Below are 56,941 nucleotides of genomic sequence, written 5' to 3'. Positions count from 1 at the left end.
CCGGTGGGCTGATCGACATGTCATTGTCGTTCAGGATCACCAGCAACTTGCAATCTTCAACGCCCGCATTGTTGAGGGCTTCGAATGCCATGCCAGCGGTCATCGCGCCGTCACCAATCACGGCAATCGAATGGCGCGACTCGCCCTTCTGACGGGCCGCTACCGCCATGCCAAGCGCTGCGGAAATGCTGGTGGATGAATGGGCCGTCCCAAAAGTGTCGTACTCGCTTTCGTCACGGCGGGGAAAGCCGGACAAACCACCAAACTGCCGCAACGAAGGCATGCGATCGCGGCGCCCTGTGAGAATTTTGTGCGGGTAAGTCTGGTGACCCACGTCCCAGACAATGCGGTCTTCGGGGGTGTTGAAGGCATAGTGCAAAGCCACCGTCAACTCCACCGTGCCGAGGTTGGAACTCAGGTGGCCGCCGGTTTTGGAAACGTTGTCGAGAACACAAAGGCGCAGTTCATCGGCCAAGCGCGGCAAATCAGTGCGTGACAAGCGGCGAAGATCTGCCGGGGAGTGGATGGTTTGTAGCAAATTGGTCATATCAGTTGTTTCTTTTTACCACCATGGCAGCCAGTGCGCGCAATGCCCCCAGACGCTGATCAGTCAATCCGGTGTCCGCCAATGCCTGCATGGCATTTGAAGCCAAGGCATCGGCGTAAGCCTTGGCCTGCTCGAGCCCCATCAAGGCGACATAAGTGGGCTTATCAGCAGCCTCGTCCTTGCCCGCCGTTTTCCCCAAAGTGGCCGAATCGGCCGTCACATCCAGGATGTCGTCCACCACCTGAAAAGCCAGGCCCAGGGATTCTCCGAAGCGGGTCAGCGCGGCCTGCACCAAGGCGGGCACCCCGGGCACGCAAGCAGCCCCCATTTGCACACTGCAAAGCAACAAAGCACCGGTTTTGAGGCGGTGCATCTGGCGGATTTGGTCTTCGCTCAGGCGCTGTCCGACGCTGGCCAGGTCGATGGCCTGTCCACCCGCCATACCTTGGTAGCCTGAAGCTCGGGCCAACAAGGCCACACAGGCCGCTTGCACCTGGGCTGGCACACTGCCGTCTTGCGGCGTCAGCAGCTCAAAGGCCAGGGTTTGCAAGGCATCGCCGGCCAACAAGGCCTGTGCCTCACCAAACTGCACATGCACCGTGGGTTTGCCACGCCGCAGCACATCGTTGTCCATGCAGGGCATGTCATCGTGCACCAGCGAATAAGCATGAATCAGCTCAACGGCACAAGCCGCCCGCAAGGCTGCATCCCCGGAAAAGTCATCGCCCAAAGCCCCGGCCGTGGCCAGCACAAGCAAGGGCCGCAAGCGTTTGCCCCCATCAAGCACGGCGTAACGCATGGCCTGCCCCAAATCAGCGGGCGAATCGGCCCGAATGCCATCGGACAAAGCCGACTCCAAACGGTCAAGGTGCGGCTGCATCCAGGCTTTCAGGTCAAAAATAGTCATGCACTACCCCAGGATTTCAACTGCCCACTGTCCAGCACCTGGATTTGATTTTCCACAGCCTTGAGTTTGTCACGGCAAAAAGCCAGCAAAACGGCCCCGCGCTGGTAACCGCTTAGCAATTGGTCCAAGGGCATCTGACCCGACTCCAGTGCGCCGACCAAAGACTCAAGCTCTGACAAAGCCGCCTCGTACGAGGCAGGCAAAGCCACAGCAGAGGCGCTAGCGAGGTCGGTTTTGGCAGCCTTGGACATGGGGGTTCCGAAAAAAACTTGATTTTAGGCCTTAAGCCATGACCAGGCTGACAACCCGCTGCATCAGAACCCAAGGACCGCCATTTCCTGAAATTTCCACGGCTTGTGGCACAGCACACAGCTGACACAAGCCCGCGGGGTAGAATTGAGGCTCATCGGCAGGAAGTTTCTGTCATTTTTTTGCGCAGTATTCCTTGAATTCTTCGCTTTGTTCCTGCCCCTTCATAGGGGGAGTCTCTAGGTCAGGTCATCCATGTCTGATTTAAGTCTTCAACTGCAGCAGGCCGCAAGCCAACTACCAGTTTCCACTTATTTCGATGAAGCGCTTTTTCAGCGCGAATTGAACGCGCTTTTCCGGCAGGGCCCCCGCTATGTGGGCCACCAGTTGGCGGCTCCCAACCCTGGCGATTATTTTGCCCTGCCCCACGAGGCCGAAGGTCGCGCCCTGGTGCGCAATGCCCAAGGCGGGGTCGAGCTTGTCTCCAACGTCTGCCGTCACCGACAGGCCGTCATGCTCAACGGCCGGGGCAACCTGCACACCCAACAAAAAGGCAGCGCAGGCGGCAACATCGTCTGCCCGCTGCACCGCTGGACCTATTCACCCAGCGGACAGCTTTTGGGGGCGCCGCATTTTGAACAAGACCCCTGCCTGAACCTGAACAACTACAAGTTGCAGGAATGGAACGGTTTGCTTTTCGAAGACAACGGTCGCGACATTGCCGCCGACTTGGCGGGCATGGGGCCGCGTGCGCAGCTTGATTTTTCAGGTTATGCCCTGGATCGGGTTGAGCTGCATGAGTGCAACTACAACTGGAAGACCTTCATTGAGGTGTATCTGGAGGATTACCACGTGGGTCCCTTTCACCCGGGGCTGGGCCAGTTTGTGACCTGTGACGACCTGAGTTGGGAGTTCAAGGAACATTACTCGGTGCAAACCGTGGGGGTTTCCGGGGGCTTTGGCAAGCCTGGATCAGACACTTATAAAAAGTGGCACGAGGTGCTGCTCAAGTACCGCAACGGCCAGTTGCCCGAACGCGGTGCCATTTGGCTGACCTATTACCCGCACATCATGGTCGAGTGGTATCCCCATGTGCTGACGGTGTCCACCTTGCACCCGATCAGCCCCACCAAGACCTTGAACATGGTCGAGTTTTACTACCCTGAAGAGATCGTGGCCTTTGAACGCGAATTTGTGGAAGCCCAGCAGGCCGCCTATATGGAAACCTGCATAGAGGACGACGAAATTGCCGAGCGAATGGATGCGGGCCGCAAAGCCCTGTTGACACGTGGTGACAACGAGATCGGCCCCTACCAAAGCCCCATGGAAGACGGCATGCAACACTTCCATGAGTGGTACCGCCGTCAAATGGCGGGCCTCTGAAAGTCACCGGCCGATGCAAGCTTCATGGATGATTCTCGCGTCCTTGTTCTTTTCGATGATGGGCGTGTGCATCAAATTTGCATCGGCCCACTTTCACACCTTTGAGCTGGTTTTTTTCAGGGGACTGATCGGGATCATTTTCATAATCACCGTCTGCCGCATGCAAGGCGTTTCATTGCGTACCCCCATTCCCATGATGCATGTCTGGCGCTCGGTGGTGGGGGTTACCTCACTGGCCGCATGGTTCTACGCCATTGCCCATCTGCCCTTGGCCACCGCCATGACGCTCAACTACATGAGTGGCATCTGGGTGGCGGTTTTTCTGGTGGGGGGCACCTTGGTCATGGGCAAACTGCAAGACGCCACCCGTCAAGGCCCCATCGTGCTGACTGTGATCGCGGGTTTTGGCGGCGTCATCTTGCTGCTGCGACCCACCATTGAACAAGACCAATTGTTTGCCGGCATCGTCGGTTTGCTCTCCGGCTTGATCGCCGCCCTGGCCTATATGCAGGTGGCCGCTTTGGGGCGGCTCAACGAACCGGAAGCCCGCACTGTGTTTTATTTTTCAGTGGGCACCACAGTGGTGGGGGCTGTTCTGATGATGGTCGCCGGTGTCAGCCCCTGGATGTGGCCCAGCGCCCTTTGGTTGCTGCCCATTGGCTTGCTGGCAGCGCTGGGACAGTTGTGCATGACCAAAGCCTACAGCCGGGGTTCAACCCTGGTCGTAGCCAATCTGCAGTATTCGGGCATCGTCTTTGGCGCATTGTTTGGTCTGATGTTGTTTGGCGACCAAATTCCGCTCATGGGTTGGCTGGGCATTGCCCTCATCATGGCCAGCGGCATCGCCTCCACCGTTTTACGCAACCGCGCTTTGCCCAGAGCACCCGCAGAAGAACACTGAACCAGGAGACTTGACCATGTATGGCTTGCTGATCACCGCCCCCGAATTACAACAACTGCAGCAACAGGGCGCCTCCTGCGCGGTGCTCGACTGCAGTTTTGACCTGATGAAGCCCGATTTGGCCGATGGCCTTTTTGAAAACCAGCACATTGCAGGCGCATGGCATGCCCACATGGACAGGCACCTGAGCACACACAACACGGCGCTGGCTGTGAACGGTGGGCGACACCCCCTGCCACAGCGCGAGATCGTGGCGCAATGGCTGGGCAGTCTGGGCATCCACAATGGCATGCAAATCGTGGTGTACGACCGCAACAAGGGGCACTATTGCGGTCGCTTGTGGTGGATGCTGAAATGGCTGGGGCACGATGCGGTGGCCGTGCTCGATGGCGGTCTGCAGGCTTGGAAAGACGCGGGTGGCCCAGTGGCCGTTGGTCCGGCGGCCCCCGGCGTGCCGGCCCGCTTCGAACTGAAACCGCCGCTGCGCAGTTTGGTAATGACCGAAACTGTTTCTGCCTCATTGGGCAAGTCTGCACAAACCGTGATTGATGCCCGTGCTGGCGCACGTTACCGCGGTGAGGTGGAACCGCTGGACCCGGTCGCAGGACACATTCCGGGCGCAATCAATCGCCCATTCACCGAAAATTTTACGGAGGATGGCCGTTTCAAACCTGCCGATGTACTCCAAGCCGAGTGGAGCCAGGTGTTGGCAGGCCGACCTGCCAGCAGCGTTGTGCACCACTGCGGCAGTGGTGTAACCGCTGTGCCCAATTTGATCGCAATGGAGTTGGCTGGTTTTGGCGCCACCGCGCTTTATGCGGGCAGCTGGAGCGAATGGTGCCGCACCCCTGGCCTGGCCTGCGCTCAAGGCTGACTGGGCTACGGACATACCAGAGCAGAGGTCTGCGCGCGCTGTTTTTTCAGTGGCTGTGTCCGGCCACCAGGCTGACCAGCACCACCATGCCGATGCCCACAGCCAGCCAGATGATTTGCGTTGCGGTCTCACGCGCAGACAGGCGTGTTTGCAACTGGGGAATCAGGTCAGCCAGCGCCACATACACAAAGCTGCTGCTGGCCACCACCAGAAAATAAGGCAGCCAGTCGTGCAAAGCATCGACCAAGACGTAACCTACAGCCCCCCCAAAAGCCGTGATCGCCCCGGCCATGGAGACTTTGACAATGGCCGCCTGGCGGCTGCTGCTGCCCTGGCGCAAAACGGCCAGGTCACCCATATGGTGTGGCACTTCATGCGCCATCACAGCCAAGGCCGCAATCACGCCCAGGCGAATGTCTGCGATGAAGGCCGAAGCGATCAGAATGCCATCGCCAAAACAGTGCACGCTGTCACCAGCCAAAACCGCCCACTGGCCTCGAGGTAACTCGACGGGCATTGCCGCCGCCTTTGAATGGCCGCTCGCGTCTGCATGGGTGTGCGCTACCGACTTGTCTGGATGATGGGCATGGCCGTGGCCGTGGCCGTGGCCGTGCCCATGGTCATGGTCATGGTCATGGTCATGGTCAACTTGCCCGTGGCCATCGCCATGGTGGTGCTCATGTCCGTGGTGCCACAGTTCGGCCTTGTCGAGCAAAAAGAAGAACAAAAGGCCCAGCAACAAGGTGAGAAAGAGCGCATGGGCGCCCGCTTCACTTTCGAAAGCTTCCGGCAACAAATGCAAAAAGGATGTGGCCAGCAAAGCTCCGGCAGCCAGACTCAACATGTGCTGCGTGTAGCGACTCAGCACGCCGAAACTCAGCCAGGCCGCCACCCAGACGCTGCCAATGCCTGCCACCAAAGTGCCCACCAAAATCGCCAATAAAGTCATCATGTTTCCCGGAGTGCACAACACCCCAAAACAAACCGCCCAAAAGGGCGGCCGTTGCGTTCATAAAATCAGGCCACGCCATGGCGTTTGAGCCAAGCCAGCAAGCGCTGCCAACCATCTTCTGCCGCCGCCTTGCGAAAGCTGGGGCGGTAATCGGCATGAAAAGCGTGCGGGGCCTCAGGATAAACCACAAACTCGCTGGCTTTGGCTGCTGCGGGGCCTTGAGCCAAATCAGTTTTCATCTTATCAACCGTATCGAGGGGGATGCCTGTATCTGCAGCGCCATACAAACCCAGCACGGGGGCCTGGAGTTTGCCCACCAAGGCTGTTGGATGGCTTGGGGTCAGTGCCGTGGCGTTGCCCACCAGACGGCCGTACCAAGCCACACCCGCCTTGAGTTTGGGCTGGTGCACGGCATACAACCAGGTGATTCGGCCACCCCAGCAAAATCCCGTGATGGCAAGTTTGTTGGCATTGCCCCCGTTGGCCGCCGCCCACACCACGCAGGCATCCAGATCGGCCATCACCTGTGCATCAGGCACCTTGGAAATAACTTCAGCCTGCAGTTTGGCAATCTCGCCATAGGCCGTGGCATCACCTTGGCGGACAAACAATTCGGGCGCTATGGCCATATACCCGGCTTGGGCCAGACGGCGCGTGACATCGGCGATGTACTCGTGCACCCCGAAAATTTCAGAAATCACCAGCACCACCGGCAAACCGGTTTTGCCCTCGGGCGCACTGCGAAAGGCCGGCATCTTGAAGCCATTCACATCAATGGTCACTTCTCCCGTGACCAGCCCAGCGGAAGGGGTTTTGACTGCGGTTTGCGCCATGAGCGGCACCGCTGCTGCGGCGTAACCCACGCCCAAAGCGGCTTTCAGGGCCACCCGGCGCGTCGTGCCATTGGCGCCGATTCGCCCACCCAACAGGGCTTGCGTGTCATCAATCAAGTCTTTGTTCACTGCAGGTCTCCAGAATCACAAATGGAAGGGGTATCCATCTTTGCACATGCGCGTTTGGATTGCAAAAGTGACGGGATTTACACTCCGACCATGCCTGACGCCGTATTGCCTGTTTTGTATTCATTTCGCCGCTGCCCCTATGCCATTCGGGCAAGGCTGGCTTTGCAAGCCAGCAGTGTGGCCCATGAACTGCGCGAAGTGGTCTTGAAAAACAAGCCCGCCCACATGCTGGCCTTGTCGCCCAAAGGCACCGTGCCCGTGTTGTGGGTGCCCAGCAACTTACCAGCGCAAGGAGGACAGGTGATCGACCAAAGTCTGGACATCATGCTTTGGGCTTTGCGACAGCGCGACCCGAATCAGTGGCTTCCAGGCAGTTTGGCAGACTTGCAAAGGTCTCTTGAAAAAATTGCGGTCAATGACGGCCTGTTTAAAACCCATCTGGACCGCTACAAATACCCCAACCGCTTTGGCCTGGTCAACGGCCTGAAAGATCGCGACTTAGCATCTGTCTTACTGCTGGTACTGGATGCCGAGCTTCAACAACAAAAATTTTTGTCAGGCCCCCACTGGGGGCTCACCGATGCAGCACTGGCCCCTTTTGTCAGGCAGTTTGCACATGTAGACCGCCCCTGGTTCAACACACAAAATTGGCCAGCCCTGAAGCATTGGATGGGGAATTTCGAAACATCACCTGATTTTGCAAAAGTCATGGAGAAAAGCCAAAATGAGGAAAAAACCGGACTCTCATATTCGCCAAACTGAATCAATCACCATGAAAAAAAATTTCATCATTTGCGTGCTTTTCAGCATAGCAACCTCGGTCATGTCTGCCGATACCCCCCCTGCAGAACCCTCTTCAGGCAGTTGGCAAAATCAGGTGAGAAAACTGATCGAAGCCAAAAACTACGAACAAGCCATCACCACGCTGAAGCAGAGCGATACCGCCCCAACTGCCGACTGGCACAACCTGATGGGTTACAGCTTGCGTCAAAAAGCCACGCCCAATTTGGCCGAGGCTGAGCAAAATTACCAGGCAGCACTGAAAAAAGACCCCAAGCACCGAGGAGCGCTGGAGTACTACGGTGAGCTGTTACTTTTGAAAAACGACCTTGCTGGCGCTGAAGCATTGCTCAGCCGCCTGGACAAGGCCTGCACCTTTGGCTGCGAAGAATACCGAGACCTCAAAAAAAGCATTGCTCAATTCAAATCACGCAAATGACCCCCTGATCAGTGCGCCTGCTCCCAATTGGGTCCAAAACCCACCTCGGCCAGCAAGGGCACCTTGAGCTCAGCCACGCTGGCCATGATGCGCGGAATTTCTGCCCGCACCCATTCAACCTCTGACTCGGGCACCTCGAACACCAGCTCGTCGTGCACCTGCATGATCACCTTGGTGGCCTTGGCTTGTTCATCCAGCGCCTGTTGCACCGCCACCATGCTCAGCTTGATCAGGTCTGCAGCAGTACCCTGCATGGGCGCATTGATGGCCGCCCGCTCTGCCCCGGCTCGGCGCGGGCCATTGGGGCTGTTGATCTCGGGCAGCATCAAGCGACGGCCAAACACCGTCTCGACATAGCCCAAAGCTTTGGCCTGCGCGCGGGTGGCATCCATGTAGTGCTTGACGCCCGCAAAACGCTCGAAGTATCGGGTGATGTAATTTTTGGCGGCCGTGTTGTCGATGCCCAGCGCCTTGGCCAGACCAAAAGCACTCATGCCGTAAATCAGGCCGAAGTTGATGGTCTTGGCGTAGCGGCGCTGCTCGCTGCTGACGGTGTCAGGCGTCAGGCCAAACACCTCGGCGGCTGTTGCTTTGTGAACATCCAGCCCCTCTTGAAAGGCCTTGAGCAAGGCGGCGTCATCGCTCAGGTGGGCCATGATGCGCAGCTCGATCTGGCTGTAATCTGCGCTGGCGATCAGGCAACCGGGCGGGGCCACAAAGGCCTCGCGCACCTTGCGGCCCTCGGCGGTGCGCACCGGGATGTTCTGCAAATTTGGCTCGTTGCTCGACAAGCGCCCCGTCACCGCCACCGCCTGGGCGTAATGCGTGTGCACCCGGCCCGTGCGCGGATGCGCCATCTGCGCCAGCTTGTCGGTGTAGGTGCCCTTGAGTTTGCTCAAGCTGCGATGCTCCAGAATGCGGGCGGGCAACGGGTAATCTTCAGCCAGCTTTTCCAGTACTTCTTCGTCGGTGCTGCGAGCACCGGTGGCGGTTTTCTTGACCACGGGCAGGCCCAGCTTGTCAAAGAAGATTTCGCCCAGTTGCTTGGGGCTGGCCAGGTTGAAGGGCTGGCCTGCAATCTCATAGGCTTCGAGCTCAAGCTGAACAATGCGCTCGCCCAGTGCCTGGCTTTGCGCAGCCAGCGTGGGGGCGTCGATCAACACGCCGTTGCGCTCAATGCGGAACAGCGCTTCGCTGGTGGCAATTTCCAGCTCGTAAATGCGTTTGAGCCCGGCTGCGGCTTCGATCTGCGGCCACAGCACCCCGTGCACGTCCAGGCACTGCTCGGCGTCTTCGCACGAATAATGCGCCGCCTTGTCGACATCAACCTGCGCAAACGGAATCTGGTGCGCGCCCTTCCCACACAGGTCTTCGTAGTTGATGCCTTGGCGGCCCAGGTGGCGTTCGGCCAAGTTCGCCAGGCCGTGCGGTTTGTGCACTTCGAGCACATAGCTTTCCAGCATGGTGTCGTGGGCGTAGCCCCGCACCTCAATGCCATGGTTCGCCAGCACATGCCGGTCGTACTTGATGTGCTGGCCCAGCTTCAGGTGCGCTGGGTTTTCAAGCCAGGGCTTGAGCCTTGCCAGCACATCGGCCAGCGGCAGTTGTTCGGGGGCGCCCGGGCCATTGTGGGTCAGCGGAATATAGGCCGCTTCGCCTGCTTTCACACTCAAAGAAATGCCCACAATCTCAGCGCGCATCGCATCGAGCGAGGTGGTTTCAGTGTCAATGGCCGTCAGTGGCGCTTGCGTGATGCGTGTCAACCACTCGTCAAACATGGCCCAGTCGAGCACCGTGACGTAGTTCAAGTCGCGGACCACGGCGCTGGCCGCATGGCCCGGTGTCGCAAGTTCGGATGCAGACTCAGCCACATCAGGGTCGGCAAACAAATCCCCCATGCCTGTGTCTTTGGCCGGCGTAGTCAGCTTGGGTTTGAGGGTTGATTTGACGGCTGGCGAGGGCACCGATCCCCCCAGCGCCTGAACCAGACCGCGAAAGCCATAGGTTTGGTAAAAGTCGCGCAATTTGGCGTTGTCCGGCTGCCCCATGTGCAGAAAATCCAACTTGGGCATGTCGGGCACCCAGCCGTTCAAGTCGCAATCGGTCTTGATGGTCAGCAGTTTGCGGCCTGTGGGGAGCCAGTCGATGGACTGGCGCAGGTTTTCACCCGCCACGCCCTTGATTTCATCTGCATGGGCGACCAAGTTGTCAAGCGAGCCATATTCCTGCAGCCACTTGGCAGCGGTCTTGGGGCCCACCTTGGCCACGCCCGGCACGTTGTCCACCACATCACCCACCAAGGCCTGAAAGTCCACCATCAGGCGCGCGGGCACACCGAACTCGGCTTCCACACCAGCCAAGTCGCGGCGCTTGCCGTTCATGGTGTCGATGATGGTGATGTGCTGGTCCACCAGTTGCGCCAGATCCTTGTCGCCGCTCGACACAATCACCTCAATGCCCTGCGCTGAAGCGGCATAAGCCAGCGTGCCGATCACGTCGTCGGCCTCGACACCGGGCACATCCAGCACCTTCCAGCCGAGCAGGCGAACCAACTCATGGATGGGCTCGATTTGCGCCCGCAAATCGTCGGGCATGGGGCTTCGGTGCTGCTTGTATTCCGGGTAAATTTCATCTCGAAAGGTCGGGCCCTTGGCGTCGAACACGCAAGCGGCGTAGACGGCAGGCACATCCTTGCGCAGGCGCTCCATCATGTTGATCATGCCGCGAATGGCCCCGGTGGCGGGGCTGCTCGGGTCGCCGGGCACAGCCCGCAAGTCGGGCATGGCATGAAACGCCCGGTACAAGTAGCTGGAGCCGTCGACCAGCAGCAAAACCGGTTTGGAGGGGGTGGAGTCAGGTGTGTTTTCGCTCATCCCCTGATTGTGTACCGGGTTAAAGCATTTTCGTACCCCTCCAGATCGGCGCCCGGGTCTGTGCCGGGGCGATGTGGCAAAGCGAAGCGCCTCTGAGCTTCGGTGCAGGCCGGGTACCGATCTCCCCCGTACCGTGCAGACCCGCAAAGGGCTGGCTGCGCTGGGCCTCAGAGGCGCTTCGCTTTGCCACATCGCCCCAGCGCAGCCAGCCCTTTGCCGGTCATTGTTGACTTTTCACACTCTACAATCCTTGTTTTGCCCACCCACGCCAGCCCCTTCTGGCGCTTTGACCTTCTTCTCATGGCGGTATTCACCGAAGTCACCGAAACCCAGGCCAACGACCTGATGCAGTCCCTGAATCTGGGGACTTTGACCGAATTGCGCGGCATTGAAGGTGGCATTGAAAACACCAACTATTTCGCCACCACCGATCAAGGCGAGTACGTGCTCACCTTGTTCGAGCGCCTCACCCACGAGCAGTTGCCCTTTTATCTTTTTTTGATGAAGCACCTGGCGGGACGCGGCATCCCGGTGCCCGACCCCGCGGCCAACCGCGATGGCGACATCCTGCACACCGTGAGTGGCAAGCCCGCTGCCGTGGTCAACAAGCTCAAAGGCAAAAGCCAGTTGCAACCCCAAGCCGTGCATTGCGCCGCCGTGGGCAACATGCTGGCGCGCATGCACCTGGCCGGAGCGGACTACAACCGCAGCCAGCCCAACTTGCGTGGCCTGACCTGGTGGAACGACACAGTGTCTCTGGTCCTGCCCCACCTGGACGAAGCGCAACAGGCCCTGCTGCGCAGCGAGCTTGCCTTTCAAAACCACATGGCACAAAGTTCTGCGTATGCCGCCCTGCCCCGTGGGCCGGTGCATGCCGACCTGTTTCGCGACAACGTGATGTTTGAAGGCGAGCAGCTGACCGGTTTTTTTGACTTTTACTTTGCGGGCGTCGACACCTGGTTGTTTGACCTGGCGGTCTGCATGAACGACTGGTGCATCGATTTACCCTCAGGTTTACACGCTGCAGATCGGGCTCGCGCCATGCTTCGCGCCTATTGCAAGGTGAGGCCATTGAGTTCACCAGAGCGTGAATTGCTGCCTGGCCTTTTGCGCGCAGGGGCTTTGCGTTTCTGGATTTCAAGACTGTGGGACTACCATCTCCCCCGAGAAGCATCCATGCTCAAGCCCCACGACCCCACGCACTTTGAGCGCGTCTTGCGCGGCCGCGTTGACCACCCTTTACTGGCCAGTGCCATTGACTGACACCATGAATCTGCAAATCGTTCCCGCACGCACCGGCCTGCATTGGGCCATTCAAGGCGTCCGCACTTTCTGGCGGCAACCGCTGGCCATGTCAGGCTTGTTCTTTTTGTTCATGGCCACCGTGTCCCTGGTGTCCATGGTGCCCTTCATTGGTGGCGCCTTGGCCTTGGTGATATTGCCCGCGCTGACACTGGGCATGATGGCGGCAACCCAAAGCGCAATTCAGGGCAAATTCCCCATGCCTGCCGTTTTGTTTACTGCGCTGAAAACGGGCCCTCAGAGAAAATCCATGCTGCATTTGGGCGGTTGGTATGCCATGCTGTTTTTAGGTGTCATGTTGGTGTCCATGCTCGCCGATGGCGGCACCTTTGCCAACGTGTATTTCGGTGGCAGCCCCATCACCCCCGAGGTGGTCAACACCGAATCGTTTCAAGTGGCTTTGTGGGTTTCGATGGTGCTGTACATCCCGGTCTCCATGATGTTCTGGCACGCTCCAGCCTTGGTGTTCTGGCATGGCCTGCCCGCCGGCAAGAGCCTATTTTTCAGCCTCATGGCTTGCTGGCGCAACCTGAAAGCTTTTTCGGTCTACACCCTGGTCTGGATCGGTATTTTCACCGGCTCGGGCATCCTGGCCTTGCTGATTGCCGGCTTGCTCGGCGACCCGCAGTTGATGATGGCCGTTCTCATGCCCATGGCCATGATGGTGGCGGCGATGTTTTTCACATCGATGCTGTTCACCGTGCAGGACTGCTTCAGCGCCAGCCCAAAAGAGCCCGTCTGAGCAGACCGGCTCAACGGTCCTGCCCCCTGAAAATCAGGGGCGTTCGGCTTCAGTGGTGATGCCCGTGATCACCGTGGGCATGGCGGTGCGTCACCTCATCGGCCGAAGCCGCGCGCACGTCGAGCACTTTCAGAGTCATGCTCAGGTTGAGTCCGGCCCAAGGGTGGTTGGCGTCCAGAATGACTTTGTCACCCTTGATTTTCACCACATTGAAAACCTGGTCGCGCCCATCGGGTGTGCGCCCGCGCAACTGCCCACCCACTTTGACGCCTGGCGGGAACTCTGTTTTGGGAATGGTCTGAACCAGGCTCTCGTCGCGTTCGCCAAAGGCATCGGCAGCGGCCAGCTTCAAGGTGATGGAAAAGCCAACATCCTGGCCCTCCAACGCTTCTTCAATTTTGGGCAAGGTGTTGTCGTAACCCCCGTGCAAATACGAGGTGGGCTCTTGGGCCTTGTCGAGCACTTGGCCTTGGGCGTTCACCACTTTGTAGTGCATGGTGACAACGGTGTCTTGGGTGATTTTCATGCTGAGGTTCCAGGTTCTCAATAAAGGGGAAATTGTCGTTCAGTCGTGCACCCTGGTGGCAGGTGCGCGTTTTCACAAAATGAATGGGGACATGAGGCTCAGACCACCGTGAGTTTGGCCACACTCAGCGCCAGCCATTTCACACCGTGGCGCGAAAAGTTGACTTGGGCACGGGCTTCAGGGCCCACGCCCTCGACCGCCAGCACCTTGCCCTCGCCAAATTTGGTGTGGAACACATTTTTCCCGGCGCTGATGCCGTGCTCGGGCTCGGCTTTTTGCACCGGCACGGGTGGGCTTTTGTAGGTTTCAGTGCTCAGGCTGCTTTGGCCCCAGGCGGGTCGGGCGTGACGGCTTTGCGCCGGGGTTTGGCCCCATGCGCCAGCGGATCCACCACCTGAAGCGCTACCAATACCCCCTGCGCCGCCCGCGCCCAGGTTGGAAAATCCGGATTGCTTGGGCGTGATCCATTTCAGGCAATCTTCGGGCAGCTCCTCCAGAAAGCGGCTTTTCAGGTTGTAGCGGGTCTGCCCGTGCAGCATGCGGGTTTGCGAATGGCTCAGGTACAAGCGCTTGCGGGCGCGGGTGATGGCCACGTACATCAGTCGGCGCTCTTCTTCCAGCCCGTCAAAGTCGTTCATCGCGTTTTCGTGCGGAAACAGGCCTTCTTCCAGCCCGGAAATGAAAACCGCATCGAACTCCAGGCCCTTGCTGGCGTGCACCGTCATGAGTTGCACCGCGTCTTCACCGGCTTGCGCCTGGTTGTCGCCCGCCTCCAACGAGGCGTGCGTCAGAAACGCCGCCAGCGGGCTCATGATCACACCGTCTTCGTTGAACTCGTCGACACCCGCCTGGGCATCGTCCGACAGGCCCTGGCTGGCAGGGCTTTGCGTCAAAGCCTGTACTGAACCGGAGGGCAAGGCCACGGCACTGCGGCCAAAGCCTTCTTGCGTGACAAAGCTTTCGGCGGCGTTGACCAGTTCTTCCAGGTTTTCCACCCGGTCGGCGCCTTCTTTTTCGGCCCGGTAGTGGTTCAGCAAGCCGGTTTTGTCGAGCACCAGATCGATGATCTCGCGCAAGGTCAGCCCCTCGGACTGCTCACGCAGCACGTCCACCATGGCCACAAAAGCGGCCAGGTTGGCACCGGCCTTGCCCGTGGTCGCACTCACCGCATCGTGCAACGAACAGCCTGCTGCACGCGACGCATCCTGCAACTGTTCGATGCTGCGGGCGCCGATGCCGCGTGGCGGAAAATTGACCACCCGCAAAAAGCTGGTGTCGTCGTTGGGGTTCTCCATCAGCCGCAGGTAGGCCAGCGCGTGCTTGATCTCAGCCCGTTCAAAAAATCGCAGGCCACCGTAAACCCGGTACGGGAAACCCGCATTGAACAGCGCGGTTTCCAGCACACGGCTTTGGGCGTTGCTGCGGTAAAGCAAGGCCATCTCCTTGCGCTCGAAACCGTCTTGCGTGACCAGTTGGCGTAATTCTTCTACCAGCCACTGCGCCTCGGCAAAGTCCGAAGGCGACTCCACCACCCGCACAAGCTCACCCGCACCCTGGTCCGTGCGCAAGGTTTTGCCCAACCGGGTCTTGTTGTGGCTGATCAGGTGGTTGGCCGAATCCAGGATGTTGCTGTGGCTGCGGTAGTTTTGCTCCAGCTTGATCTGGTGGCGCACCTGGAACTCGCGCACAAAGTCGGCCATATTGCCCACACGGGCGCCCCTGAAGGCATAAATGCTCTGGTCATCGTCACCCACGGCCAGCACAGCCCCCTCGCCCCCCTCGCCCGGCAAGCCGACCAGTTGCTTGATCCAGGCGTATTGCAGCTTGTTTGTGTCCTGAAACTCATCCACCAGGATGTGGCGAAACCTGCGGCGGTAATGCTCACGCACATGGTTGTTGTCGCGCAGCAGCTCATAAGAGCGCAGCATCAGCTCCCCAAAGTCGACCACGCCCTCACGCAGGCATTGCGCTTCGTAGAGTTCGTACAGTTCCACCTTGCGGCGGGTTTCATCGTCACGCACCGGCACATCGCCCGGGCGTTGACCGTCTTCCTTGCACCCGGCAATGAAGTACTGAACCTGCTTGGGCGGAAAGCGGTCTTCGTCCACATTGAACTGCTTGCAAAGCCGCTTGATGGCCGACAGCTGGTCTTGCGTGTCCAGAATCTGAAAAGTCTGTGGCAAGCCCGCCAATTGGCAATGCGCCCGCAAAAAACGGTTGCACAAGCCGTGGAAGGTACCAATCCACATGGCGTTCACATTGACTGGCAACATGGCCTGCAAACGCAATTTCATCTCTTTGGCGGCCTTGTTGGTGAAGGTCACTGCCAAAATGCCGCCCGGCGAAACCTGCCCGGTCTGCAGCAACCAGGCGATGCGGGTGGTCAATACCCGTGTTTTGCCGGAGCCTGCGCCGGCCAGGATCAAGGCGTGCTCAGGGGGCAAGACCACCGCCCGGTGCTGCTCGTCGTTGAGCTGGGCGAGCAAGGGAGACGCCGAAGCGTTGGAGGATGGTTCAGACAACATGCCTCGATTGTAGGAAGTTCGAATCGCTTTCTTCGCCTGGCCCAGTCTGCGTCTTTTGCATGCCCCGCGAGGCCGATTTTTCGTCCACTTCGAGACACAGGTTGCGGCCATGGCGTGCCACCATGCAGCAACGTCAACGCCCCCCCGCATGAGCTATCAAATCCCCATGACCCCACCCCTCGGCACCGAGCCGGAACGGCACGATGTTTGGATAAGCGCCTGCTGCTTGGGCTGGCCCTGCAACCCACCGAGAGCCGCTGAATGAAGCTTTTTTATGGTTGGCGCATGGTGGGCGCGGCCTGTGGCATTCAGTTTTTGCTGGCCGCCTTTCTCACGCAGGCCCTGGGCCTTTACATCGCCGTCTTGTCTGACGAAATGGGCTGGAGCAAAACCACTCTGTCGGGCGCAGCGGCCCTGCAATCGGTCGAAGCGGCCATCATCGGCCCGGTACTGGGCTGGGTGATGGACCGGATGGGCCCCCAAAAAATGATCCGCTGGGGCATGGTGCTTTTTGCTGCAGGTTTGCTGCTGCTCAGCCAGGTCGACAGCGTGGGCAGCTTTTATGCCAGCGCCATCTTGATGGCCATCGGCGCCAGCCTGGGTGGCTACTTTCCGCTTTCAGTGGCCCTGGTGCAGTGGTTCGAAAAATTCCGCGCCCGTGCCCTTTCCATCATGAGCCTAGGCCTAGCCATGGGTGGGCTGGTGGTGCCGCTCATGGCTTGGTCCATGCAGCAGTGGGGCTGGCGTGCCACGGCCGCCGGCTCGGGTGTGCTGGTCTTGCTGATCGGCTTGCCCATGGCCGGCATCATCCGCCGACGCCCCGAAGACCATGGGGAAAACATCGATGGCATCGACCCGGCGCTTGCTGCCGCTGCTGACCTGGCCGAGGGCCGCACGGCGGGCCCAGCACAAATCGAATTCACCGTGGCGCAGGCCTTGCGTACCCGTGCGTTTTGGATGCTGGCAATCGGCCACGGCTTGGCCTTGCTGGTGGTATCGGCTGTGAACGTACACGCCATCACCCACATGAAAGAAGGGCTGGGTTACAGCTTCACCACCGCCAGTTGGGTGATCCTGATCATGACCTTTGGCCAGTTGGCCGGGGTGCTGCTGGGCGCCGGCATGGGCGACTGGTTTGACAAAAGAAAAGTCGCTGCCCTGTGCATGCTGGCCCACGGCATCGGCATGTTGTGCCTGACCTACGCCACCCACATGGCCGCACTGGTGGCGTTTGGGGTCTTCCATGGCATCGCCTGGGGCTTGCGTGGCCCCTTCATGCAGGCCATCCGGGCCGATTATTTCGGGCGCAACGCGATCGGTCTCATCCTGGGCCTGTCGGCGGCCATCATCGCATTGGGGCAAATTGCCGGCCCCATGATCGCCGGTGTGTTGGCCGACCTCACGGGCGATTACCGCCTGGGCTTTAGCCTGCTGGCCTTGCTGGCAGCCCTGGGTTCACTGTCCTTCATGCTGGCCATCAAACCGGCACTGCCCCACTCGGCTGTCGAACCCCCTTGAGGTCGGACCTCAGCTGCCCAACCAAGTCATCTTTCAACACGGGTAGAATCAACCACCGGGCCCAAGATTCTTGCGCCCGGTTTTTTTTGCCCTGAACCTGCAACGGGTTCGTTTCAGGGGCTGGAAAACCGGCCAAGCCAAGCGCTCACTCGTTCTTTCAACGAATCCTTTTTTGGAGCTTGGTTTTTTCATGGAAATTTTTGACTACGACAACATCCTGCTTTTGCCACGCAAGTGCCGCGTGGAAAGCCGTTCCGAGTGCGACGCCAGCGTAGAACTGGGCGGCCGGAAATTCCGCCTGCCGGTGGTGCCTGCCAACATGAAAACGGTGGTCGACGAGTCGATCTGCACCTGGATGGGCAAAAACAATTACTTTTACGTGATGCACCGGTTTGACCTGGACAACGTGAAGTTTGTGCGCGAAATGCACGCCCAAGGCGTCTATGCCTCCATCTCGCTGGGCGTCAAAGCCCCTGACCGGGCCACCGTCGACGAACTGGCCGCATCCGGCCTGGTGCCCGAATACATCACCATCGACATCGCCCACGGCCATGCCGACAGCGTGCGCGACATGATCGGATACATCAAGGCCAAACTGCCCACCAGCTTTGTGATCGCAGGCAACGTGGCCACGCCCGAGGCCGTGATCGATCTGGAGAACTGGGGCGCTGACGCCACCAAAGTAGGCGTAGGCCCGGGCAAGGTCTGCATCACCAAGCTCAAAACCGGTTTCGGCACAGGCGGCTGGCAACTGTCGGCACTCAAGTGGTGTGCACGCGTGGCCACCAAACCCATCATTGCCGATGGGGGCATTCGCAGCCATGGCGATATCGCCAAGAGCATCCGCTTTGGTGCCAGCATGGTCATGATCGGCTCGCTGTTTGCAGGCCACGAAGAGTCGCCTGGCAAAACTGTGGAGGTCGATGGCGAATTGTTCAAGGAATATTACGGCTCAGCCAGCGACTTCAACAAGGGTGAATACAAGCACGTTGAAGGCAAGCGCATTCTCGAGCCGATCAAGGGCCAGCTGGCCAATACGCTCATTGAGATGGAGCAGGACGTGCAAAGCTCCATCAGCTATTCCGGTGGAACCAAACTGATGGACATCCGCAAAGTGAACTATGTGACTTTGGGTGGCGACAACGCGGGTGAACACCTGCTGATGTGAGCCACCCCATGACCTTGCCGCGTGTGGCTTGGAGGGTGTGGCTTGGAGGATGTCACGGGCTTTGAAACCATGGACTCAACGGCCCATCGGTTTCAATCAACCACAGGACTCAGCGGCGAGCTGCTGATGCGGTCAGGTTTCCAGCAACGGGGCTTAGCGCAAGGCCCCCAGCACCAGCATCAGACCGCTGACCACCAGCAAGGTGCAAATGATCTGGCGCAGTTTGGCCACAGGCACACGGTGCGCCAAGCGATGGCCCAGCCACACGCCGGTCAACGCCAGTCCAATCAACGCCGCCCAACGCTGCAACAGCATCTCGCTTGCCAAACGCCCCTCCCAAGCCATGCCGGCCAACACGGTGGTTGCGGCGGTCGCAATGATCATCGGCGTACTGGCCCGCATTTGCTGCACGTCGGCCACACGCTGACTAAGCCAGGCCACAACCAGAGGGCCAGCCGTGCCAAAAAGAAGTTCAACCAAGCCAATGGCTCCGCCCACAGGCCACGCCCAAAATACAGGCTTGGGCTGTGCCAACTCAGCCTTGGGGCGCAGGGCGTGGATGCCCACGCCCGCCACATAAATACCCAGCAATAACAGGGGCCACTGGGTGTTCATGTGTTGCATGAGCCACAACCCGACCAACGTACCCAGCACCATGCCCGGAAGCAGACTGCGCAACTCACGCCATTGCACCTGTCGCCAGTTCAGGCCACTGTGCAGCATCGATGCGGGCACATCCATCAACAAGGTCAGTGCAACCACTTCAGGCAATGGCCAATGCCAAGCCAGCAAGGGCACCACCACCAAGGCCGAGCCAAAGCCCGTCAGCCCCAGCACCGTGTAGCCCAATAAAACCACCCCCAGGGGTATCCACCACTCTTGCATGTCCATTCCTTGCTGCCTTCAGTCGCCCAGCCGACTGCTTACAAATGCCCTGAACACAGCCATGATCGGCAACTCGGTGCGGCCAGCCAGGGTGACCAAGGCCAGCCGCGCCTCGCCGCTGAACAACGGGTCCAGGGCCAGCTCAACCAGCGAGCCATCGGCCAAGCCACGACGCGCCGCCCCCAGGATACCGAGGTAGATCGCATCGGTTTGCTGCACCACATCGATCAGGCTGGCGATTTCTTCACACTGCAAGGTGGTCATCTGTGCAGGGTTGGCGCGAGGGCCGTAATGGTCCACAAGAATGCGGGCCACCTCTTGCGACAGCGGGGTCGACGCCACCGGATAGGCCAACACGGCATCGAATGGCACCTTGCCGGGGTGCAGGCTGAGAATCGGGTGGTCTTTACGACACACAAACCCGGCGCGCATCTCGACGATGTGCGCCATGTTCAGGTCAGTCGCTGCCGCCACCCGCCGCACATCGACCACCAAAGCATCCAGTTGCCGCTCTCGCAGCTGCATCAGTTGCAACTCGGTCGACCCGCGCGACACGGTCACCTGCACCAAGGGGTGGTGCTCGGCCATGTACTGAAGCCAGGGCGTCATCAGCATGGCCCCTGGGCCTGACCCCAGCCCCACACGCAACTTGCCCATGCCGCCTTGTTGCAGCAAGGCCGCGCCCTGTTTGAGTTCTTGCGCCTCGTGCACGATGCGCCGTGCACGCTCCAGCACGGACAAACCCAAAGGCGTCATTTCGTTCTTTTTGCCCACACGGTCCACCAAGGGGCCGCCCAGCTCTTCCTCCAGCACATGAATGCTGCGGCTGAGCGCGGACTGGGTGATGTGCAGCTTTTCGGCAGCACGGCTGAACGAGCCGGTTTCTGCCAAAGCCAACCAATGGGCCAGGTGTTTGAGGTTCATGTATTCATTTTACGAATGAAAATCATAAAAATAAGTCATTGGAAACATGAATTTTGAATTCTTACGATCTGGCCATGGTTTTCGGACCATTCAAAACCCAACATCCAACAGGAGACAACATGAACTTCAAAACCCTTTTCAGTGGCCTGCTCGCCGCAGCCTGCGCTTTGTGCCCCACCTGGGCGCAGACCTACCCCGCCAAAACCATCAGCCTGATCGTGCCCTACCCAGCCGGCGGTCCCTCTGACTTTTTTGCACGCAAACTTCAACCCGACGCAGCGGCCAAATTGGGCCAGACCATGATCATCGAAAACATCGGCGGTGCCGGTGGCGCCATCGGCCTGAGCAAGCTGGTCAACGCACCGGCTGAGGGCTACACCCTGAGCTTGGGCAGCCCCATGGAGCTGGTGCTGGCACCAATGGCCATCCAGGGCGTCAAGTACAAATCAGAAGACTTCAAGCTGGTCGCGCAATTTGCCACCACCAACACCATCTTGGCTGTGCGCAACTCGCTCAACGTCAAGACCGTGGACGAACTTCTGGCGCTGGCACGCAAAAGCACAGACAAGCCACTGAGCTATGGCAGCGTGGGTCCCGGTTCGCTGTACCACCTGATTGGTGAAAAATTTTCTCAAATCACCAAGGTCCAAATGCTGCACGTCCCCTACAAAGGCATTGCGCCCCTGCTGTCCGACCTGATGGGGGGCCAGATCGACATGGCTTTTCTGCCCATGGCCGGCTCTATCCCCGCCACCATCATGGACGGCAAAATCCAGGGCCTGGCCGTGACCTCCAAAACACCGCATGCTTTGTTCAAGCAGTTCCCCGCCATGGCGGCCATGAAGGGCATGGAAGCCATGGACTTTGACATCTGGGCCGGTGTGCAAGTGCACAAAAACACGCCAGACGCAGTGGTCAGCACGCTGAACAAGGCTTTTTATGCGGCGGCAGAAGTGCCCGAAACCCGCAAGGCACTGGAAGGCAGTGGCAACGTGGTCTTGCCTTCACGCACCCCGGCTGAACTGGCCCTTGTGTACCAAAGCGAAATAGAACGCTACCGCGCCATCGCCAAATCGATTAACCTGCAACCTCAATAAACCATTCTCATCAAAGAGGTCAGTCCATGAACGCTCCCAGCGAGGCTTTTTTGCACGACAAACTGCAAGCCCTGCATGCACAAGCCGATGAATTCATCGCCGTGCGCCGCGACATCCACAAGCACCCGGAGATGGGCTACAAGGAATACCGCACCAGCGACTTGGTGGCCGAGCAACTGAGCACCTAGGGCTACCAAGTCACACGCGGTCTGGGCGGCACTGGCTTGGTGGGTCAGATCAAAAAAGGCACGGGCAGCAAAAGCATCGGCATCCGTGCCGACATGGACGCCTTGCCCATCGACGAAGCCACCGGCTTGCCTTATGCCAGCTGCAACGTGGGCATCATGCATGCCTGCGGCCATGACGGCCACACCGCCATGCTGCTGGCAGCGGCCAAGCACATTGCACAACAAGGCAAGTTCTCAGGCACCGTGAACCTGATTTTCCAACCCGCCGAAGAAGGCTTGGGCGGCGCCAAGAAAATGATGGAAGACGGCCTGTTCAAGCAGTTTCCGTGCAACGCCATCTTTGCCATGCACAACATGCCCAGCCACCCGCAAGGCCACCTGGTGTTGCGCGATGGCTCGGCCATGGCGTCGTCTGACAACGTGACCATCACCTTGCACGGCAAGGGGGGACATGGCGCCATGCCGCATCTGGCCGCAGACCCTGTGGTGGCCGGGTCGGCCATTGTCATGGGCTTGCAAAGCATCGTGGCCCGCAACATCGATCCACAGCAAATGGCCATCATCACGGTGGGCGCCTTCAATGCAGGCGTGGCCAACAACGTGATCCCGCAGACCGCCAAGCTGCGCTTGAGCGTCCGCTCGCTCGACCGGGATGTGCGCATTCTTCTTGAAAAACGCATCACCGAACTGGTGCATGCACAAGCCCAAAGCTACGGCATCACCGCCGAGATCGACTACCAGCGCGGCTACCCCGTGCTGGTGAACCATCTGGCCGAAACCGACTTTGCACGCGATGTGGCAGAAGAGCTGGTGGGCGCTGACAAAGTGGTGCGCCAAGGCCGCGCGCTGAACGGCAGCGAAGACTTTGCCCTCATGCTCGAAGAAGTGCCCGGCAGTTATTTACTCATCGGCAATGGCGATGGCACAGGTGATGGCCACGGCGCCTGCATGGTGCACAACCCAGGCTACGACTTCAACGACAAGAACGTGGCCATTGGCTCGGCGTTTTGGTCACTTTTGGTCGAGCGCTTTTTACCCGCCTGACCACTCAATAGTGTTCAGGGCATGCCGAGCCGCTTGATGAGATCAAGCGGCCTGGTTGCCTCACCTCACACTGAACGCTGAATCAGCGCTGAATCAACGCTAAGGCCAGCGCATTCAAACGCGTGCCGGGACGGGTCAGGTCGGTGACCACGCTGAAGTGGTTCAGGCCTGGCAACTCTTCGCACACGGGCACGGTCTTGGGGCCCCAGGCTTGATGGATCAAGCGGTTGTGGCGCAAAAACTCAGGGCTCTCATCGCCACCCACCACGGTAAAAAGCACCCCTTTGCCCGGTCGCTGCCATTTGGCAGGGCTGGCCATGCGCACATGGGCCGGGGTGAGCTTCAGATCGCCTTGTACAAAAAGTGTCTTGCGCACAGGCTCCAGATCAAACAGACCCGAAATCGACATGGCTTTGCGCACCAAACCCGCAGGCAAGTCACGCCCGAGCTTCTTCCAGTCGCAGGCCAGCAGCATGGCCGCCAGATGGCCGCCTGCCGAGTGGCCGATCACGCTGATGTTGCGGCGATCCCCGCCATGCGCGGCAATGTGCCGCCAGACCCAGGCTGTGGCTTTGGCCATTTGCAAGGCGATGTCGGGCACGGTCACAGGCTGCTCGCTTGTGCCTGGGCACAGCGCGTAATTGACCACCACCACGCAAGCGCCAATGTCCCGCAGTGCAGGGGCCACAAAGGAATGGTCTGATTTGTCAAGACTGCGCCAGTAGCCCCCATGAATGAAAATCACCACGGGTGCGTCGGCGCGAGCAGCAGGAAAGATGTCCAGGGTCTCGTTGGGACCATCGCCATAGCGCACATCGACTTGCGGCTTCAGCGCATCCCGGGCTTGGGAGGATGCATTTTTCCAATGGGCGAAATGGTCCGCAAAATCAGGCACCAGCGCCCGGTTGTTGTACATGCGGTCGTGCCAGGCGGCGTCTTTGGTGGGCATGGGGTTCTCCAAGGGATGAGGTGAGCATCTTGGCACAAGCCCGTACCCTTAGCAGCCAAACCCGCGACACGCTGGTGCCGTCTGGCAACACTTGAAAATCAGATTTTCATTTCCAGCCGCAGCTGAACGTTGCGCCAGTTGCGGTCTGTGGTTCGGGCCGTTTCGCGCAGGGTCCCATTGTCGAATGTGGTCGCGGTCAGGTAATCGCGCGGCAGCAGGTTGCTGACGGTCAGGCGCAAAGCCGTGGCAGAAGAAAATCGCCACAGGCCATACACATCGACCACACGCTTGATGCCTTGATAAGACAGTTGCTCCTGGCTGCGCCGGGTGTCGTAGTCAGGGTTCCAGTTGGCATTGCCACCCAACGTCAAAGGCAAGCCGCGCAGACGGTAATCCGCACCCAGGTTGGCGGTCATGGCGGGTTGCTGGTCCAGGCGGTTATTGGGGCCAGGCACCTCTTTGACCTTGGAACGGAAGAAGCTGGTGTTGGCACGGATGTCGACAGGCCAGGCCTCAGCCCAGGCTTGATTCAATCGGAATTTGGCTTCCAGCTCAATGCCTTGGGTGAAGGCATCGCCGACGTTGGCGGGCGAAGAAATGTACCGCTGTGTCGCACTGTTGTAAGCGGTGGTGTAACGGATCAAATCGGTGATATTTCTGTGAAACACGTTGGCGCTGAGAACGCCACCCTGATCCAGATAACGCTCAAAAGCCACATCTACACCGGTTGCCAACTCCGGCTTCAAGTCTGGATTGCCCGTACGGTCAGGCTGAGTCCAGCTGTTTTCACCCAAGGAAGGCACATAACGCGCCACCAGGTTGTACAGAGTGGGTGTCTTGTAGCTGCGGGTCAAACTCATGCGTATCTGGTCGCGTTTTTTCGCATCTGGTTTCCAAACTGCATGGATCAAAGGCGTCCAGACCGCATTTTCATTGCGCTTGAGAACATCATTGAGAGTGCCTTCGGTCAGGATATTTTCGTAGCGCAGTCCGCCATAAGCAGACCAATTGGCGTTGATCTTGAATTCGTCTTGCGTGTAGGCTGCCCAGCGCCGTGTTTTGGCATTCAGGTCTCCACCGTCTTCCAAGCTCGCAGCATTGCCCTTTTCATCTCGGCGCACCTGCTCCAACTCCAAGCCACTGACAATTTGATGCCCGTTGTCCAGCACACGAGTCCATTTCCCGTTCAGGCTGGCGCTTCTGTCGACAAAATTCTGAGTCTCAAAATCATTGCGTAAAAGGGGCTGCCCACTGCCACTCAGCGCGCCAGCAGCGCCCGTTTGGTCCAGGCGGTAGTCATACCTGGACTCACCAAGACCAAATCGCACTTCCAACCGGTCATCTGCTGACAAGCGCTCAGCCCACTGACCATTGAGTCTGCCCATCGTGAAACGACTGTGGGTGACCGATTGGATGCTGTCACTCACAAAAGGGCTCTCAAGGGTTGTGACCTGGGTATTCGTCTGGCTGCGCCAGTCGGAGCCGATCACAAAGGGCATCAAGGTAAGGCTTCTGCCTTGCTCGCCTTTCCATTGCAAGCGGGCATTGGCATGAATCGCCTGCCGGTGCCCCTCGCTGCTGTTTTGCCGCACACGGTCTGTGTTTTCAGAGGATTCTGTGACGGTGGTGGATTCATCAGCCCGCCGGTTGTCCATCGCCGACAAGGTGAAGGTTCCGTTCAGGGGCTCGGTTTTGAGGTTGTGCACCCAGTTGAGTTGGTTGGAGCCTTGCCCGTGCTCCTGACTGCGTGTGAGTTTCAAATCGTCCGGGTTGGCTTTTTGCCCTTCGCGCAGCACGATGTTGATCGTGCCGGCAATCGCACGGGCGCCAGTTTCAGCAGTCGGCGCACGCAAGATTTCAATTCTTTCCACCTGCTCAGGGGTCAGCGAATCGACCGAAAAACCCGGTGGCATGCGTTCGCCATCCAGCAATATTTGGGTGTACCCACCGCCCAAGCCCCGCATGCGGATCGCGCCACCACGGCCAGGTGCACCTTGCACCGTGACGCCTGGCAAGCGTTTGAGCACCTCGCCCAGGGTCGCATCGCCTTGCTTTTCAATCTCTTCGCGGCCGATCACGATCTTGGATGCCGTGGATTCCCGCCGCACTTCGGTGTCGTTGTTTCGGTTGCTGCGGATTTCAACCTGCCCGAGGTCTGTTGCGACCGGTGTCGTCGATGGGGTTTGCGCGAAAGTAAAGGCGGGCGCGGTCAGAAAAACAACTGTCACGGCCACACAAACCGGTGACAAAGACGCAAAGGTCCCGGTCAAACGGTCTGGGGTCAAGAAGAATGGGGGTTTGGAGCAGATGTCACGCATTCTGCAATTTTGACAGCGTCAATTGGCAACTGTTTGAAGCCCGTATAAAGACCGGGCTTCCAACCCGATCACTCGACTGATTTGAACAAGGCGGCCACTTTGCGTTTGGGCTTGATGTTGGCAGAAATCGATGAGCGAACGGTTTTAGGACCGATCGGCTCCCAGCTGGGCGGCGTGTCCGAAGTGGGGGCTTCGTAAGGTTTCTGGAAAAACGGGTCGCGGTTGATCGGTGCAGGGCGGAAACCACCACGGCGCTCATTCGGCGTGTCCAGCGCGTCACGGGGGTCATGCTCTCTGCGACGGCCTTCAAAAGCACGCGCACGGGGGCGGTCCTCGGCACGCTCACCCCATTTTTCAGGCGCGGGGCCTGTGGGTGGAGCGGTCTCGAGTTGCAGTGTTTCAACCTCAAGCTTTTTCTTGATCAGCTTTTCGATGTCAGCCACCAAGCGGGTATCCGAGGGGCTCACCAAGGTCACCGCCAAGCCCGAGGCACCGGCACGGCCCGTGCGCCCAATGCGGTGCACATAGTCTTCAGCGTTGTAGGGAACGTCAAAGTTGAACACGGCTGGTACATCCTTGATGTCCAGGCCGCGCGCGGCCACATCGGTACAGACCAACAAATCCACTTCGCCTTTTTTGAAAGCTTCCAGGGCTTTCAGACGCTCATCCTGGCTCTTGTCGCCGTGCAGAGCTGCGGTTTTCAGGCCTTCGCGTTCCAGGGAGCGAGCCAAACGGCCGCATCCGAGCTTGCTGTTCACAAAAATGAAAGCCTGCTTGATGCCCCGGTCGGCCAGCACTTTGCGAATCACGCGGCGCTTGTCATCGTCTTGCGCCGCATAAAAACGCTGCTCCACGGTGGAGGCGGTTTCGTTGGGCCTGGCCACCTCGATGGTGACCGGGTTTTGCAGGTAACTGCCCGCTAGGCGCCTGATCTCGGGGGAGAAGGTAGCCGAAAACAGCAGCGTGGTGCGCTGTTTGGGCAAGAAACTCAAAATCCGCTGCAAATCGGGTAAAAAGCCGATGTCCAGCATGCGATCGGCTTCGTCCAGCACCACATATTCCACCTGGTTGAGCACCGCGTTTTTGGCCTCGATGTGGTCCAGCAAACGGCCCGGCGTGGCCACCAGCACTTCAACGCCTTTTTTCAGCTCCAGGGTCTGGGGCTTCATGTCCATGCCGCCAAACACCACTGTGCTGCGCAACTGGGTGTATTTGGCGTACAACTTGATCTGCTGAGCCACCTGGTCAGCCAGCTCACGTGTCGGCAGCAACACCAGCGCTCTGACAGGGTGCCGTGCAGGGGATGTGGAGGGGTTTTCGTGCTTGAGCAGCCGCTGCAGCAAAGGCAGCGAAAAGGCCGCCGTTTTACCGGTGCCCGTTTGGGCTGCGCCCATCACGTCCTGGCCCGTCAACACCACCGGAATGGCTTGGGCCTGGATAGGGGTCATGGATTCGTAGCCCATTTCGGCTACGGCTCGTGCCAGCGTAGGCGCCAGCGATAAGTTTGAAAAAGAATCGGTCATTAACCCGTGATTGTCGCATTTTGGGCCGGCAGGCCCCATTTCAGGTTTTGGGCAGGGTCACGCCCACCTGCCCTTGGTACTTGCCGCCACGGTCTTTGTAGCTGGTTTCGCACACTTCGTCGCTCTCCAGGAACAGCACCTGGGCACAGCCCTCGCCCGCATAAATCTTGGCTGGCAGGGGTGTGGTGTTGCTGAATTCGAGGGTGACATAACCTTCCCATTCGGGCTCAAAGGGGGTCACGTTGACGATGATGCCGCAACGGGCATAGGTGCTTTTGCCCAAGCAAATGGTCAGCACATTGCGCGGAATCCGGAAATATTCAACCGTGCGGGCCAGCGCGAAACTGTTGGGCGGGATGATGCAGACGTCCCCCTCGATGTCCACAAAACTGCGTTCATCGAAATTTTTCGGGTCAACCACCGTGCTGTAGATGTTGGTGAAGACCTTGAACTCAGGCGCACAGCGGATGTCGTAACCATAACTGCTGGTGCCGTAGCTCACGATTTTTTCACCCGCTGCATTGAGGCGGACTTGCCCAGGCTCAAACGGCTCGATCATGCCGTGCTGCTCAGCCATGCGGCGGATCCATTTGTCGCTCTTGATGCTCATGGTGTGCCTTTGTGTGAATCGCGCTATTTTAGAGGGCTTACTTGGGCATCCGGGCCCAACCCGGGCGGCAGATCATCGGCCAACCCGTCCGACAACGCCCTGCACCAGGTAATTCATGTTCAGGATCTGGGCATCGGTCAAGGCTTGTCCGGCTGGCAAAACCGCTTTGCCTTCGTTGTCGGTGATCGGACCCGCAAAGGGCAGAAGCTTGCCCGTGCCGACCGCCTTTTGCCTGGCCAGGATTTCATCCTGTACAGCCTTGGGCACCTTGGGGCCAAAGTCGCCCACCCGGACCATGCCATCCTTGACGCCACACCAAACATTGCCTGAAGTCCAGGTGCCTGCCCTGACGGCTTTCACACGTGCCGTGTAGTAATCGCCCCACTGGTGGGTCACGGCCACGATCTGGGCATCCGGCCCCACCTTGCGCATGTCGGAATGGTAGGCCACAGCCATCTTGCCGCGTTCTTGCGCTGCCGCCATCACTGCCGTGGAACCGGTGTGAAAAGCAATCACATCCACCTCTTGGTTGAACAAGGCCATGGCCGCTTCGCGCTCTTTGGGCGGGTCAAACCAGGCGTTCAGCCAGACCACCTTGACGGTGGCTTGGGAGTTGACCGAGCGCATGCCTAAAGTGAAAGCGTTGATGCCTTGCAGCACCTCAGGTATCGGAAAACCCGCCACATAACCGGCCACATTCGACTGCGTCATGCGACCAGCGGCGATGCCGGCCAAAAAACGGCCCTCGTAATAACGGGCGTTCGATGCCGCCACGTTGGGAGCCGTCTTGAAACCGGTGACCGATTCGAACTTCACGTTCGGAAACTCTTTGGCCACCTTGAGCGTGGGCTCCATGTAGCCAAAGCTGGGCGTGAAGATGATTTGGTGCCCCTGTCTGGCCAAGTCGCGAATCACGCGCTCGGCGTCAGCGCCCTCCGGCACATCGGCCACAAACGTGGTCTTGACCTGATCGCCCAAAGCTCTTTCGACAGCCTGGCGACCCTCGTCGTGCTGCCGGGTCCAACCCGCCTCGGTGATGGGCGAGACATAGACAAAACCGGCCTTGATCAGCTCAGTGGATTTTTTGGGAGTTTGGGTTGGCGTTTGAGCAGGCGTCTGTGCCTGTACGGCGGATAAGAAAAAGCAGGCGGCCACGAGCGTGGCAGCGAGGTTTTTATACATGGTAGTCCTCTACATGGCCCCGATGATTGAACAAAACAAAGCCCGCCGGGGCGGCGAGCTTCTAATCTGATTTTACATGGCCGCTTTATCCGGATCAGTCAGCCGCATCATGTAAAGCCAACAGCAAATCATGAGAACAGGACGGCGTGTGAAAAACTCAGACCAGCACTTGCTGGTCCAACGCTTTGCTCCAATGCAAAACCTCCACGCTCTGGCGCAGACCGCAAGTCCAGAAGGGGTCAGTCTGCATCAGTTGATGAACACTTTCTTTGGACTCGGACTCAACGATCCATAAACCACCTTTGGGCACCTGACCAAGCTCCTCGCGCAAACTGCCAGCCACGCGCACTTGCGCTTGGTGTGCACCCACCCAATCAATGTGGACTTGCAAATATGCGGCACGCAAAGCGGCTTGATCGGGTCGATCAGTGAACAAAACGACAAACAACATGTTCAATGCTCCGCAATTCAAACGCTGGGCATCCAACCGGTTCTCAAGGCATGCGCCCAATCCGGTCGTTCACGCTTGTCTGCCAAAATCGCCATGGATTCATGGTCGTACGCCACGCTGATCAATTCACAACTCCAGTCCCCACCCGATTTTTCGACCACCGCATAACGCGCATCGGGGCTGCCGTTCTCTATGCGGTGGAACTTGGAAAACGGGTAAGGGTGATCGTCCTCGTAAGCAGGCAAACCGACACTTCCCGGATTGATGATGAGCAGATTGGATCTCAAACGAACCGTCCTGGGAACGTGACTGTGACCGCAGGCTAGCAAGGTGATGCTTTCCGGAACAAGCCCCGCCAAACGCTCTTCAATTTCTGTCACGTTCGCCAATCGGGCAGACTCGCCTTCGGGTGTTTCCAACAAGTATTCGATGTCGCTGCGAGGACTGCCGTGACACAGTGCCACATCATGGCCCAAATGTTCAGGCCAAAATTTTGCGCTGTGCAGCCGGGGGTCCGCTGGGTCAGCGTGCGACGCCAACCAATTTTTGACAAACGGATTCAATTGACCCGATGTATATGCATCCGACAAATTTTGACGCTCGACCGGTAAGCGCAACACCTGCCGTTCATGGTTACCTGCGACATGCAGCCATGGCAAATTTTGAAGTCGGTCTGCGGTCTCAAGGGGAAGCAATGGGCCACTCAAGCTGTCACCCAGATTCACCACACACTGAATTTCTCGATGACTCATGTCGGCAATCACGGCGTCTAAAGCAGCTAAATTGCCATGAATATCTGAAACAAATGCCAATCTCATCACGCCCCCTTTGGGTATGTTTCAAGCTTGCCTGGCAAGCCAGCGTCGACCTGCTGGCGTCAGTCTGTATTTTTGAAACCGACTTTGGGGCTTATCGGGCACCGTCATCTCCAGAACGCCCAAGGCCAAAGCCGTTTGCTGACAGTGGACACGGAAGTGTTTTTCGCCTTTCAAGCCCAACGCGCTCATCAATTCAATGCGGCTCATCTCGCCATTGAACAGCTTCAACATGCGATCCACTTCGGGGGTGACTTGGACTTGGGCTTGTTCGCTCTGCCTCTGCCCCTGCCCCGCCCTGAGCACCTTCAAATACCCGGGGTCAAAAGGGAACTCCATCCACATGTCGAAGGGGTGATAACGCAGCACTGGCTTGGGCGTGCCCGCCGCCGCGCATGCTGCAAAAATTCGCGAACCTTGTTGGGCAAGTCTTCCAGCAGCTTGGCCACACCTGACAAGCCCACCACTTGCCCCTTGCCCCTTGTCACTCACCCCAAGCAGCAAGCGTCCGCCTTGTGCATTGGCAAATCCGCAAACCCAGCGCAAGCAGTCACCGCGCCAGGCTTCTTTCCATTCTGTGTGTTGGGATTCTTGCTTGAGCATCTCGCCATTTTGACAGGCAAAAACTCAATCTTGCTCCGCAAACCCTTGAAAACACGCTTTCAACTCATGCATCCAGCGGTGCTTGTCTGCCTCGGGCGCAAAGCTCGCCTCGATGCTGTTGGCTGCCAGTTTGTAGGCCTGTTGCGCGTTCAGGTGTAGGGCGGAAAATGTCTGCAGGTAGTTGTCGTTCAGATAGCCACCAAAGTAGGCCGGGTCGTCCGAGTTGACCGTCACGCAAAGACCGGCATCCAGCATCTGGCCAAGGTTGTGATCGGCCAGGCTTTTGAACACGCACAACTTGAGGTTGGACAGCGGGCAGACCGTGAGTGGCATCTGGCTGTAGGCCAGCCGCTTCATGAGGGCTGCATCGTGGATGGCTTGCACACCGTGGTCGATGCGTTCCACTTTCAAAACATCGAGGGCACTCCAGATGTAGGCGGGTGGTCCCTCCTCGCCCGCATGGGCGACGACATGCAGACCCAGCTCACGGGCACGGGCAAAAGCTTGAGCGAACTTCTCTGGCGGGTGACCCAACTCACTCGAATCAAGCCCCACGCCGATGAATTGCTCACGCCAAGGCATGGCTTCTTCCAGCGTGGCCAAGGCGTCTTCTTCGGACAGGTGGCGCAAGAAGCACAAGATCAAATCGGCACTGATGTTCAGCTGCGTATGGGCATCGCGACAAGCACGACTCAGGCCTTCGATCACGCTGGCCATGGGCACACCCCGGGCCGTGTGGGTTTGCGGGTCAAAAAACAACTCGGCCCGCACCACATGGTCGGCCTTTGCTTTCAAAAAATACGTCCACGCCATGTCGTAAAAATCCTGCTCATGCAGCAGCACGCTGGCACCAGCGTAGTACAGGTCCAGAAAGCTTTGCAAGTCGGTGAATGCGTACGCATTGCGCAGCGCCTGCACGTTGGCATAAGGCAGGCTAACGCCGTTGCGCTGAGCCAGGGCAAAGATCAACTCAGGCTCAAGTGAGCCTTCGATGTGAATGTGCAACTCGGCCTTGGGCATGACGCACAACAACTCGGGCAATCGCTCCGGGGAAACGGCATGGACTTTGAACATGGTCACTCCTTGAAAAAATGGGTGCGGATGGTGGCTTCGTCCAGTTGCGCAAAAGGGGTGTTATGCCGATCCGTCAAAGGTCCACCGCCCGGGATGACGTCACCTTTTGGACCGTAACCGACAGCCTTGAATTTCCACTGACCGTTGATCCACTTGAGGTTGCCCACATGCAGGCCTGATGGGTTGTGCAGCGCGTAAATGCCATCGTTGATACGAACCAGGAGGGATGGGGTCATGTCTTATTTTGCACGCACAACACCTGATAAAAACTATCTTTTTGCATAGCCCTAACAAGACGCCATCCCAAAGCGTGGTTTGCCGACCTGTCTGCGGGTTCTTGTCGCTCAAATTACAGGCCAACTGGCGCTTTGTGCAAGCATGTGCATTTGACAGCTTGCAATCAAGCCTACCGGAGATTCAATGTTCAACGTTGCCAAACCACTGATCGCTTTTTTATCCACCGTTTTACTCACCTTCGCCACGCCTTTGCTGGCGCAAACTTTCCCGAATAAACCCATCCGGATCATTGTTCCTTTTCCACCGGGTGGTGGCAACGATGTCATTGCGCGGGTGGTGGCTCAGAAACTCAATGAACGACTTGGCCAGCAAGTGGTCATCGACAACAAGTCTGGTGCGAATGGCATTGTCGGTTTGCAAGCCTTGATGCAATCGCCAGCAGATGGCTACACCCTGGCAGTGGCAGCCGCAGGCCCGATGGCGGTGAACCCCAGTTTGTATGACAAATTGCCCTATGACCCCCTGAAGGATTTCGCCCCCATCACCAACATGGTGAACTTTCCCCTTTTGTTGGTCACGCACCCCTCCGTTCAAGCCAAAACAACGCTGGAGTTGATCAGCCTGGCCAAATCCAAACCCAAGCAACTGTTTTTCGCGTCCCCAGGCAGCGGCAATTCAGGTCATCTGGCCGGGGAACTCTTCAACTCGATGGCCAACGTACAAACCGTCCATGTGCCCTACAAAGGTCAAGGACCGGCTTTGTCTGATTTGCTGGCCGGGCAAGTCCAGATGCTCTACAGCAGCATTCCTTCCGTCATCAACCAAGTGAAATCAGGCCAGCTCAAAGCCATTGCGGTCGGCAGCGCCAAGCGGGTTCCCTCACTTTCTGACATTCCCACCATTGCAGAAAGCGGCTTGCCGGGCTACGAAGCCTATTCGTGGGTCGGCATCGTGGCACCCGCGAAAACTCCCAAGGAAATCGTGATGCGGCTCAACCGTGAAATTGTGGACATTCTCAAACTGCCCGATGTGGCTGAAAAACTGAACCAGCAAGGCGCTTTGCCGGTGGGTGACACGCCCGAGCAATTTGCCAGTTACATCAAAGATGAAATCGTCAAATGGGGGGCAGTCGTCCGCTCGGCCAACATCAAAGCAGACTGAAAGACAGACCATGAAAAAATCCACCGACAAGAAATCTTTGACTCAAGCCAAGTCGGAGGGCTACAAGGCCGGCTTGGCCATGCGCAAAAAAGTTCTGGGCGATGACTACGTCGAGCGCTCATTTGCCAACGCAGATGACCTGAACATGCCATTTCAAGAACTGGCCACTGAATTTGCCTGGGGCAAGGTCTGGACTCGTCCGGGTCTGACACTGAAAGAGCGCAGTTTGGCCACGCTGTCGATGTGCATCGCCTTGAACCGTCCAGCCGAAATCAAGATTCACTTGCGAGGTGCTGTGCGCAACGGCGTATCGCGTGAAGAGTTGCGCGAACTCATACTGCACTCATTTCTTTACTGCGGGGGCCCTGCCGCGCTGGACGCTTACAAGGCTGTGCGCGACGAGTTGCCCTTGATCGAAGCCGCAGAAAAAGCAGCCCGTAAACCACCAAGTGCTTCAAAAACCAAACCCGTGAAAAGCCCAGCTAAGGTCAAAGTCAAGCTCAAGACGTGACCGGTTTTTTGGCCTTTCGCTTGACGGAGCCGATGCCCGCCATGGCAGACATCACCTCTGCGGTCGACGCGGTGTCTTCCATCGCCAAGCCAAGGGCCATGGCACTGGTGTAGATGGCGGCGCAGGTCGAGAACAGGGGTGTCGGACAGCCCACTGACTTGGCCATATCACCAATCACCTGCATGTCTTTTTGCCAAACCTCGACCTTCATGGTGGGCGGGCTGTACTGGCGATCCAGCATCATGGGCATGCGCAAACGCATGACCCCCGTGCCCAGCACAGGGCTGTTGCCAAACAGCTTGAGGACCTCTTGAGGGTCAAGCCCCATTTTGCGGGCCAGCGTCACGGATTCAGCGTAAGCCACGTTGTAGATGGCGACCAAATGGTTGGCGGCAAACTTCATCTTCGTGCCGTTGCCATAGGCCCCGACATAAGACACCTTGTCCGTGAAAACCTGCAAGACAGGCAAGACCGCGTTGTACGCAGTTCGCTTGCCACTGACAAAAAATGTCCAGGCGCGCTCCTTGATCCGAACGGCAGTCCCGCTGATGGGGGCGTCCAAGGTGGTGATGCCGAGTTTACGAAGGGCTTTGGCGCAAGCGTCTTTATCGTCCATCGGCAATGTGCTGGTCTCGATGACAATCGGAGGGCGGGCCCATTGTGCGCGTGGTACAGAAGCGATCGATTCGGTCACCTGTGCCAGCGCACGGGAAGTCGATAAAGAAACAATCAACACGTCCGACTGACCCGCCACATCGGCTGCACTGCTCAAAGACAAACCGCCTGCACGCTTCAAGCGTGCCTTGGCTTTGGTATCAATGTCGAAACCGCAAACTGTGTAGCCTTGCTTGAGCAAAGCCTCGGCCATGGTGCCACCCATGATGCCCAAACCCAAAATACCCACACGTGGCAAAGCAGGCTTTGTTTTTGTCGAAACCGTCATGGCATCACCCGGCTACCAAGCCTGCAGCTTGGATGCCGGCAATGCAAATTAGCTCATCCTCATCGCCCGTGCCACCACTGGCGCCTGCAGAACCCAATATGCGTCCCTCTGCATCCTTGATCAGGACAGCACCAGGCTGAGGCAAGAACTTGCCTTCAGCTGTCGCCGCCAATGCGATGAAAAAGTTGGGGTTGTCTTTCGCCCTTTCGGCCAACGCTCGGCTGGACGATCCCATGCCGACTGCTCCCCAAGCTTTGCCCCGCGCAATGTCAAAGCGAAACATGCTGGCGCCGTCTTCACGTGCAAAAGACACCAACTGGCCGGAGGCATCGAGGACAACAATGCCCATGGGTTTATAGGATGCAGCCCGAGCTGCTTTGATGGCGCCTTGCATAATTTGCGTGGCTTGATCCAGAGTCAGATTTGTCAAGAGCAGCTTTCCGAAGAGTGGTAACAAGTTGGGCCAGATTATCAGAACCCGGCTTTGGGCCTGTCATCTCTTTTACAGCCAAAAAAGTCTCATCCCTGGCGAGCCATGGCCGACGCATCAAACCAACCGCTCCACCCCGCGTGAATAACGCACGCTCTTGTTGATGAAGGCCTCGTGCTGCTCTTCAACCTTGTCCAGCTCGTACAGATAATTGACCATGATGCCAGCTGAATGCTGCAGGCCTTTTTTGGACAAGTCAGCCGCCCAATTGATCTGGTGCAACGTGGCTCCGTTGCTCAGGTGGAATTTGCCAACAGCATCGCCCCGGGGTTCAGGTGTCTTGAACATCAAGTACAGCGAGCACAAACGCATGAGGGCGGCTTTTTCAGCCTCGTCACAACGTTCAGGATGCCAGCCGGTCTTGATGCGCTCAGCCCAGCCCATGCTGCCGACTGCAAGGCTTTTTTGCGCCTCTTGCCATTTGCGCATTTGGGCAGGGCTGAGCTTTTCTTCGGGCAGGGGCGCGCCTGCATCCAGCCACTGGGTGAAGCCTGGAATGGGTGACAAAGTGGAAAAAATTTTGAGTGAGGGAATTTCCTCAATCAATTTTTGCGCCACCCGCTTGATTAGAAAATTGCCCAATGACACGCCCTTCAGGCCGGGCTGGCAATTGCTGATGGAGTAAAAAATGGCAGCCTTGAAACTTTTTGGCTCGCCCACCTGCGCCTGTTTGTTGATGAGTCCACCAATGTCTTTGGCGATGCTAGGCACCAATGCCACCTCCACAAAAATCAAGGGCTCACCGGGAAGCTGCGGGTGAAAAAATGCAAAGCAACGGCGGTCCGGCTGCAAACGGCGGCGCAAGTCGTCCCAGCCGTCGATGGCGTGGACCGACTCGTGCTCGATGATCTTTTCAAGCAGCTGCGCTGGCGAGTTCCAGGTGATCTGGTGCAACTCGAGAAACCCGGGGTTGAACCACGAACTGAGCAAATGGTGCATGTCCGAGTCTGCAGCCCGGAATGCCGGGTGGTCTTTCAAATAAGACAACAAGGTCTGCCGCATTTTCAAAATGGTGGCGGTGCCCGCAGGGGCCCGGTTCACGCGCCGCAACAGCTCTTGCCGAGGTGGCTCTACGGTCTGAAACAAGTGGATCAGACTGGACTCATTGCGCTCGTTGTTGTAGCGGTTGGCCGCGTCCACGACCAGCGTCGGGTCCGGATTGAACTCACTTGACAGGTAATTGAAAAAATCAGTCTGGCTGCGCTTGTCCAGATGTTCGTAGCAATCGATCAGCTTGATGGCCATGCTTTGCGCATTGGACTCACCCCGAGCACTGAGCAATTTTTTGGCCGTCAGCTTGGCCGCATCGAGTTTCTTGTTTTGGAGAAAACGTTCCAGCATGGTGGCCCCTTCAGGCGCGTTAAGGACGACGATCCAGTCAGAATTTGCGCATGGCTGGCGTATCAAAGCTTACACGCTGGCTGTGGCACTTTCCAGATAAAAAAACACACCCAGCTTAAATCAGGCCGACTGAAAGTCACCCCGTTCCATCCACCAAGACACTGCAAACCCAGCCACCAGGCCCCAAAACGCCGCACCGATGTTGAACAGCCCGATATCGGCCACCGTGACCAGCAGGCTGACCAATGCGCCGAGCGAAAACCTGCCTGCGCCAAATGAGGCCACAAATGCGCCTTGCAACACCCGCAGCATGGCCAAACCACCCAGCACCATGATGAACTCTTTGGGTGCGGCCAGCATGAGACCGGTGAAAGTGGGTGCCATCAAGCCGAACAACAGGGCCAGCACGCCAAACATCAACGCCCCGCTGTAGTGGCGACTTTTTTCACCCGACGAAGTGAGCAAGCCATTGGTGGGCCCCGTCAGGCAGGTGCTGACCGCGCCAAACACCGCACTCACGGCCGCGCCCAGCCCGCAGGCGACCGCGATCATGTTGACCGGTGGCTCGTGTCCGGCGTTCTTGAGCACGGCCACACCTTGGCCGTTTTGCACCACCATCACCGTGATGGTCAGCGGAACGACCAGCTCCAGCATCGCTGCAAACGACCACACCGGGGCCTGGATGACGGGCTGCGCCAAAGTCAAATGCCCCACGGCCGAGGCGTCGAGTCGGCCCGACACCGCCACCGCCAAAGCCCCCACCAGCAAAGCGCCGATGACAGGCGGCAAGCGCTTGCCCCAATCGGCCCGGGCCGACAGCAACAAGAAAACAGCCACCATGGGGGCCGCGATGGCCACATCGCTTTTCAGCGCACGCACGATGTCGAGGCCAAAACGCAAAAACACCCCGGCCACCATGCCCATCACGATGGGCATGGGCAGCGCGGCCATGACGCGCTTGACCCAGCCGCTCAGACCCAGCACCAGGATCAGCGCACTCGTGGCATAAAAAGCACCAATCACCTCCGCAAAGCTCAGGTGCTGCAAGGCCGGCCCCACCAGCACCGTGCCCGAGATCGTCCAGCCAAAAGCCAAAGGGGTGGTGTAACGCCAACTCATCAGCAAGCTGACCAGACCGTTGACAAAAAACACCCCGAACACCCAGGACGCCAGCTCTTCTGGTGACAAACCACCGCGCGTGCCCACCGACAAAATGATGGCCACTGGCCCCGTGGCGGCAAAGATGAACCCAATCAAGGCATTGGAGAAGTAGGTGCTGCCAAAGTCTGCGCGGATTTGGCGCCCATTTTTGGGCGCAGCTGCGGGAGATTCCAGATGTTTGAACAAAGCAGGGGCCCTTGTGAAAAGAGAAACTGTGCCCAGCGTATCAAACCCGCCGAGATTTGCCGTCGCCAAGAGGCCAACCGCATAAAAAAACCGCCTGACTTGCGTCAGGCGGCCTGCTGGTCAGAGGGCGATTGCTCCCCGATCAAGTCGGCAATGTCAGGCCCTTTAGATTGCCATCACTTGCCTGGAATCTTGCCTTCCACGCCCTTGACGTAGAACATCACGCCACCCAGGAACTTGTCGTCCGCGACAGCATCCTTGGCCAGCATTTCCTTGCCGGCCTGGTCCACGATGGGACCTTTCCAGATGGAGAAGCTGCCGTCTTTCAGACCGGCCTTGATTTCACCGATGCGCTTTTTGGTGTCTTCGGGCACGTCAGCGGCGACGTTGACCATCTCGATCGCGCCTTCTTTCACGCCCCACCAGCTTTGGCCGGTGCTCCACTTGCCTTCCAGGGCTTCACCCACGGCCTTGACGTAGTAAGGACCCCAGTTGATCACCGCCGAACCCAGGTGAGCCTTGGGGCCGTAGGCGGTCATGTCGGAATCCCAGCCAAAGGCACGCTTGCTCATTTTTTCAGCCGTTTGCAACACAGCCGACGAATCGGTGTTCTGCATCAGCACGTCCGCACCGCCGTTGATCAAAGAGGTGGCCGCTTCGGTTTCTTTGGGTGGGTTGAACCACTCGTTCACCCAGACCACTTTGGTCTTGATCTTCGGGTTCACAGACTGGGCGCCCATGGTGAAGCTGTTGATGTTGCGCACGACTTCAGGGATTGGGATCGAGGCCACGACACCCAGGGTGTTGGTCTTGGTCATCTTGCCCGCAATCACACCCGCCATGTAGGCGCCTTCGTAGGTGCGGCTGTCGTAAGTGCGCATGTTCTCAGCGGTTTTGTAACCGGTGGCGTGCTCGAACTTCACGCCCTTGTTGTCAGCCGCTACTTTGAGCATGGGCTCCATGTAGCCAAAGGTGGTGCCAAAAATCAGCTTGTTACCCTGGGCGGCCATGTCGCGGATCACACGCTCGGCATCAGCGCTTTCTGGCACTTTTTCAACAAAGCTGGTGACCACTTTGTCACCGAAGGCTTTTTCAACTTCCTTGCGACCGTTGTCGTGGGCAAATGTCCAGCCGCCGTCGCCCACAGGGCCGACATAGGCAAACGCGATCTTCAGGGGCTCTGCCTTGGCAGGCGCTGCAGCGGGGGCCTCGGCCTTGGGCGCTTCTTCTTTCTTGCCACAGCCCACCAGTGCGGCGGCAGCCACAGCGGTCAGGGCCACCATCTTGACGATGGAGCGCTTGGAGATGTCGGTCATGTCAGGTCCTTTTGAACAGGGTTACGGGGGTTGGAAAAAAGCAATTATGAACCGGGATAAAAGGGCTTGCCCAAGGAGGCGGGCATGTTCACACGAATCCAGGTCGGGTTGCGCGATATCAGGGCCAGCACCACGATGGTGGCGATGTAAGGCAGAGCCGTAAGCAACTGGCTGGGCACCTCAACGCCCATGCCCTGCAAGTGAAATTGCAGCATCGTCACACCACCAAACAGGTAAGCACCGAGCAAGACCCGTGCCGGACGCCAGGTGGCGAAGGTGGTCAGCGCCAGCGCGATCCAGCCTTTGCCCGCCACCATGCCCTCAACCCACAGCGGGGTATAGCTCACCGAGATGTAGGCACCGGCCAGGCCGCACAAAGCGCCCCCGGTCACCACCGCAGCCAGACGGATGCGTCGCACCGGGTAACCCAAGGCATGCGCCGAAGCTGGCGACTCGCCCACGGCACGAAGCACCAAACCGGTGCGGCTTTTGTACAAGAACCAAACCAGTGCCACCACCAGCAGCATCGCTCCGTAGACCAGTGGGTGCTGTTTGAACAAGGCTGGGCCCACCAGCGGAATGTCGGCCAAGCCGGCGATGGCGTAGTGAGGGCGCTCGGGCAACTTCTCTTGCACATAGCCAATGCCCACAAAAGCCGAGAAACCCACGCCAAATAAGCTCAATGCCAAGCCGGTGGCGTATTGGTTGGTGCCCAGCCAAATGACCAGCACGCCAAAGATGGCCGCCAACACAGCACCAGCGCCCATACCGGCTGCAAAACCCAACCAGTCGTTGCCTGTGTGCACCACGGCTGCGAATCCCGCAATGGCGGCGCACAGCATCATGCCTTCGGCCCCCAGGTTGACCACCCCGGCTTTTTCGTTGATGAGCAAACCCAAAGCGGCCAGCGCCAACACGGTACCCGCGCTCAGGGTGGCTGCGATCAGCAATGCATAAGACTCCATCACACACTCCCCATCTTTTGGGCCACCCAGCGCAGGCGGTAAGCCACCAAAGTGTCACACGCCAACAAGCAAAACAACAACAAACCCTGGAACACGCCCGTGATCGACTTGGGCAAGCCCAGCCGGGATTGCGCCAGCTCGCCGCCGATGTAGAACATGCTCATCAGCACCGCCGACAACACCATCCCCGCCGGGTGCAAGCGCCCGACAAAGGCCACGATGATCGCGGCAAAACCGTAGCCCGCAGGCACGTAAGGCGTGAGCTGGCCAATGGGCCCGGCCACTTCGAGGGCGCCCGCCAAACCCGCCGCCCCACCCGAGGTGAGCAAAGCCACCCACAGCGCCTTGCGCGAAGAAAACCCTGCGTACCGCGCCGCATCTGGTGCCAGACCACCGACCTGCTGGGCAAAGCCCGCCCGCGTGCGAAACAAGAACACCCACAGCAAGCCCGCCCCCACCAGCGCCAACAACAAGCCCCCGCTCACGCGCGAACCGTCCATCAAACGCGGAATTTGCGTGACCAACTCAAAGGTTTTGGACTGTGGAAAATTAAACCCCGCCGGGTCTTTCCAGGGGCCATAAACCAGGTAGCTCAGCACCATGTCGGCCACGTAAACCAGCATCAGGCTGACCAGAATTTCGCTGGCATTGAAACGGTCGCGCAGCAGCGCCGTGATGCCCGCCCACAGCATGCCGCCCAGCACCCCGGCCAGCAGCACCGCCAGCACGATCCAGCAGCCCGTGTCTTTCTCGGCCAACAGCGCCACGCCCCCAGCGCAGACCGCGCCGATGACAAACTGCCCCTCGGCACCGATGTTCCACACGTTGGACCTGAAGCACACCGACAAACCCAGCGCGATCACCAGCAGTGGCGTGGCCTTGACCATCAATTCGCCCAAGGCGTAGCCGGTTTTGATGGGCTCCCAAAAGAACATCTGCAATCCGCGCACGGGGTCTTTGCCCAGCGCCATAAACAGCGCCACACCCAGCAGCACCGTGAGCACCAGCGCCAGCAAGGGCGAGGCATATGTCCACAGACGCGAGGCCTGGGGACGGGGTTCAAGCCGCAGCATGGCGATCTCCTGGTTGGGCCATCACCACAGCAGTGTCCGCATCGGGCCACAAGCCACTCATCCACTCGCCGATGCGTTCCACCGTGGCTTCGGTCCGCGCCACCGAGGGCGACAAGCGCCCCTTGGCAATCACATGCAGGCGGTCAGACAACTCAAACAATTCTTCCAACTCTTCACTCACCACCAGCACCGCACAACCTGCGTCACGCAGCGCCAAAATCTCGGCACGGATCTGCGCCGCCGCGCCCACATCCACCCCCCAGGTGGGTTGGGAAACAATCAGCAGCTTGGGAGAGGCGCTGATCTCGCGCCCCACAATGAACTTTTGCAAATTGCCGCCCGACAGCGACTGCGCTGGGGCGTCAGGACCTGAGGCCTTGACATGGAAACGATCAATGATGCGGCGGGCCTGATCGGCCAACACCCCCACGTGCAGCCAACCACCTGCACCCAGGGCCTCGCTGCGGGTGAGCAGCAGGTTTTGCGACAGACTGAGCGAGGGCACAGCGCCCCGGCCCAGGCGCTCTTCGGGCACAAAGTGCAGGCCCATTTGCCTGCGCGGCACTGGCCCCAAGGCCGCCACTGCCTGGCCCGCCAAGCTGACACTGGCTGCGCCGCATTGCACGCCTGCGCGGATGTCTTCGCCCGACAAGGCCCACATCAATTCTTTCTGCCCATTGCCCGACACCCCGGCCAGGCCCACCACCTCGCCTGCACGCACCTGCAGATTGATGCTGTCCAGGTCTACGCCAAACGGATCTTGTCGCGTCAGGTTCAGCCCCTGCACCGACAAAATCACCTCGCCCGGCGCACGCGATACATGTGCCAAAGCCGGAGGCTCAGCACCGATCATCAGGCGGCTGAGCGAGGCATTTGATTCCTCACGCGGGTCACACACCCCCGTGAGCTTGCCGCCGCGCAGCACGGTGCAAGCACTGCACAATGCCCGGATTTCGTGCAACTTGTGCGAAATGTAAAGCAGGCTGCAGCCCTGACTGACCAACTTGTTGAGCACCACAAACAACTTGTCGACCGCCTGCGGCGTCAACACCGATGTCGGCTCGTCCAGGATCAGCAATTGCGGCTCGGTGAGCAAAGCACGGATGATCTCGACCCGTTGCATCTCCCCCACGCTCAGGGTGTGCACCGGGCGATTGGGCTCCAGGTCCAAGCCATATTCGCTGGCCTTGGCCGCGATGCGCTCAGTCACTTCGATCAGGGTCAGCGACTTGTCCAGCCCCAGCCAGACGTTCTCGGCCACGGTGAGGGTGTCAAACAGGCTGAAGTGCTGGAACACCATGCTGATACCCAGCTTGCGGGCTTCTTGCGGGTTGCGAATGCGAACCGGCTGGCCCTTGAAGAACACCTGCCCCTCATCGGGTTTGACCGAGCCGTAGATGATTTTCATCAGGGTGGATTTTCCCGCGCCGTTTTCTCCCAGCACGGCATGGGCCTGGCCGGGCAGCACGGTGAGCGACACATCCTGATTGGCTACCACGCCGGGGTAGCGCTTGGTGATGCCTTGCAAAGACAAGAGGGGTGTGGTCATGTCGGGGAGATTGGAAATCCAGATAAATCAGATACAAAGTCCGTGCAGCAGGCCTGTGCGATGCCGCCCCGGTGGGTTTGCAAGCGAGGAGATTGCCGCACAATGTACCACCGGCAGGTGCCAGCGCATCCCCGGATTTGCCCCTGCTTTACACCCCACACCGCCTCGAGTTCACCTGCCCTGCCACATGCCCCCAGACACCACATTGACCGAACTTCATGGCTGGCGCGCTGGTCTGCTGTGGTTTCCCGACCCGCAAACCCCCCTCGCCCAACACGAAACAGATGGGCTGCTGGTCACAGGCCGCAGCGCAGACGGCATCGCAAGGGTGGTCGCCATCGGGCCTTATGCCTCGATCAAAGAGTCCTTCATCGACCTGCCCATCACCCACTGGCCAGGGCTGTGTATGGCGCCGGGCTTTGTCGACCTGCACACCCACTACCCGCAAACCGATGTGATCGGCTCGCCCGCCGATGGCCTGCTGCCCTGGCTTGAGCACTACACCTTTCCGCACGAAAAGCAATTTTCAGACCCTGCCTACGCACACGAAGTCAGCGCTTTCTTTCTGGACGAGCTGATGCGCCATGGCGTGACCACCGCACTGTGCTTTGCCACCGCACACCCCGAATCCGTCGATGTGTTCATGGCCGAGGCACAAAAGCGCCACCTGCGCATGATCACCGGCAAAGTGCTGCAAGACCGACACAGCCCCGATGGGCTGCGCGACACCGATACAGCGCTCAGCCTGCGCCAGACCGAAGCCCTGATTGCCCGCTGGCACGGTGTAGACCGACTCGGCTATGCCATCACCCCGCGTTTTGCCCCCACCAGCACCCCCGACCAACTGCATGGCGCAGGCGAAATCGCGCAACAGTTCCCTGATGTGTGGATTCAATCGCATGTGGCCGAAAACATCGACGAAATCCGTTGGGTGCATGAACTTTTCCCCGAGGCACGCAGCTATCTCGACGTTTACGACCGCGCAGGCCTTGTGCGCCAGCGCGCCATTTATGCACACTGCATCCATCTGGACGAAACCGACCGCCGCCACATGGCAGAAGCGGGTGCAAGCGCCGCTGTCAGCCCCACCAGCAACTTGTTTCTGGGCAGCGGCTTTTTTGACTATGCCGCATCGGATACAGCGGGTCTGCGCTATGGCCTGGCCAGCGATGTGGGCGGTGGCACCAGCTTCAGCCCCTTCCACACCATGCACGCGGCCTACACGGTGGCACGACAAACTTTAGAAATTGCGGGCATCGGCCGCCCCGGCTTCAGCCTGGCACCTGAACACCTGTGGTGGCAACACACCGCAGGTGCCGCCGCTGCACTGGACCTGGGCGGCAAAGTGGGCAACCTGCTGCCCGGCTGCGAAGCTGACTTTGTGGTGCTCAACCCCAAGGCCACGCCCCTGCTGGCGCGCCGCACGGCACAGACCGAAACACTGGCCGAATGGCTGTTTGCCATGATCGTGCTGGGCGATGAACGGCTGGTGGCGCACACGGTGGTGCAGGGACAGGCCGTGTCAGACAATAGAGCATGACCGCCGACAACGAGCACCCCATCATCGACCCCAACCTGGCCCAGCGCGAGTCCGTGCGTCGGGGCATCGCCAAGTTTCAGGAACGCCTGCAGGCTGCAGGCCACGCCTTCCGAGAACCCCCACCCGAGCCCACATCGTGCTGCGGTCGAGGCTGCAATGGTTGCGTATGGGAAAGCTACGACGACGCGCTGATGTTCTGGTACGAGGATGCTGGGGCCTTGCTGGCCAGTGGCCCATTGATCAAGGTGGCTTGAAACCCTAAGCCATTGACATCGCGGTCTGAATTTCTTTTGCGGTCGTGGGCCGAACCAATCGCCCCACTTCCTGCCCGTCGCGCAAAAAAACCAGTGTGGGCCAGAGCTTGACTTTCAAACTGCGCCCCAGCGCTCGGCCCGGGCCGTCTTCGATTTTGAGGTGCGCCCAATCACTTGATGTAGCCAAGGCCTGGGCTATCAGCGGCTGGGCGGCGCGGCAATGGCCGCACCATTCGGTGCCGAATTCCAGCACCGTCGTGCCGGGCATGGCTTGCACATCGGCCAGGCTGGGGGCCTCGATGGCGCTGAGGTAAGGTTTGAAATTGGACATGGCTTGCATTGGATTCAGCCGAACAAATGGGCCACAGTAGCACGCAACCACTGCAAGCAGGGGTCTTTGTCAAAGCGCGGACTCCAGTGCATGGACACCGTGAAATCGCGCAAGGGCAAATCGGGCTCGATGATGGCCAGCGCACCCGCCTGCGCGAAGCCTTGCGCAAAATTACGCGGCATCAACACCGCCAAGTCGCTGCTGCGCACGATGGCCGGCAGCGACAGGAAGTGGCTCACCGTCAAGCGCAAGCGGTGCTGCCAATGCATCAACTCCAGGATGCGCAAGGTGTCTGCATGGGTTCGCACAGCGGAAAATTCGAGTTCGGCCAGCATGGCGTGCGCGACATCGGGCGATGTATTTTTGTCTTTGTGCAGCTGGTTCCAGCGCAGTGCCACTGGATGCCCCTGACGCATCAGCACCACGTAGCGGTCGCTCAGCAGGGGTTGTTGCAAGGTGTCGGTCACTTCGGGCAAAAAGCCGATGGCCAGGTCCAGCTGCCCGTTGTCCAACGCCGGGCCGATTTTGTCGTGCGCCAGCGGCCTGGCTTCAAGCCGCATGCCTGGCGCGTGGCGTTGCATGGCCAACACCAGCTCCGGCAAAAACCGCGCCTCGCCGATGTCGCTCAAATGCACACGCAGCACACGGACCGAGCGCATCGGGTCAAACAACTGCGAAACATTGAGCGCTTCTTCGATCGTGCCCAGGGCCAACTGCACTGCCTGCGCCAGCCTGTCGGCACGGGGCGTGGGCCGCACACCCGTACCGCTGCGCTCGAACAAGGCATCGCCCAGCACCGCCCGCAAACGGGCCAGACCCTGACTGGCAGCAGGCTGGGACATGCCCAGTAGCTGCGCCGCCAGGCTGACGCTGCGCGTGCGCCACACCGCATCAAACAAACGCAACAGGTTCAGGTCAAGGTCTTTGATATTCATTTGGCGCATACCATTTATTCTCAATATTTTATGCACTTATACGTAAAATGAACCAAGAGTCCGTGCAAAGCATGGCCTACAACGCAAGGAGCTTGTTTTGGAAGTTTCGTTTCACGAAGAAATCAAAGCCCTGCGCATGGGCGAAGGCGAGGTCTTTCATGGCGAAGGCATTCTGGCCATCACCAAGGGCTTGTTGCAATCGGGTGTGAGCTATGTGGGCGGCTACCAGGGCGCACCCGTTTCGCACCTGCTCGATGTGATGGTGCAGGCCAAGCCCTACATGGACGAGTTGGGTGTGCATGTGGAGGCCTGCGCGAACGAAGCCTCAGCTGCCGCCATGCTGGGTGCATCCATCCATTACCCGATCCGCGGCGCGGTGACTTGGAAGTCGATTGTCGGCACCAACGTGGCGGCTGATGCCCTGTCCAACCTGTCATCGCCGGGCGTGACCGGTGGCGTGCTGATCGTGGTGGGCGAAGACTATGGCGAAGGCGCCAGCGTGATCCAGGAGCGCACGCACGCCTACGCCCTCAAGTCAGGCATGTGCCTGCTCGACCCGCGCCCGGAACTGGGCCAGATGGTCAACATGGTGGAACATGGTTTCAGGTTGTCTGAAGCCTCCAACATGCCCGTGATGATGGAGCTGCGCATCCGGGCCTGTCATGTGCGCGGCCAGTTTGTGGCCATGGATAACCTGGCCCCCAAGCTGTCCAAAAAGAACCTGCTCGAAGAACCCGCAAGCTTTAACTACATGCGCCTGGCACACCCGCCAGTGACCTTTGCGCAAGAAAAACGCAAGGTCGAGCACCGCCTGCCCGCTGCACGCCAATACATCACTGAACAAAGTCTGAATGAGCACTTTGAAGGCAGCGATCACCGGCATCTGGGGCTGATCGTTCAAGGCGGCCTGTACAACACCCTCATTCGTGCCTTGCAACAGTTTGACCTGGCCGATGCCTTTGGCGTCACCAGCTTGTCGGTGCTGGTGCTGAACGTGACCTACCCGCTGGTGCCGGACGAGCTGGTGGATTTCTGCAAGGGCAAATCGGCGGTGCTGCTACTGGAAGAAGGCCAGCCCGAATACATCGAACAAGAACTGGCCCTGATGCTGCGGCGCCTGGACATTCAAACCCCTTTGCATGGCAAAGACATGCTGCCCTCGGGCGGCGAGTACACCGCCGAAGTCATGGCCCAGGGCCTGCTGAAGTTTTTGGACCACCACCAAAGCGACGCGGTGCCCGTCGCCACACGGCAGTGGCTGCACACCAATGGCGAGCGCCGCCAGCAAGTGCAAACCCTGTTGGGCAGCCCCGTACCCGCGCGGCCGCCCAGCATGTGCATTGGCTGCCCCGAGCGCCCAGTTTTCTCAGCGCTCAAACTGGCGCAACAAGATGTGGGGCCCGTGCACATTGCAGGGGACATCGGCTGCCATGCGTTGGCCACCTTCGAGCCGTTTTCCTTTGGCCACTCGATTTTGGGATACGGCATGAGCCTGGCCAGCCGGGCTGGCGTTTCACCGCTCATGAAGCGCCGTGTGCTGTCGGTCATGGGCGACGGTGGCTTCTGGCACAACGGCTTGCTGACAGGTGTGCAAAGTGCGCTGTTCAACGGCGACGATGCGGTGCTGCTGATCTTCAAAAACGGCTACACCTCGGCCACGGGCACGCAAGACATCATCAACACGCCAACCGACATCGCCAAAGAACTGGCGGGCGACAAACGCCAAAGCATGGTGCACACCAACCAGACCATCGAGTCCACCCTCAAGGGCCTGGGCGTGCAGTGGCTGCGCACAGTGAACACCTACGAAGTCAGCCAGATGCAGGCGACATTGACCGAAGCTTTCACCACCGAATTTCAGGGCTTGAAGGTGATCGTGGCCGAAGGCGAATGCCAGCTCGAGCGCCAGCGCCGCATCAAGCCCTGGCTGGCCTCGCTGCTGTCCAAAGGTGAGCGCGTAGAACGCGTGAAATACGGCGTTGACGAAGATGTGTGCAATGGCGACCACGCCTGCATTCGCTTGTCGGGCTGCCCAACCCTGACGCTCAAGGACAACCCCGACCCGCTCAAGGTTGACCCCGTGGCTACCGTGATCGACGGTTGCGTGGGTTGCGGCCTGTGCGGTGAAAACGCTCACGCGGCCACACTGTGCCCCTCGTTTTACCGCGCTGAAGTGGTGCAAAACCCCCAATGGCACGAACGCCTGTGGGCACGCTGGCAGGGCTTGGCCACACGCTGGATGCAGCCTGCCTGAAGCCCCACCAACAACCGAGACACAACATGACGCAACCGATTTCAATTTTGCTGTGCGCCCTGGGGGGCGAAGGCGGTGGTGTGCTGGCCGACTGGCTGGTCGATGTGGCCCGCCACGCGGGCTATCCGGCGCAAGCCACGTCCATCCCCGGCGTGGCGCAGCGCACCGGAGCCACCACTTATTACCTCGAGATTTACCCCCTGCCCCACAGCCAGTTGCAAGGCCGCATGCCGGTGCTGGGCCTGAACCCGCTGCCCGGCAGGCTGGATGCGCTGGTGTCTTCAGAGCTGCTCGAGACGGCTCGCCAAATTGGCAACGGGTTGGCATCGGCCGACCGCACCCTGATCATCAGTGCTTCTTCCCGGGCGCTCACCACGGCCGAGAAAATGACCATGGGCGACGGCCGCCGCCCCGAAGGTCCATTGCTCGACGTGGTCGCTGCGCACAGCCTGCGCCACCATGTGATGGACATGGCTCAGCTGTGCCAGCAAAGCGGCACCATGGTCAGCGCCATCATGCTGGGGGCCTTGGCGGGCAGTGGTTTGCTTCCGTTTGAACGTGCCCACTATGAAGCTGTGTTGTCGGGCCCAGGCGCTTCGGCCAAAGCCAGTTTGCGTGGCTTTGCCCTGGCCTTTGACTTGGTGAACCGGCAACGCGAGCAGGCACGCTATGTTGAACATGTGCTGAAACCCGTGCCTTCTGTTGCGGCTGCATCCACGGCGCTGCCAGCAGATGTTGCGGCCAAATTTCCACCTGAACTGCACCCCTTGATGGGCCTGGCACACCAGCGTTTGCTGGCGTATCAGGGCGCTGCCTACGCACAACTTTATGTGCAAAGACTGCAGGGATTGCTGGCCGCAGAGAGCGTTGCAAGCCCGGCAGAAACCAAGCGCCCGGTGACCTTGGAGACCACCCGCTGGCTGGCCTTGTGGATGGCGTTTGACGACATCATCCGCGTGGCCGATCTGAAAAGCCGTGCCAGCCGCTGGACGCGTGTGACGCAAGAGGTCAAGGCCAAAGAAGGCGATGTGCTCAAGGTCTACGACCATTTCAAGCCCGGCGTGCCCGAATTGGCCGCCTTGTTGCCGCAGGGCCTGGCCAACCGGCTGCAGCGCTGGGACCGTGCGCGGGTAGCGCGTGGCTTGGCGCCCTGGGCCATGCCGCTCAAAGTGGCACGGCATGCGCTGTGGGGCATGGCCAGCTTGCGCCTGCTGGCCAGCTTGCGCGTGTTGCGCCCCTACGGCAGCCGCTATGCCACCGAGCAAGCCCTGATCGAAGAATGGCTGGGCGGCATTGAGCGTGCCACAGAGCAGTCCCCTGCGCTGGGACTGGAGCTGGCACGTTGCGGCCAACTCATCAAAGGCTATGGCAGCACCAACGAGCGCGGCAAGGACAACCTGCTGCACATCCTGCGCCATGTCTGCGGACCTGCATCGACCGTACCCTTGGTCCATCAAGCCGAGGCGGTGGCCCGCGTGCGCCAAGCGGCCTTGCAAGACGAAGCCGGTCAGGCCCTCGACCAGGCCTTGCTGCAACACGGCGCCCCGGCCCGTCCAGTCAAAGAGCAACCCGTTCTGTGGATGAAAAATCCTCGGCTTCAAAAATCCTGATGGGGTCGCGACATGGCCCCCAATCCATTCAAGAACATCAAGGAGACGACATGAAAAAAACCTTTTCCTTCACAAGGCGCTTGCTCGGCACAGCCCTGGCGGCATGCATCGTGGGACCCGCTCTGTGCCTGAGCGCTGCAGCCCAAAGCTGGCCCTCCAAGCCTGTGAAAATCTTGGTCAACTTTCCACCAGGCGGTGCTGCTGACCAGATCGCCCGCGCCATTGGCGTGCCTTTGGGTGAAGCGCTGGGCCAGCCTGTGGTGGTGGAAAACCGGGGCGGCGCCAACGGCAACCTGGGCGGTGAGGTGGTGGCCAAATCCCCCGCCGACGGCTACACCCTGCTCATGAGTTCAGGCGGCATGGTGTCGGTCAACCCCCACATTTATGCCCGCATGCCGTTTGACCCGGCAAAAGACCTGGTGCCTGTGGCCTCGGCTGCACGCGTGCTGGTGTTTCTGGTGGCCAAGCCCAATTTTCCAGCCAACACCATCCAGGAATTTCTGGCCTACGTGAAAGCCAACCCAGGGCGTCTGTCGTATGGCTCGGCAGGCAACGGCAGTTCGCCCCACCTGGCCGGTGAAATGATGAAAAGCCAGGCCGGCTTGTTTGCGGTACACGTGCCGTATCGCGGCGCAGCGCCTGCCCTGCAGGATTTGCTGGCCGGGCAGCTCGACTTTTACTTTGACCCCGGCATTGGCCTGGGCCAGGTGCGCGCAGGCAAGCTCAAGTTGCTGGCTGTGGGCAGCATGAAACGCTCACCGCTGTTCCCCAACGTGCCCACATTGGACGAGGCGGGTCTGAAAGGTTTTGACGCCGATTCGGTGTTCGGCTTTTACGCGCCTGCCGGCACCCCTGCCGAGGTAATTAACCGTGTGAACCGTGAAATCAACCGCATTCTGGGCACACAAGCCCTGAAAGACCGCATCCAGAACCTGGGGGGTGAAGCCTTGCCTTTGACGCCTGCTGAATTTGGCGCCCGTGCCGCTGACGACTCCAAGCGTTTTGGCGCCATCATCCGCGAGCGAAAAATCAGCGGGGACTGAACGTCAAACGCCCGCCAGCTCGCGCAGAGCTTGCGGGTTGGGCAAGCCCAGCACGCGCCCGCAACCGCTGATGAGTTGGCGCTCGCGCAAATGACGCAGCACCCGTGAAAAAGTTTCAGGCGCAATGCCCAGTTGCGCGGCAATATTGCGTTTGCGTTCGCGCAGGGTGACCGCCAGACCACCGACCCGCGAATCGGGTTCAGCGTGGCGCAGCAACCATTCGGCGCAGCGCGCATCGGCGTCTTTGGCCAGGCGACTCACACCCAACTCGGTTTGTTGTCGCTGCGATCGGGCCATGTCCATCATCAGGTTTTGCGAGGCCTCGGGCATGGCCTGCACCTGTGCTGCAAAGTCAGTCACGCTCACGTATTGCAAGCTGACATCGGTTTCAGCCACGGCATCAACTGCATGGGGCAAGCCCAACAGGCCTGAGGCGGCTTCCAGCCAGAAAGGTCCGTCCACCGCCCCCAACTGGTGCGTCATGTGGCCATCGGTCATGACCCCCAGCACCACCTTGCCCTGGAGGACATGGACCACGTGGTCCGCGGCATCGCCACGGCGCAACAAAACAGTGCCAGCAGACTGGCTGACAATGGTCTCGGCATCAAGGGGCAAAGAGATATCCAACATGGTGCTGCCGAATGTGCCAGAGCAGCGGGCCAGCAGCTTTGACACACATCAACACCGGGATCAACACCCACAAAATCGGACGGTCACTCTTGCCGGGAAAAATCAAACCACCAGCATTGCCCGGAAATCGTTCACATTGGTGTGTGTGGGGCCCGTGATGACCAGATCGCCCAAGGGCTCAAAGAAGCCATAAGCATCGTTGCGCTGCAGGTGCTCATCCACTTTCATGCCCAGCACTTGGGCGCGGACCAAGGTGTCAGGCGCCACTTGTGCCCCGGCGTTGTCTTCAATGCCGTCAATGCCATCGGTATCCGCTGCCAGCGCCCAAACACCTGGCTGTTCTTGCAGGGCCTGCGCCAGCCCCAAACAAAACTCGCCCGCCCGGCCACCGCGCCCTTTGGGCGTGCCCGCAGGCTGCGGCTTGATCGTTACCGTGGTCTCGCCCCCGCTCAAGATCACACAGGGTTTCTGAAAGGGCCCCAGACCCTTGGCGGTGGCACGGGCCAGCGCCGCGTGCACCTTGCCCACCTCTCGGGACTCGCCCTCGATTTCATCGCTCAGGATGTACGCGTTCAGCCCCTGCGCGCGAGCGGCAGACGCTGCGGCCTCCAGCGACTGCTGGGGCGTGGCGATCATGCGGACGGTATGGCCTGCAAAAACAGGCGATCCGGGTTTGGGTGTTTCCCAGGCGCCTGAGCGCAAGGCTTGCTCGACTTCTGGCGGCACCGCAATGGCGTAGCGCTGCAAGATGGCCAGCGCGTCGGCACAACTGGTGGCATCGGCCACAGTGGGGCCGCTGGCGATGATGGAAGGGTCATCGCCCGGCACATCGCTGATGGTGAGGGTGACCACACGTGCCGGCGCACAGGCCGCTGCCAGGCGCCCGCCCTTGATGCGTGAGAGGTGTTTGCGCAGGCAATTCATCTCGGCAATGTTGGCGCCACTGGCCAGCAATTGGCGGTTGATGTCTTGCTTGACTTGCAGGCTGATGCCCTCGGCAGGCAAGGTCAACAAGGCTGAGCCACCGCCAGAAATCAGGCACAGCACCAGGTCATCTGCCGTCAGGCCTTGCGTGAGGGCCAAGATGCGCTCGGCCGCGTGCAGGCCTGCGGCATCGGGCACGGGGTGCGAAGCCTCGACCACCTCAATGCGCTCGGGCAAGCCCGCAGGCCTGGGTGGCGTGTGGCCATAACGCGTGACCACCAGACCCGACAGCGGCGCGTTTTGCGGCCAGAGCGCTTCCACCGCCTGCGCCATGGCGCCCCCCGCCTTGCCTGCGCCCAGCACCAGGGTGCGGCCTTTGGCTGGGTCTGGCGGTGTTGGCAAATGGGCAGCGGTGTTGTGCAAAGGCAAGGCCCGCAGCACGGCCACATCGTAAAGCTGACGCAAAAAAAGCAGGGGATCAAGGCCCACATTGACCAGCGCAGAGGCCGGCGTCAAAGGTGTCGGTGCATTCATGCCGAGATGGTAACGTCTCCGGCTGCAATGTCATGGCCCGCCATGATCTCCAGACTGCGGCAAAGCGCTGAATGGTCCAGCCCTGCCAGACCATGCGCTGCACACACCTGCATCAACTGCGCCGCGCTGGCGGTGTGCGGCAAAGACAGACCCATCTCGCGTGCACCCTGCAGCGCCAGGCCCAGGTCTTTTTGGTGCAAGGCAATGCGAAAGCCAGGGTTAAAGCTGCGTTTGACCATGCGCTCGCCATGAACTTCCAGAATCCGGCTGGCGGCAAAGCCCCCCATCAAGGCCTGGCGCACCTTGGCCGGATCGGCCCCTGCCTTGCTTGCAAAGAGCAAGGCCTCGGCCACCGCTTCGATGTTGAGCGCCACGATGATCTGATTGGCCACCTTGGTAGTTTGCCCGTCACCATGCCCCCCCACATGCGTGATGTTTTTGCCCAGAGCCTCCAGCAAGGGCCTGGCACGCTCAAAGCTGCTGTCAAGCCCCCCTACCATGATGGTCAGGCTGGCCGCCTTGGCCCCCACTTCGCCGCCCGAAACCGGGGCGTCCAGGTATTCGCCACCCAGCGAATGGATGCGCTCGGCCATCTTTTTGGTGACCATCGGACTGATCGAGCTCATGTCGATCACCAGCTTGGGCTGGCCGGTGCTGCCTTGTGTCGGCTTCAGACCCGCCACCACCCCACGCGCACCAAAAAGCACATCTTCCACATTGGACGTGTCGGGCAGCATGGTGATGATCACATCGGCCCGCTTGGCCACCTCTTCAGCGCTGGTACACAGCGTGGCGCCACCGTCCACCAGTTCAGCAGGCACTTTGCTGCGGGTTTGCACAAACATCATGTGCCCGGCTTTCATCAGGTTCAGGGCCATGGGCGCGCCCATGATGCCCAGGCCAATGAAGCCCACTTTCATGCCACTTTTGGTCATGTCTTTACCTTGTGTTGATTGGATGGAATTCGGCCATCAGACCGCGACAGCCTGCGCCTTCGCAGTCAGCTCATGCATCCAGCCCAATCCGGCTTCGGTGCCGCCTGGCTGGGCGTCTCGGGGTTTGTATTCGCAGCCCACCCAACCGGTGTAGCCGATCGCATCGAGCCACTTGAAAATGTGCGGGTAATGGATTTCGCCTGTGCCGGGTTCATGCCGCCCGGGGTTGTCTGCGATCTGCACATGGGCGATGCGGGCCAGGTGCTTTTGCAGGGTGGCTGAAAGCTCACCCTCCATGCGCTGCGCGTGGTAAATGTCATATTGCAGGTACAGGTTGTCCGAATCCACGTCGTCCATGATCTGCAAGGCCTGCGCCGTGCGGTTGACAAAAGATCCAGGTATGTCAAAGGTGTTGATGGGCTCCATCAGCAGCCGGACCCCTTTGCGCCCGAGCGTGGCAGCCGCTTGGCGCAAGTTGCTCACCAGCGTGGCACGGGCCAGTGTCGAGTCCACGCCCGTTGGCAAAATGCCCGCCAGGCAATTGACCTGTGGCATACCCAGCACACGCGCATAGTCCACCGCGCGTTTCAAGCCCTCACAAAACTCGGGCACCCGGTCAGGGTGGCAGGCAATACCTCGCTCACCTTCAGCCCATTTACCCGCCGGCAAGTTGTGCAGCACCAGACTCACCGCGCTGTCTTTGATGGCCTTGGCCACTTCTTCGGCAGGGTGGTCGTAGGGAAACAAAAACTCCACCGCCTCAAACCCAGCCCGTGCAGCGCTGTCAAAACGGTCAAGAAAAGGCAGCTCGGTGAAAAGCATCGACAAATTGGCAGAAAAACGTGGCATCAAAAAACTCCTGACGTTCGAAAAATCATTCCAGCAAACCCGCCAACTCCAACCCCTTCAGGCCTTCAGGGTGTCGGCAGTCCACCGCTTCGAATTCATTGATGCGGTCGATCTCGGTGCCCATGGCCACGTTGGTCACTTTTTCCAAAATCACCTCGACCACCACCGGCACACGGAACTGCTGCGCCATGGCCTGAGCCTGGACCAGTGCCTCGTGAATTTTTTCCGGGTCGGTCACACGCAACGCTTTGCAACCCAAACCCTGCACCACCGCATGGTGGTCCACGCCAAAACCCTTCAAGGCGGGGTCGTCCACGTTCTGGTTGTCAAACGCCAATTGCACGCAATAGTCCATGTCGAACTGGCGCTGCGCCTGCCGAATCAGGCCCAGATAGCTGTTGTTCACCAGCACATGCACGTAAGGCAAACCAAATTGCGCGCCCACCGCCAGCTCTTCGATCAAAAACTGGAAGTCGTAGTCACCCGACAAACCCACCACCGTGCGCGTGGGGTCTGAAGCCACCACACCCAGCGCCGCCGGAATCGTCCAGCCCAACGGCCCAGCCTGCCCACAGTTGATCCACTGCCGTGGGCCGAAAACATTCAGAAATTGCGCCCCCGCGATCTGCGATAAGCCAATGGTGCTGACATAAATCGCATCGCGACCGAAGGCCTTGTTCATCTCTTCATAAACACGCATGGGCTTGATCGGGGTCTCGGTGTAATGGCTCTTGCGCAGCATCAGGCGCTTTCGCTCGGCGCAACGCTCTGCCCATTCCGAGTAATCGCGCAAGGTGCCTGCTGCGCGCCGCTCGCGCGCCACCTGCACAAACAAGGCCAGGGCTGCCTTGGCGTCCGACACGATGCCGTAGTCGGGCATGAACACACGGCCAATCTGGGTGGGTTCGATGTCCACATGCACAAAGCGGCGACCCTGGGTGTAGACGTCCACCGAGCCGGTGTGGCGGTTGGCCCAGCGGTTGCCAATGCCCAGCACAAAATCACTGGCCAGCATGCTGGCATTGCCATAGCGGTGGCTGGTTTGCAGGCCACACATGCCGGCCATCAGGGGGTGGTCATCGGGAATGCTGCCCCAGCCCATCAGTGTGGGAATGACCGGAATGCCTGTGAGCTCGGCCAATTCCACCAGCAAGTCGCTGGCGTCGGCATTGATGATGCCGCCACCGGCCACGATCAGCGGTTTGTCAGCGCTCATCAGCATGTCCAGCGCCTTGTTGACCTGGGCCAGGCTGGCAACCGGCTTGTATACGGGCAAGGGCGTGTAGGTGTCGATGTCAAATTCGATCTCGGCCAGTTGCACATCTATCGGCAGGTCGATCAAAACGGGGCCCGGGCGGCCTGAGCGCATCAGGTGAAAAGCCTGCTGGAATGTCCAAGGCACCTGGGCCGGTTCGCGCACAGTCACCGACCACTTGGTCACGGGCTTGGCAATGCTTTCGATGTCCACCGCCTGAAAGTCTTCCTTGTACAAACGCGCCCGAGGCGCCTGCCCGGTGATGCACAGGATCGGAATGCTGTCGGCGATGGCCGAATACAAACCCGTGATCATGTCGGTTCCGGCAGGGCCCGATGTGCCAATGCACACGCCAATCTGGCCCGCCCGAGCACGGGTGTAACCCTCGGCCATGTGCGATGCACCCTCGACGTGCCGGGCCAGCACATGGGCAATCTGGCCGCGTTTGCGCAGTGCGGCATACATCGGGTTGATGGCCGCCCCCGGCACACCAAAGGCTTGCGTAATGCCTTCTTTTTCCATCACACAAAGTGCGGCTTCAACAGCGGTCATGCGGGTCATCGGGTTTCCTTGTGCAAAGTTGAATCAAACTGAACCCGATGC

52 protein-coding genes and 1 pseudogene (1 of these 53 running past the window's edge) are annotated in these 56,941 nt (G+C 59.4%); 18 read left to right on the top strand and 35 right to left on the bottom strand.

The features are described 5' to 3' along the window. The 3 genes in view from dxs to xseB are tightly spaced (at most 1 nt apart) and all read right to left on the bottom strand, a layout consistent with a single transcriptional unit that may run on beyond the window. A protein-coding gene (gene dxs / locus B9Z45_RS01545) for a 1-deoxy-D-xylulose-5-phosphate synthase (RefSeq protein WP_108405471.1) crosses the window boundary here: on the bottom strand, positions 1–547 show its 5' portion. The gene continues 1,301 nt to the left of window position 1, outside the view; 547 of the gene's 1,848 nt are visible here — the first part of the coding sequence; the start codon lies at positions 545–547; its stop codon lies beyond the left edge, outside the window. 1 nt (position 548) lies between these two features. Further along, positions 549–1,454, bottom strand: a complete 906-nt coding sequence (locus B9Z45_RS01540; RefSeq protein ID WP_108405470.1) for a polyprenyl synthetase family protein — start codon at positions 1,452–1,454, stop codon at positions 549–551. Continuing rightward, positions 1,451–1,705: an exodeoxyribonuclease VII small subunit gene (gene xseB / locus B9Z45_RS01535; protein WP_108405469.1), complete on the bottom strand. Its 255-nt coding sequence runs from the start codon at positions 1,703–1,705 to the stop codon at positions 1,451–1,453. The genes B9Z45_RS01540 and xseB overlap by 4 nt, the downstream gene beginning before the upstream one ends. 253 nt (positions 1,706–1,958) lie before the next feature. Here xseB and B9Z45_RS01530 point away from each other — a divergent pair, with 253 nt between their 5' ends. From B9Z45_RS01530 to B9Z45_RS01520, 3 genes are read left to right on the top strand one after another with little or no spacing between them, the layout of a single operon-like run. Further along, positions 1,959–3,086: an aromatic ring-hydroxylating dioxygenase subunit alpha gene (locus B9Z45_RS01530; RefSeq protein WP_108405468.1), complete on the top strand. Its 1,128-nt coding sequence runs from the start codon at positions 1,959–1,961 to the stop codon at positions 3,084–3,086. 13 nt (positions 3,087–3,099) lie between these two features. Continuing rightward, positions 3,100–3,987, top strand: coding sequence for a DMT family transporter (locus tag B9Z45_RS01525; RefSeq protein ID WP_108405467.1), 888 nt, complete (start codon positions 3,100–3,102; stop codon positions 3,985–3,987). 16 nt (positions 3,988–4,003) lie between these two features. Continuing rightward, positions 4,004–4,861: a sulfurtransferase gene (locus B9Z45_RS01520; RefSeq protein ID WP_108405466.1), complete on the top strand. Its 858-nt coding sequence runs from the start codon at positions 4,004–4,006 to the stop codon at positions 4,859–4,861. A gap of 46 nt (positions 4,862–4,907) precedes the next feature. Here the strand turns inward: B9Z45_RS01520 and B9Z45_RS01515 are convergent, their stop codons facing one another. Together B9Z45_RS01515 and B9Z45_RS01510 are read right to left on the bottom strand one after the other, a co-directional pair. After that, positions 4,908–5,810, bottom strand: a complete 903-nt coding sequence (locus B9Z45_RS01515; RefSeq protein ID WP_108405523.1) for a ZIP family metal transporter — start codon at positions 5,808–5,810, stop codon at positions 4,908–4,910. 68 nt (positions 5,811–5,878) lie between these two features. Further along, on the bottom strand, positions 5,879–6,775 hold the full coding sequence (locus B9Z45_RS01510; protein ID WP_108405465.1) for a dienelactone hydrolase family protein: 897 nt from the start codon (positions 6,773–6,775) through the stop codon (positions 5,879–5,881). A 90-nt stretch (positions 6,776–6,865) separates the two neighbouring features. On the opposite strand from B9Z45_RS01510, the gene B9Z45_RS01505 reads away from it, so the two are divergent. Continuing rightward, positions 6,866–7,537, top strand: coding sequence for a glutathione S-transferase (locus B9Z45_RS01505; protein WP_108405522.1), 672 nt, complete (start codon positions 6,866–6,868; stop codon positions 7,535–7,537). Positions 7,538–7,547: 10 nt separating this feature from the next. Next, positions 7,548–7,994, top strand: coding sequence for a tetratricopeptide repeat protein (locus tag B9Z45_RS01500; RefSeq protein ID WP_233252037.1), 447 nt, complete (start codon positions 7,548–7,550; stop codon positions 7,992–7,994). Positions 7,995–8,002: 8 nt separating this feature from the next. Here B9Z45_RS01500 and polA read toward each other — a convergent pair whose 3' ends face one another. Next, entirely contained in the window at positions 8,003–10,867 is a 2,865-nt protein-coding gene (gene polA / locus B9Z45_RS01495) for a DNA polymerase I (RefSeq protein ID WP_108405464.1), read from the bottom strand. Positions 10,868–11,167: 300 nt separating this feature from the next. Here polA and B9Z45_RS01490 point away from each other — a divergent pair, with 300 nt between their 5' ends. Further along, positions 11,168–12,130: a homoserine kinase gene (locus B9Z45_RS01490; protein ID WP_108405463.1), complete on the top strand. Its 963-nt coding sequence runs from the start codon at positions 11,168–11,170 to the stop codon at positions 12,128–12,130. Positions 12,131–12,134: 4 nt separating this feature from the next. Continuing rightward, positions 12,135–12,911: a BPSS1780 family membrane protein gene (locus B9Z45_RS01485; RefSeq protein WP_108405462.1), complete on the top strand. Its 777-nt coding sequence runs from the start codon at positions 12,135–12,137 to the stop codon at positions 12,909–12,911. 49 nt (positions 12,912–12,960) lie between these two features. Here B9Z45_RS01485 and B9Z45_RS01480 read toward each other — a convergent pair whose 3' ends face one another. Together B9Z45_RS01480 and B9Z45_RS01475 are read right to left on the bottom strand one after the other, a co-directional pair. Continuing rightward, positions 12,961–13,437, bottom strand: coding sequence for a peptidylprolyl isomerase (locus tag B9Z45_RS01480; RefSeq protein WP_108405461.1), 477 nt, complete (start codon positions 13,435–13,437; stop codon positions 12,961–12,963). 98 nt (positions 13,438–13,535) lie between these two features. Next, entirely contained in the window at positions 13,536–15,962 is a 2,427-nt protein-coding gene (locus tag B9Z45_RS01475; protein ID WP_108405460.1) for a UvrD-helicase domain-containing protein, read from the bottom strand. Positions 15,963–16,223: 261 nt separating this feature from the next. Between B9Z45_RS01475 and B9Z45_RS01470 the strand changes: the two genes are divergently transcribed. Continuing rightward, the gene (locus tag B9Z45_RS01470) at positions 16,224–17,480 is read left to right on the top strand and encodes an MFS transporter (protein ID WP_108405459.1); all 1,257 of its coding nucleotides are present in this window, start codon (positions 16,224–16,226) and stop codon (positions 17,478–17,480) included. A gap of 190 nt (positions 17,481–17,670) precedes the next feature. Next, on the top strand, positions 17,671–18,648 hold the full coding sequence (locus B9Z45_RS01465; RefSeq protein WP_108405520.1) for a GMP reductase: 978 nt from the start codon (positions 17,671–17,673) through the stop codon (positions 18,646–18,648). 153 nt (positions 18,649–18,801) lie between these two features. On the opposite strand, the gene B9Z45_RS01460 is transcribed toward B9Z45_RS01465, so the two are convergent. After that, positions 18,802–19,533, bottom strand: a complete 732-nt coding sequence (locus B9Z45_RS01460) for a sulfite exporter TauE/SafE family protein (RefSeq protein ID WP_108405519.1) — start codon at positions 19,531–19,533, stop codon at positions 18,802–18,804. A gap of 18 nt (positions 19,534–19,551) precedes the next feature. Beyond that, a complete protein-coding gene (locus B9Z45_RS01455; RefSeq protein WP_108405458.1) occupies positions 19,552–20,457 on the bottom strand; it encodes a LysR family transcriptional regulator in 906 nt (301 codons plus the stop codon). Positions 20,458–20,576: 119 nt separating this feature from the next. Between B9Z45_RS01455 and B9Z45_RS01450 the strand changes: the two genes are divergently transcribed. Both B9Z45_RS01450 and B9Z45_RS01445 read left to right on the top strand, forming a co-directional pair. After that, positions 20,577–21,554: a tripartite tricarboxylate transporter substrate binding protein gene (locus B9Z45_RS01450; protein WP_108405457.1), complete on the top strand. Its 978-nt coding sequence runs from the start codon at positions 20,577–20,579 to the stop codon at positions 21,552–21,554. Positions 21,555–21,580: 26 nt separating this feature from the next. After that, a pseudogene (locus tag B9Z45_RS01445) lies at positions 21,581–22,786 on the top strand (M20 aminoacylase family protein). Positions 22,787–22,868: 82 nt separating this feature from the next. Here B9Z45_RS01445 and B9Z45_RS01440 read toward each other — a convergent pair. From B9Z45_RS01440 to B9Z45_RS01395, 10 genes are all read right to left on the bottom strand, one after another. After that, positions 22,869–23,735, bottom strand: a complete 867-nt coding sequence (locus B9Z45_RS01440; RefSeq protein ID WP_108405456.1) for an alpha/beta hydrolase — start codon at positions 23,733–23,735, stop codon at positions 22,869–22,871. 98 nt (positions 23,736–23,833) lie between these two features. Continuing rightward, the gene (locus B9Z45_RS01435; RefSeq protein WP_233252036.1) at positions 23,834–25,963 is read right to left on the bottom strand and encodes a TonB-dependent siderophore receptor; all 2,130 of its coding nucleotides are present in this window, start codon (positions 25,961–25,963) and stop codon (positions 23,834–23,836) included. A 158-nt stretch (positions 25,964–26,121) separates the two neighbouring features. Then, positions 26,122–27,576, bottom strand: a complete 1,455-nt coding sequence (locus tag B9Z45_RS01430; protein ID WP_108405454.1) for a DEAD/DEAH box helicase — start codon at positions 27,574–27,576, stop codon at positions 26,122–26,124. A gap of 40 nt (positions 27,577–27,616) precedes the next feature. Next, on the bottom strand, positions 27,617–28,186 hold the full coding sequence (gene dcd / locus B9Z45_RS01425; protein WP_108405453.1) for a dCTP deaminase: 570 nt from the start codon (positions 28,184–28,186) through the stop codon (positions 27,617–27,619). Between the two features lie 72 nt (positions 28,187–28,258). After that, on the bottom strand, positions 28,259–29,368 hold the full coding sequence (locus tag B9Z45_RS01420) for a BMP family ABC transporter substrate-binding protein (protein ID WP_108405452.1): 1,110 nt from the start codon (positions 29,366–29,368) through the stop codon (positions 28,259–28,261). Between the two features lie 157 nt (positions 29,369–29,525). Next, positions 29,526–29,819, bottom strand: a complete 294-nt coding sequence (locus tag B9Z45_RS01415; RefSeq protein WP_108405451.1) for a YciI family protein — start codon at positions 29,817–29,819, stop codon at positions 29,526–29,528. Positions 29,820–29,836: 17 nt separating this feature from the next. Next, complete coding sequence (locus B9Z45_RS01410; protein WP_108405450.1) at positions 29,837–30,637, bottom strand: metallophosphoesterase; 801 nt, start codon at positions 30,635–30,637, stop codon at positions 29,837–29,839. A 21-nt stretch (positions 30,638–30,658) separates the two neighbouring features. Continuing rightward, positions 30,659–31,237 carry a helix-turn-helix domain-containing protein gene (locus B9Z45_RS01405; RefSeq protein WP_108405449.1) on the bottom strand — a complete coding sequence of 193 codons (579 nt, stop codon included), beginning with the start codon at positions 31,235–31,237 and terminating at the stop codon, positions 30,659–30,661. 24 nt (positions 31,238–31,261) lie between these two features. Continuing rightward, complete coding sequence (locus tag B9Z45_RS01400) at positions 31,262–32,311, bottom strand: adenosine deaminase (RefSeq protein WP_108405448.1); 1,050 nt, start codon at positions 32,309–32,311, stop codon at positions 31,262–31,264. Positions 32,312–32,313: 2 nt separating this feature from the next. Next, on the bottom strand, positions 32,314–32,547 hold the full coding sequence (locus tag B9Z45_RS01395) for a hypothetical protein (RefSeq protein WP_108405447.1): 234 nt from the start codon (positions 32,545–32,547) through the stop codon (positions 32,314–32,316). Between the two features lie 184 nt (positions 32,548–32,731). Here B9Z45_RS01395 and B9Z45_RS01390 point away from each other — a divergent pair, with 184 nt between their 5' ends. Both B9Z45_RS01390 and B9Z45_RS01385 read left to right on the top strand, forming a co-directional pair. Continuing rightward, a complete protein-coding gene (locus B9Z45_RS01390; protein ID WP_108405446.1) occupies positions 32,732–33,709 on the top strand; it encodes a tripartite tricarboxylate transporter substrate binding protein in 978 nt (325 codons plus the stop codon). Between the two features lie 10 nt (positions 33,710–33,719). Next, on the top strand, positions 33,720–34,220 hold the full coding sequence (locus B9Z45_RS01385; protein WP_108405445.1) for a carboxymuconolactone decarboxylase family protein: 501 nt from the start codon (positions 33,720–33,722) through the stop codon (positions 34,218–34,220). Here B9Z45_RS01385 and B9Z45_RS01380 read toward each other — a convergent pair. From B9Z45_RS01380 to B9Z45_RS01345, 8 genes are all read right to left on the bottom strand, one after another. Then, entirely contained in the window at positions 34,210–35,163 is a 954-nt protein-coding gene (locus tag B9Z45_RS01380; RefSeq protein WP_108405444.1) for an NAD(P)-dependent oxidoreductase, read from the bottom strand. The two genes, B9Z45_RS01385 and B9Z45_RS01380, sit on opposite strands and share 11 nt — an antisense overlap. A 4-nt stretch (positions 35,164–35,167) precedes the next feature. Further along, entirely contained in the window at positions 35,168–35,593 is a 426-nt protein-coding gene (locus B9Z45_RS01375) for a heme-binding protein (protein WP_108405443.1), read from the bottom strand. A gap of 117 nt (positions 35,594–35,710) precedes the next feature. Beyond that, the gene (locus B9Z45_RS01370) at positions 35,711–36,994 is read right to left on the bottom strand and encodes a malonyl-CoA decarboxylase domain-containing protein (RefSeq protein ID WP_108405442.1); all 1,284 of its coding nucleotides are present in this window, start codon (positions 36,992–36,994) and stop codon (positions 35,711–35,713) included. 120 nt (positions 36,995–37,114) lie between these two features. Then, on the bottom strand, positions 37,115–38,341 hold the full coding sequence (locus B9Z45_RS01365; RefSeq protein ID WP_108405441.1) for a benzoate/H(+) symporter BenE family transporter: 1,227 nt from the start codon (positions 38,339–38,341) through the stop codon (positions 37,115–37,117). Between the two features lie 176 nt (positions 38,342–38,517). Next, positions 38,518–39,657, bottom strand: coding sequence for a BMP family ABC transporter substrate-binding protein (locus B9Z45_RS01360; RefSeq protein ID WP_108405440.1), 1,140 nt, complete (start codon positions 39,655–39,657; stop codon positions 38,518–38,520). 44 nt (positions 39,658–39,701) lie between these two features. Then, positions 39,702–40,622 (bottom strand): ABC transporter permease, encoded by a 921-nt coding sequence (locus B9Z45_RS01355; RefSeq protein ID WP_108405439.1) that lies wholly within the window; start codon positions 40,620–40,622, stop codon positions 39,702–39,704. Further along, positions 40,622–41,695, bottom strand: a complete 1,074-nt coding sequence (locus B9Z45_RS01350) for an ABC transporter permease (protein ID WP_108405438.1) — start codon at positions 41,693–41,695, stop codon at positions 40,622–40,624. The genes B9Z45_RS01355 and B9Z45_RS01350 overlap by 1 nt, the downstream gene beginning before the upstream one ends. Further along, on the bottom strand, positions 41,682–43,244 hold the full coding sequence (locus B9Z45_RS01345; RefSeq protein WP_108405437.1) for an ABC transporter ATP-binding protein: 1,563 nt from the start codon (positions 43,242–43,244) through the stop codon (positions 41,682–41,684). Before B9Z45_RS01345 ends, B9Z45_RS01350 begins: the two co-directional genes overlap by 14 nt. Before the next feature lie 187 nt (positions 43,245–43,431). On the opposite strand from B9Z45_RS01345, the gene guaD reads away from it, so the two are divergent. Beyond that, a complete protein-coding gene (gene guaD / locus B9Z45_RS01340) occupies positions 43,432–44,784 on the top strand; it encodes a guanine deaminase (protein ID WP_108405436.1) in 1,353 nt (450 codons plus the stop codon). After that, positions 44,781–45,038: an oxidoreductase-like domain-containing protein gene (locus B9Z45_RS01335; protein ID WP_108405435.1), complete on the top strand. Its 258-nt coding sequence runs from the start codon at positions 44,781–44,783 to the stop codon at positions 45,036–45,038. Before guaD ends, B9Z45_RS01335 begins: the two co-directional genes overlap by 4 nt. Positions 45,039–45,042: 4 nt before the next feature. On the opposite strand, the gene B9Z45_RS01330 is transcribed toward B9Z45_RS01335, so the two are convergent. Both B9Z45_RS01330 and B9Z45_RS01325 read right to left on the bottom strand, forming a co-directional pair. Next, a complete protein-coding gene (locus tag B9Z45_RS01330) occupies positions 45,043–45,369 on the bottom strand; it encodes a thioredoxin family protein (RefSeq protein WP_108405518.1) in 327 nt (108 codons plus the stop codon). A gap of 14 nt (positions 45,370–45,383) precedes the next feature. Next, a complete protein-coding gene (locus tag B9Z45_RS01325; RefSeq protein ID WP_199221813.1) occupies positions 45,384–46,304 on the bottom strand; it encodes a LysR family transcriptional regulator in 921 nt (306 codons plus the stop codon). Between the two features lie 97 nt (positions 46,305–46,401). Between B9Z45_RS01325 and B9Z45_RS01320 the strand changes: the two genes are divergently transcribed. The 3 genes from B9Z45_RS01320 to B9Z45_RS01310 are packed head-to-tail and all read left to right on the top strand — an operon-like array spanning position 46,402 to position 51,211. Beyond that, positions 46,402–48,558: an indolepyruvate ferredoxin oxidoreductase subunit alpha gene (locus B9Z45_RS01320; protein ID WP_108405433.1), complete on the top strand. Its 2,157-nt coding sequence runs from the start codon at positions 46,402–46,404 to the stop codon at positions 48,556–48,558. A 26-nt stretch (positions 48,559–48,584) separates the two neighbouring features. After that, the gene (locus tag B9Z45_RS01315; RefSeq protein WP_108405517.1) at positions 48,585–50,168 is read left to right on the top strand and encodes an indolepyruvate oxidoreductase subunit beta family protein; all 1,584 of its coding nucleotides are present in this window, start codon (positions 48,585–48,587) and stop codon (positions 50,166–50,168) included. A gap of 50 nt (positions 50,169–50,218) precedes the next feature. Further along, positions 50,219–51,211, top strand: coding sequence for a tripartite tricarboxylate transporter substrate binding protein (locus tag B9Z45_RS01310; RefSeq protein WP_108405516.1), 993 nt, complete (start codon positions 50,219–50,221; stop codon positions 51,209–51,211). A 3-nt stretch (positions 51,212–51,214) separates the two neighbouring features. On the opposite strand, the gene B9Z45_RS01305 is transcribed toward B9Z45_RS01310, so the two are convergent. The 5 genes from B9Z45_RS01305 to gcl all read right to left on the bottom strand — a co-directional run bounded on the left by B9Z45_RS01305 (position 51,215) and on the right by gcl (position 56,899). Further along, positions 51,215–51,841: a Crp/Fnr family transcriptional regulator gene (locus tag B9Z45_RS01305; protein WP_108405515.1), complete on the bottom strand. Its 627-nt coding sequence runs from the start codon at positions 51,839–51,841 to the stop codon at positions 51,215–51,217. Between the two features lie 102 nt (positions 51,842–51,943). Next, positions 51,944–53,299 (bottom strand): glycerate kinase, encoded by a 1,356-nt coding sequence (locus B9Z45_RS01300; protein ID WP_108405432.1) that lies wholly within the window; start codon positions 53,297–53,299, stop codon positions 51,944–51,946. Beyond that, a complete protein-coding gene (locus tag B9Z45_RS01295; RefSeq protein WP_199221812.1) occupies positions 53,296–54,234 on the bottom strand; it encodes a 2-hydroxy-3-oxopropionate reductase in 939 nt (312 codons plus the stop codon). Before B9Z45_RS01295 ends, B9Z45_RS01300 begins: the two co-directional genes overlap by 4 nt. A gap of 36 nt (positions 54,235–54,270) precedes the next feature. Next, positions 54,271–55,083 carry a hydroxypyruvate isomerase gene (hyi, locus tag B9Z45_RS01290; protein WP_108405431.1) on the bottom strand — a complete coding sequence of 271 codons (813 nt, stop codon included), beginning with the start codon at positions 55,081–55,083 and terminating at the stop codon, positions 54,271–54,273. 25 nt (positions 55,084–55,108) lie between these two features. Next, a complete protein-coding gene (gene gcl / locus B9Z45_RS01285) occupies positions 55,109–56,899 on the bottom strand; it encodes a glyoxylate carboligase (protein ID WP_108405430.1) in 1,791 nt (596 codons plus the stop codon). Positions 56,900–56,941 lie beyond the last annotated feature (42 nt).

Source organism: Limnohabitans sp. 2KL-17 (genome assembly GCF_003063415.1).
In the GTDB taxonomy this organism is placed as follows: Bacteria; Pseudomonadota; Gammaproteobacteria; order Burkholderiales; family Burkholderiaceae_C; genus Limnohabitans_A.
The sequence above is the reverse complement of the archived record's forward strand: the minus strand, read 5'-3'. Positions and strand labels throughout refer to the sequence as shown.

Excerpts from the sequence above, each read along its gene's own strand:
- guaD (WP_108405436.1), top strand. The coding sequence starts at position 43,432 with ATGCCCCCAGACACCACATTGACCGAACTTCATGGCTGGCGCGCTGGT.
- B9Z45_RS01520 (WP_108405466.1), top strand. The coding sequence starts at position 4,004 with ATGTATGGCTTGCTGATCACCGCCCCCGAATTACAACAACTGCAGCAA.
- hyi (WP_108405431.1), bottom strand. The coding sequence starts at position 55,083 with ATGCCACGTTTTTCTGCCAATTTGTCGATGCTTTTCACCGAGCTGCCT.
- B9Z45_RS01385 (WP_108405445.1), top strand. The coding sequence starts at position 33,720 with ATGAAAAAATCCACCGACAAGAAATCTTTGACTCAAGCCAAGTCGGAG.
- B9Z45_RS01315 (WP_108405517.1), top strand. The coding sequence starts at position 48,585 with ATGACGCAACCGATTTCAATTTTGCTGTGCGCCCTGGGGGGCGAAGGC.
- B9Z45_RS01525 (WP_108405467.1), top strand. The coding sequence starts at position 3,100 with ATGCAAGCTTCATGGATGATTCTCGCGTCCTTGTTCTTTTCGATGATG.
- B9Z45_RS01330 (WP_108405518.1), bottom strand. The coding sequence starts at position 45,369 with ATGTCCAATTTCAAACCTTACCTCAGCGCCATCGAGGCCCCCAGCCTG.
- B9Z45_RS01430 (WP_108405454.1), bottom strand. The coding sequence starts at position 27,576 with ATGACCGATTCTTTTTCAAACTTATCGCTGGCGCCTACGCTGGCACGA.
- B9Z45_RS01360 (WP_108405440.1), bottom strand. The coding sequence starts at position 39,657 with ATGACCGACATCTCCAAGCGCTCCATCGTCAAGATGGTGGCCCTGACC.
- B9Z45_RS01420 (WP_108405452.1), bottom strand. The coding sequence starts at position 29,368 with ATGTATAAAAACCTCGCTGCCACGCTCGTGGCCGCCTGCTTTTTCTTA.
- B9Z45_RS01540 (WP_108405470.1), bottom strand. The coding sequence starts at position 1,454 with ATGACTATTTTTGACCTGAAAGCCTGGATGCAGCCGCACCTTGACCGT.
- B9Z45_RS01505 (WP_108405522.1), top strand. The coding sequence starts at position 6,866 with ATGCCTGACGCCGTATTGCCTGTTTTGTATTCATTTCGCCGCTGCCCC.
- B9Z45_RS01515 (WP_108405523.1), bottom strand. The coding sequence starts at position 5,810 with ATGACTTTATTGGCGATTTTGGTGGGCACTTTGGTGGCAGGCATTGGC.
- B9Z45_RS01335 (WP_108405435.1), top strand. The coding sequence starts at position 44,781 with ATGACCGCCGACAACGAGCACCCCATCATCGACCCCAACCTGGCCCAG.
- B9Z45_RS01450 (WP_108405457.1), top strand. The coding sequence starts at position 20,577 with ATGAACTTCAAAACCCTTTTCAGTGGCCTGCTCGCCGCAGCCTGCGCT.
- B9Z45_RS01395 (WP_108405447.1), bottom strand. The coding sequence starts at position 32,547 with ATGACCCCATCCCTCCTGGTTCGTATCAACGATGGCATTTACGCGCTG.
- B9Z45_RS01485 (WP_108405462.1), top strand. The coding sequence starts at position 12,135 with ATGAATCTGCAAATCGTTCCCGCACGCACCGGCCTGCATTGGGCCATT.
- B9Z45_RS01325 (WP_199221813.1), bottom strand. The coding sequence starts at position 46,304 with ATGAATATCAAAGACCTTGACCTGAACCTGTTGCGTTTGTTTGATGCG.
- B9Z45_RS01355 (WP_108405439.1), bottom strand. The coding sequence starts at position 40,622 with ATGGAGTCTTATGCATTGCTGATCGCAGCCACCCTGAGCGCGGGTACC.
- B9Z45_RS01530 (WP_108405468.1), top strand. The coding sequence starts at position 1,959 with ATGTCTGATTTAAGTCTTCAACTGCAGCAGGCCGCAAGCCAACTACCA.
- B9Z45_RS01465 (WP_108405520.1), top strand. The coding sequence starts at position 17,671 with ATGGAAATTTTTGACTACGACAACATCCTGCTTTTGCCACGCAAGTGC.
- B9Z45_RS01460 (WP_108405519.1), bottom strand. The coding sequence starts at position 19,533 with ATGCAAGAGTGGTGGATACCCCTGGGGGTGGTTTTATTGGGCTACACG.
- B9Z45_RS01410 (WP_108405450.1), bottom strand. The coding sequence starts at position 30,637 with ATGAGATTGGCATTTGTTTCAGATATTCATGGCAATTTAGCTGCTTTA.
- dcd (WP_108405453.1), bottom strand. The coding sequence starts at position 28,186 with ATGAGCATCAAGAGCGACAAATGGATCCGCCGCATGGCTGAGCAGCAC.
- B9Z45_RS01305 (WP_108405515.1), bottom strand. The coding sequence starts at position 51,841 with ATGTTGGATATCTCTTTGCCCCTTGATGCCGAGACCATTGTCAGCCAG.
- B9Z45_RS01490 (WP_108405463.1), top strand. The coding sequence starts at position 11,168 with ATGGCGGTATTCACCGAAGTCACCGAAACCCAGGCCAACGACCTGATG.
- B9Z45_RS01480 (WP_108405461.1), bottom strand. The coding sequence starts at position 13,437 with ATGAAAATCACCCAAGACACCGTTGTCACCATGCACTACAAAGTGGTG.
- xseB (WP_108405469.1), bottom strand. The coding sequence starts at position 1,705 with ATGTCCAAGGCTGCCAAAACCGACCTCGCTAGCGCCTCTGCTGTGGCT.
- gcl (WP_108405430.1), bottom strand. The coding sequence starts at position 56,899 with ATGACCCGCATGACCGCTGTTGAAGCCGCACTTTGTGTGATGGAAAAA.
- B9Z45_RS01455 (WP_108405458.1), bottom strand. The coding sequence starts at position 20,457 with ATGAACCTCAAACACCTGGCCCATTGGTTGGCTTTGGCAGAAACCGGC.
- B9Z45_RS01300 (WP_108405432.1), bottom strand. The coding sequence starts at position 53,299 with ATGAATGCACCGACACCTTTGACGCCGGCCTCTGCGCTGGTCAATGTG.
- B9Z45_RS01400 (WP_108405448.1), bottom strand. The coding sequence starts at position 32,311 with ATGTTCAAAGTCCATGCCGTTTCCCCGGAGCGATTGCCCGAGTTGTTG.
- B9Z45_RS01350 (WP_108405438.1), bottom strand. The coding sequence starts at position 41,695 with ATGCTGCGGCTTGAACCCCGTCCCCAGGCCTCGCGTCTGTGGACATAT.
- B9Z45_RS01380 (WP_108405444.1), bottom strand. The coding sequence starts at position 35,163 with ATGACGGTTTCGACAAAAACAAAGCCTGCTTTGCCACGTGTGGGTATT.
- B9Z45_RS01295 (WP_199221812.1), bottom strand. The coding sequence starts at position 54,234 with ATGACCAAAAGTGGCATGAAAGTGGGCTTCATTGGCCTGGGCATCATG.
- B9Z45_RS01390 (WP_108405446.1), top strand. The coding sequence starts at position 32,732 with ATGTTCAACGTTGCCAAACCACTGATCGCTTTTTTATCCACCGTTTTA.
- B9Z45_RS01475 (WP_108405460.1), bottom strand. The coding sequence starts at position 15,962 with ATGTTGTCTGAACCATCCTCCAACGCTTCGGCGTCTCCCTTGCTCGCC.
- B9Z45_RS01310 (WP_108405516.1), top strand. The coding sequence starts at position 50,219 with ATGAAAAAAACCTTTTCCTTCACAAGGCGCTTGCTCGGCACAGCCCTG.
- B9Z45_RS01370 (WP_108405442.1), bottom strand. The coding sequence starts at position 36,994 with ATGCTGGAACGTTTTCTCCAAAACAAGAAACTCGATGCGGCCAAGCTG.
- B9Z45_RS01405 (WP_108405449.1), bottom strand. The coding sequence starts at position 31,237 with ATGCTCAAGCAAGAATCCCAACACACAGAATGGAAAGAAGCCTGGCGC.
- polA (WP_108405464.1), bottom strand. The coding sequence starts at position 10,867 with ATGAGCGAAAACACACCTGACTCCACCCCCTCCAAACCGGTTTTGCTG.
- B9Z45_RS01415 (WP_108405451.1), bottom strand. The coding sequence starts at position 29,819 with ATGTTGTTTGTCGTTTTGTTCACTGATCGACCCGATCAAGCCGCTTTG.
- B9Z45_RS01440 (WP_108405456.1), bottom strand. The coding sequence starts at position 23,735 with ATGCCCACCAAAGACGCCGCCTGGCACGACCGCATGTACAACAACCGG.
- B9Z45_RS01500 (WP_233252037.1), top strand. The coding sequence starts at position 7,548 with ATGAAAAAAAATTTCATCATTTGCGTGCTTTTCAGCATAGCAACCTCG.
- B9Z45_RS01470 (WP_108405459.1), top strand. The coding sequence starts at position 16,224 with ATGAAGCTTTTTTATGGTTGGCGCATGGTGGGCGCGGCCTGTGGCATT.
- B9Z45_RS01345 (WP_108405437.1), bottom strand. The coding sequence starts at position 43,244 with ATGACCACACCCCTCTTGTCTTTGCAAGGCATCACCAAGCGCTACCCC.